Source organism: Microbispora sp. ATCC PTA-5024 (assembly GCF_000511135.2).
Lineage (GTDB): Bacteria > Actinomycetota > Actinomycetes > Streptosporangiales > Streptosporangiaceae > Microbispora > Microbispora corallina.
On the sequence record NZ_KI866522.1, the window covers coordinates 159889 to 201437 of the forward strand.

Genomic DNA, 41549 nt, shown 5'->3' on the forward strand with positions numbered 1-41549 from the left:
CCCCGCCGTGCGTCCCGCTCGGCCCACCGCGACCGACGCCCCGCCCCAGCGAAAGGGCACCGGCGTCCTGTGCGGGTGATATCGGCCTGTCCGGGGGTAACCCTTTTCTACCAGCGTCGCCAGGCATAATTCCCGAAATCGCCGGTCAATCTCGGAGGTCGCCGCCCGAACGGCCCGGCATTCGTCCGGGAACGGCCCTAGAACGGTCCAAGGCGTCGGTTAGCATTTCTCACCATGAGCGACATGCCTTCTGTCGACGCCATTGTTTCCACCCGTGGTGACCGCGCCGAATTGCTCACGGAAGCCGTCGACTCCATCGTCCGGCAGGACTATCCGGGCCCCGTCACCGTGATGGTCGTCTACGACCGGGCGGAGCCCGACGCGGCCCTCGCCGAGCGCGCCCGGGACGCCTCGCCCCATCCCCGCGAGGTCCGGGTGATGCGCGGCGACCGCGGCCCGGGGTCGTCGGCCAGCCGCAACGCCGGCATCCTCGCCACCTCCTCCGAGCTGGTCGGGTTCTGCGACGACGACGACGTCTGGCTCCCGGGGAAGCTGTCCAGCCAGGTCGCGGCGCTGACCGGCAACCCGCGGGCGCTGTTCGCCTCCTGCGGCGCCGAGACCGACTACGGCGACCGGACCAGCACCTGCCTGTGGCACAAGCCGCAGATCGCGCACGCCGACCTGCTCGAGTCCCGGGTGAAGCAGGCCTGCACCGACTCCTTCCTCGTACGGCGGGAGGGGCTGCTCGGCCCGATCGGCCTGTTCTCCGAGGACATCCCCGGCGGCTTCGCCGAAGACTACGACATGCTGCTGCGTGCCGCCCGGCACGCGCCGATCGTGTACGTGCCCGAGGTCGGCGTGCGCGTCCGCGCCCACGGCAGGCGGTCGCACTTCAACGGGCGCTGGGCCACGATCGCCACGGCCAACGAGTGGCTGCTCGCCACGTACCCCGAGTTCTTCACCGAGCGCAGGGGCTTCGCCCGGCTCGCCGGCCAGATCGGCCTGGCCTGGAGCATGTACGGCGAACGGCGCAACGCCCTCCGGTGGGCCCGCCGGTCGTTCCTGGCGAGCCCGCTGGAGGTCCGGTCGTACGTCGTCACGGCGCTCGCGCTGGGGGCCGTCTCGCGCTCGTGGGTGCAGCGTCACCTCGACGCCGCCGGCGCCACCTCCTGAGGGACGCCCGGGGGTCAGAGCGGGACGTGGTCCCCGAGGTGGGCGAGGCCCTCCAGCAGCGGGGGGACGGCCGCGATGTGGCCGACGGCCCGCACCGGCCGGAGCCGCCGCAGGAGGACGCGCAGCCGGGTCTCCGCCGGGGCCGCGCGCAGCCGGAACGGCCCATAGTTGCCGATGCACGCCCGCCGGTAGGCGTACGGCGCCTCCTGGGGGTGGGAGTCGACGGTCACGCAGCCGTAGCGGTACCCGGCCGCCCGCACGGCCTCCAGCACCCGGGCGTCGGCGAAGCCGTACGGATAGCAGATGCCGTCGGCGGGCTGGCCCGTGACGTCACGCAGGATGTCCCGGCTGTGGGTCAGCTCGTGCTTGAGCGCCTCGTCCGGCAGCGTGGTGAGCGCCGTGTGGGTCAGCCCGTGGGAGCCGATCTCCATGCCCTCGTCGGACACCGTGCGCAGCTCGTCGGCCGTCATCAGCCGCTTGCGCGGACCGGGCTGGTCCCACGCGTTGTGGTCGCCCAGCAGTCCCGGCACGATGTACAGGCTCGCGGTGAACCCGTACCGGCGCAGGACGGGCAGCGCGTGGTCCAGGAAGTCGGCGTACCCGTCGTCGAACGTCAGCGCGACCATGTCATCGGTCCTGCCGGCCGCCAGCAGTTCGCGCGTCGAGACCCCGCGCTTGCCCCGCTTGTAGAGCCACCTGATCTGGGCTTCGAAGGTGTCGGGATCGACGGTTATGGAATAGGGGTCGAATGTGTAGTGGTCGATCGAGTGATACATCCAGATCGCAGACACTCGACGAGTCTACGTGAGCGATCGTTCCGCTCACAGGCGCCCGTTATGTCATCGTGATCCGATGGTCGCATCCGCGTATTCACATGAGCCACATTCGCCTCGGTAACTCTGCTTATCCCGAAATTTCCAGCTAAGGAGTTACCGACCCCCGGACGTGAGCGGAAAGCCGACTTACCGGACGGCGTCAGGACCCGCCGCGCAGGCTGCCGTACCGGCGCATGAGCCGGTCGGCCAGGCCGTGCAGGCGCGGGCTGTCGAGCACGAGCTGCCGGGCCCGCCGGACCGGGGTGTTCCTGGCCCAGTACAGCGCGGCCCCGGCCGAGCGGCGGCGGGCGCAGCCCTCCGCCACCATGTGGCCGCCGGTCCGCAGCGTCTGCTTGTAGTCGTCGCCCTTGCTGGTGCTCCAGTCCATCTGGAGGATGCCGTCCTCGGCCGCGGCCTTGGCCATCAGCAGGTGCTGGAGCAGCCCCGGGGAGTACTTCGAGTAGTCGGCGTCGTAGGCAGGGAACCAGCCGGCGAGCAGCGTGTCCGAGCGCAGGCCGATGTGCCCCGCGATCGGCTTGTCGCCCGCGTAGAGCATCGTGAGCGCGCCGGAGCAGCCGGGCGCGTGGGTCGTGTGCAGCCGCTCCACCAGCTCGACCACCCAGGGCTGGGCGAAGCGGTCGGGCCGCCCGATCCTGCGGTACTGCGCCGACTTCCACTCGATGACGCGGCGCAGGTCGTCGGCGCTCTCGGAGTGCAGCTCGACGCGCAGGTCGCCGTTCTCCCGGCCGAGCTTGCGCAGCCGGGTCATCGCCGTCTTGATCGTGCGGGGGCCGTTGGCCTTCACCTGCTCCAGGTACGCGTCATACCCCGCCGACACGTCGATGAGCACCGACTCGGCCTCCAGCGTCGCGTACGGCGCGAACCACGGCTGGCCGCCGACGAGGAACTCGAACTCCCAGACGTCGAGCCCGGCCCCCTTGAGCAGCGTGCGGGCGTCGAACGTCACGCCCGGCGCGTGGACGACGCCCTGCGCGAACGACACCCACCCGGCGATCGGCCGGCCCACCCCCATCGGGTGCCGCTCGAACGGGAAGAAGCCCACCGTCCGGCCGCCCTCGCTCAGGACCGCGACGAACGCGTCCCGCCGCACCTCGCCGGCGGCCACCGTGAACTCCGGGGAGAGGAACGGGCTGGCGAGGTGCGGCTGGGCCTCCTGCATCGCCCGCCACCCGGCGATCTCCGCGGGGCCGAGCTCGCCGGGACGGATGACGGTGATCTGCATGGGATCCTTCACAAGACAGCGCTGGGGAAGGCACCCATCCTAGGGTCAAGCCGGCCCCCGTATCGGGCAATGGGCGGGGGATCACCTGTGGGACGCTAGTGACGTGACCGTCATCGCCGATCTCGACATCGCGAGGCTGGACTTCTGGGAGCGGCCCGCCGCCGAGCGGGCCGAGGCCTTCGCGTGGCTCCGGCGGCAGGAGCGTCCCGTCTTCTTCTCCCAGCCCAAGGTTCCCCTGGCACGTTCCGGCCGGGGCTTCTACGCGGCCGTCAGGCACACCGACGTCGTCGAGGCGAGCCGCAACGCGGCCGTCTTCGCCAACAGCCCGGCCGTCACCAATCCCGAGCCGCCCAAATGGGTCAAGCACATCTACGGCGACTCGCTGGAGAACATGGACGCGCCCGAGCACACCCGGCTGCGCCGGATCGTCTCCCGCGCGTTCGCCCCCCGCATGATGCAGCGGCTGGAGGGCCAGATGCAGCGGCGGGCCGAGACGGCCGTGGCCGAGCTGGCCAAGGCCGGTCCCGGCGACTTCGTCGAGCTGGTCGCCCAGACCTACACCACCCACATCGTGTGCGACCTGCTGGGCATCCCCGAGGAGCACCGGGAGAAGGTGCTGGGCTGGGTCAGGGACACGGTGGAGTACCAGGCCGTCCGCAGCGACCCGAAGGGCATGCTCCGCCACGCCGTCCGCAACACGCGCGCGACGTTCGGGCTGCGCAACCTCGTCATCGGCCTCGGCAAGGAGCGCCGCAGGGAGCCGGGCGACGACGTCATCTCCGCGCTCGCCAACGCCGACGTGAACGGGGAGCGCCTGACCGGCACGGAGCTGGGCGCGTTCTTCCTGCTGCTGGTCGTCGCCGGCATCGACACGCCCGGCCACACGCTGTCCCACGCGGTCACGCTGCTCAGCGAGCACCCCGAGCAGCGCGAGCTGCTGCTGTCGGACTACGACGCCCACATCTCCGGCGCGGTCGACGAGATCGTACGGTACGCGTCGCCGATCACCCAGCTCCAGCGGACCGTCGTCGCGGAGCACGAGCTGCGCGGCCAGCCGCTCGTCCCCGGCGACAAGGTCGTGATGTTCTACAACTCGGCCAACCGCGACGAGCAGGTGTTCACCGACCCCGACGTCTTCGACATCACCCGCGGGCCCAACCCGCACGTGAGCTTCGGCGGCCCGGGGGCCCACTACTGCCTCGGCGCCCACCTCGCCAAGCGCGAGCTGACCGTGCTGCTGCGCGAGCTGTACACGCGGCTGCCCGGCCTGCGGCTCGCGGCGCCGCCGGTGCCCATGGTGTCGACGTTCAACAACGCGGTCCGGCGGCTGCCCGTCACTTTCTGACCAGCCTGGCGTACCCCTTCAGCACGCGGTCGGCCTGGTCGCGCAGGAACGGCGTGGCCAGGACCGTGTTGCGCAGGGCGCGCGGGGGCACCCGCAGCAGCCAGTGCGCGGCGGCGCCCGGGGTCGCCCGGGCCACCCGGCCCTCGGCCACCTCCAGGTCGCGGGTCTTCAGGCTCTCCTTGTAGTCCTTCTCGCCGCGGCCCATGTCGATGTGGCGCAGGCCCATGGCGGCGAAGTCCTCCGCCATGCCGAGGTGCTGCAGCAGGCCGGGGGAGTACTTGCCGAAGCGGACGTCGTACGCCGGGAACCACGTGCACAGCTGGCTGCCGGTCCGCAGGCCGAAGTGCCCGGCGACCACCTCGTCGCCGGCGTACAGCAGCGACAGGCTGCCCGCGAAGCGGTCGGTGCGCAGGGCGTGCAGCCGCTCGACGAGCTCGACGATCCACGGGTGGGCGAAGCGGTCGGTGCGGCCGGTGCGCCGGTACTGGGCGGACTTCCACTTCAGCAGCTCGTGCAGCGCCGCCGTGTTGCCGGACTCCGCCACGTGACGCACCTCGCCGACCTCGCGGCCCAGCCGGTTGCGCTTGTACCGGGTCATCCGGTGCGTGGTGGGGGAGCGGCGGCGCAGCCCCGCCAGGTACGCCTCGTAGCCCTCGTCGAGGTCGATGACCGGGGAGGGGTGCCGGCTGCCGTGGTAGGGGGCGAACACGGGCTGCCCGACGTGCAGGTGGTCGAACTCCCACGCCGACAGGCCGGCGGCCCGCAGGAGCCCCCGGGCGTCCAGCTCCAGCCCCGCCGCGTACACCATGCCCTGCAGGTCGGTGAGGCCGGCCGCGACGGGCCTGCCGATGCCCAGCGGGTGCCGCTCGAAGGGGAAGAACCCGCCGATGCCCGAGCCGTCCTCGACGACGGCCACCCGCACGTACGGCCGCAGCTCGCCGACGGTCCGCACGAACTCGGGGCACAGGAACGGGTTGTCCTGCTCGGGGTCGGCGTCCTGGAACTTGCGCCACCGCGCGAGCTCCGGCTCGCCGAGCTCCCGGGGATGGATCACCGTGATTCGCACCCGCCTAGTCTCTCGCCTCCGGCGACCGCCCGGTGCGCGAACGGGCGTCCCGCCCCCCGGCGGACGCAGGTCCGCGCGGAGTCACGCCCACCGGCAATGGCGCGAAAACGGTCCAAACGCGCACGAGGGACGTCCTGCCCCGATAAGGTGGCCCGCTGTGGGAGGACGCAGGGGACGCCATGCGCGCGGACGCCGATCCCCCCGCTGGCCCGTCGCCGTGGCCCTGCTGGCGCTCGCCGTGGTCTGCGCCGGCGCGATCCTCGGAGTCGCCGCGCTCCGCAGGAACGCCCGGCAGGAGAGCCCGTCCGCGGCCGCCGCCGCGCGCGTCACGCCGCTGACCGTCTCCCGCACCGCCGAGCCCGCCCAGTGGCCGCGCTGGGGGCTGACGCACACCCAGTACACCGCGGGGGACGACGAGCGCGTCGCCGGGCCGGCCGCGCGGGCGCTCGCGGCGCAGCCGCTGGTGCAGAACCAGCACGTCATGGGCTTCGGCGCCGACAACCCCGAGCCGCGGCCCGGGGTCTTCGACTTCGCCTCGCTCGACGCCCGGGTGAAGCTGATGGCCGACACCGGAGGGGCGCCCGTCCTCACGCTGTGCTGCGCGCCCGACTGGATGAAGGGCGGCCGGCCGGGTAAGACCGACTGGAGCCTCATCGAGACCGCGCCCCGCCAGGAGCACTTCGACGACTTCGCCAGGCTCGCCGCGGCCGTCGCCCGCCGGTACCCGCACGTGCGCCGGTTCATCGTCTGGAACGAGTTCAAGGGCATGTGGGACGACCGGCACGGCGAGTGGAACGCCGTCGCCTACACCGAGCTCTACAACCGCGTGTACGACGCGCTCAAGGCCGTCGATCCGGGCATCCAGGTGGGCGGGCCGTACATCCCCGTCGACACCTACGTGTCGGGCTCGCCCAGCCCGTCGGAGGTGAGCGGCCCGTGGGGCTCGGTCGACGGCCGGGTGGTCGAGGCCGTGGACTACTGGCTGCGGCACAAGAAGGGCGCCGACTTCGTCGTCGTCGACGGCGCCGCCGCCTCGCACGACGGCTCGCTGAAGCCCGACGAGTTCGGCGCGCTCGGCAAGTTCGGCGCGGTGACGCGCTGGCTGCGGCAGCGGTCGGGCCTGCCGGTCTGGTGGGCCGAGTTCTACCCGCTGCCCTGCTCGTCGATCGACCCCGGCGGCTCCTGCCCGGCCCTCCAGTGGACCGAGGAGCGCCGGGTGGCGGTCACCGCGGCCGCGCTGATGGAGCTGGCCGCGGGCGGCGCCGAGACCGCGCTGTACTGGGACACCTACGCGCCCAGGGACAAGCGCGAGGGCTGCCCGCTGTGCCTGGTCTCCAGCGACGACGGCGCCCCCACCGCCACGCTGCGCCTGCTGCAGGACTTCGCCCACTGGTTCCCCGCGGGCACCCCGCTCGTGCCGGTGACGGTCTCCTCGCCGGCTGTGCGGGCGCTGGCCCAGGAGCACCGCATCGTCGCGGTGAACACGACCGGCGACGTCCAGGCGGTCAGCGTGGACGGCGGCGGCGTCACCCTCCAGCCGTACGAGGTCCGCTGGATGGACCGCGCCGACCGGCCCTGACCGCGCTCCGGCCCCCGTAGGGCCGGAGACGGGTCAGCCGGGTCAGATGCCCAGCGTGACGAACCGCTCGACGACGACGGCGATCGTGACCAGGCCCATGAGCACGATCAGGCGGACCAGGCGGCGGCGCAGCCGGACGCCGCCCGAGCCGGTGATGGCGAGCAGCTCGACGGTGACGAGCGCGCCCAGCCCGATCCCGAACGCGGCGAGCCCGACGGGCGTCCACGACGTGTACCAGGGAGGCGTCAGCGTGAAGTCGGGCGCCGGCGGCACCGACCCCGGAGGCTGGTCGCGCAGCGCGTAGACGGCCGCGTCGTCGTTGGCGTACAGCGTCACCAGCTGCGGCGAGGACGACAGGGCGGCCCGGATCCGCGGACCCCAGTCGTCCGGGATCCCGTTGCCGAGCGGGTCGGTGACCTCGAGCATCGTGTCCTGGCTGCGGGTGGCCAGCAGGTACGACCCCGGCCCCAGCGTGCGCAGCGCGGCGGCGACGGGCGCGACGTCGGACGGGTCGGGCGGGGGCGGGGTGCTCACCCACTCCACCCGCTCGACGTGCTTCTCCCGCCACGGCACCACGCTGTAGCCGACGTCGTCGCTGACCCCGCCGAGCTTGGCGTCGCTCGGCGACAGCAGCAGGATGCGGGCGCTGGGCTTGTCCCGGGCGTAGATGTAGTCGAGCGCCGCCGCCTCGCCGGTCGTCACCCGCTCGAACTGCTCGTTGCCGTACCGGGCGACGAAGAAGCCCCCCGCGAGCGCGAGCACGGTGACGCACGCGAGCGGCAGCGCCAGCCGCGCGCGGAGCAGGTCGAGCAGGGACGGCCTGCCGACCACCTGCCGCATGCCGCGCATGCTGCCGGGGGACTCGGGGAAGAACGCGTACGCCGCGAGCAGGCAGGCGCCGGGCAGCATGAAGAAGTAGACCCGCAGGCCCATCTCGCCGCCGTAGCTCTGCATGGCCATCGCCGAGACCGGGGTGATGGTGAGCACCATCGCGACCCGGTCGATGACCTTGCGGCGCAGCCGCCGGGCCACGCCCACGCCCGCCATCACGACCAGGATCAGCGCGAAGCCCAGCCGCAGCTTCAGGACGTACGGGTGGATGGGGTCGCCGGTGGAGGCCGCGATGCGGCCGGTGGTGTTCGCGCTCAGGTTGCTGAGGAGCGAGCCGATGCCGCCGAGCATGTCGTCGATGTGCCCGTACCAGTACGGCGTGGCCAGGTAGCTGACCCAGCCCACCGCGAACCCGGCCACGATCCAGGGGATCGTGCCGAGCGTGCACCGCCGGACGAGCACCAGCGCGAGCGACGCCGAGACCATCATGAACGGGGTGATCTGGTGCGCGGCTGTCGCGGCGGCGCCCAGCAGGATCAGCACGGCGTACAGGACGATCCGGGTGACCTTGTCGGCCGGGCGGGACGTGAACTCGCCGGGCTCGGCCTCGTCCAGGTGGCGCGCGATGCGGCGCAGCAGCCCGCCGGGCTCCTCGGGCTCGGGCCGCGTCTCCTGCCGCCCGAACCACGTCACGAGGACGGCCAGGAACAGCAGGTACATGAAGTAGGTCGTGCCCTGCGGGGAGAAGTAGTCCTGGCCGATCCACTGCAGCGTGACGAACAGGACGGCGGCCAGCCACTTGGCCCGCCGGTCGGCCCGCATCCGGCGCAGGATCAGCAGCAGCGGCACGAGGTAGAGGAGGTTCGAGGCGACCGGGACCCAGTTGACGAACTCGCGGAAGTTCTCCATCCCCATCGCGCCGCTGACGAAGGCGAAGACCGCGAAGAAGCCGGGCCAGCTGAACCGCGCGTCGAGGCCGGGCAGGGTGCCGCCGGTCCGCGCGATGTACTCGATGAACCCCACGTGCAGCCACGCCGTCGGGAATCGCGGCTCGGTCGAGATGAGCGCGGACGCGCCGTGTAAGCAGAACGTGATGGCGAACAGCTGGACCAGCAGCAGCACCGGGCGGTACCGCCGCTGGGCCAGCGTGGCGAAGAACGCCACGATCAGCAGCGCGAGCCCTCCTATGGCGGCGGGCGGCAGGACGGAGACGAGCCCGAGGCCGTTCATCCGGTCGGGGTTCACCCCGGTCAGGCGGCTCACCGGGCCGAGCAGGGCGATCAGGTAGATGCCGAACCCCTCGGCCGCCAGCAGGGGGAGCAGCCACCCCTTGGCCCGCTCCGGCCGGATCGCGGGGACCGCCAGGAGCCTGTGCCACGCCGTCGTCGCACGGTCGGCCATCGTCGTCACGATGACCATGATGCGGTACGGCGGGGCGCCCCCGGCATCACCCGGGACGACCAGCGCCCGCAGCAGCGGCGGGGTCACCGCGGCGGCCGTGATGAGCTGCGCGACCAGCAGGGCGACGCCCACGCCGTTGATGCCGAGGCGGGGGAGCAGCACGACCGTCCCGGCGAACGCCAGGGCGCACATCGCCCCCTGGACGTACGCCAGTCTCCTCGGGCGGCTCTTGGCCCGCAGCACGCCGAGGTACAGCTCGATCACCGCGCGCGGCAGCGTGGCCAGCGCGGTCAGCCGCAGCAGCGTCGTCGCGTGCTCCCGGTGCGCCGGGCTGAACGCGGCCATCACGTACGGCGCCAGGACCACCGCGCCGAGGACGATCGGGCACAGGATCACGAACGTCCGGGTGAGCGCCCGGCGGCCGTTCTCGGCCAGCCTGGCCCTGTCGAACGCGCCCTCGACCGTCAGCGAGGTGGCCATCGTGATCGCGAGCGTCTCGAGGATCGCCCCGAGCATCCCGACGCTGTAGTAGTAGTTGAAGGTCGCGGCGTCGACGAACGCGCCCACGATCACCGGCAGCAGGTAGGTGATCGCCAGCACGAACGTCGACCCGAGGTAGTCGCCCGCGAGGAAGCGGGAGAGCGTGCGGACCGCCGGGGGCCGCCGACCGGCCGTCTCCCGCGCGTGCTGGGGGACCAGCCGCCTGAACACGAGCAGGTTGACCGGCAGCAGCGTGACGGCCACCGGCACGACCCAGGACACCGTGATGCCGTCGCCCGGCAGCGCCTTCGCGAGCGCGACCAGCATCACGATCTTGACGACTCCGAACGATATGTTCTCGATCGGCACCCAGGTCGCCTTGCGCAGCCCGGTGAGCGCGACGTCCTGCAGCGTGAAGACGACCCACGTCAGCACCGCGCCGACGAACAGCAGGCCGGGCCCGAGGCCGGCGAGGCTCCGGTAGTTGTCGCCCCACTTGTCGAGCGTCAGCAGGAACACGACGGTGGCCAGCGCCGCGGCGCCCATGGACACCAGGTAGACGCCGCCGATGAACCGCGCCGTCGCCCGGCCCGTGTCGGCGATGAACCGGGTGAGCGTCCCGACGAAGCCGAGCGACGTGACAGCAGCGAGCAGGCGCATGGCGCCGATGACGGCCATCGCCCTGCCGCCGTCCGCCGTGTCGTACAGGCGGGCTGCCAGCACCCAGTAGACGAGGCCGAGCACGCCCGACGCCCCCGCGTTCACCATCAGGGCGTACGCGTTCTTGAAGAGCGGGTCGTTCAGGCCGAAGGAGAACCGGCGGCGGGCGGGTGCGCCGTCGCCTGCCGCGGCGCTCTCGGTGCGGGGGAGGGTCTCGGTCACGGCGCCGCGCCCGCCCTGTGCCCCGCCGCGCTGTGCCCCGCCGCCCTGTGACGCGTCCCCGCCGGGGAGGTCCGGGCCGGGTGGAGGAGGTCGAGGCGGCGTGTCCCGGCGCCGTACGGCGGTGCGGCGGGCGCCCGCCGCACCGCTACCCGGCGGGGGCGCGTCTCCTGCGGACGCGCCTGCGGACGAGACACAGCCAACCCCCCTGGACGGCGACGACGGGACCTGCCCGCCTGGACGGCGGGCCTCACGCGGCCGCCGGGCGGCGCGCCCCCCGGGCACGGCCGTCCGGACGGAGCGGGAGATCCGGCGCGGTCACGCGGCCCCCTGGTCGGCCGCCTGGGAGGGCGCCGGTGAGGGGGCGGTCGCGGCGGACCGGGCGGACACTGGGACCCTACCGCCACGCTCCCTCAGGATGGTCTTCAGGACCCGCCAGCCGTCGCGGACCGCGCGCAGGTTGCTGGAGCCGTGGATGCGGTTGCGCTCGTGGCTCGGGATCTCGTGGACGCGCAGCCCCGCCTTGGCGGCGCGGATGTTCATGAGCGTCTCGACCTCGAACCCGGCGCAGTCGGGGGTGAGCGCGTCGAGGTGCCGCGCCCAGAAGGCGTTGTAGCCGTAGCACAGGTCGGTGTAGCGGGTGCCGTACATCCGGTTGACCAGCGTGCTCAGCACGTAGTTGCCCAGGCGCCTGCTCGGCGTGATGTCGTCGCTGCCGCCGCCGTTGAGGAAGCGCGAGCCCTTCGCGTAGTCGGCCCCGGCCACCAGCGCGCCGACGAAGCGGACGATCTCCCGTCCGTCGGTCGAGCCGTCGGCGTCGATCATCACGATGATGTCGCCGGTGCAGGCCGCGAACCCCTCCGCCAGCGCGTCGCCCTTGCCCGTGCCCCGCTGCCGCACCACCCGGAGGCTCGGCCGCAGCATCCGGGCCACCTCCACGGTGTCGTCGGTGGAGTTCCCGTCGACGAGCACCACCTCGTGCACCCACCGCGGCAGCGTCGCGAACACGTGGGGCAGGTTCTCGGCCTCGTTCATGGCCGGCACCACCACGCTGACGCGCGGTGAAATCGCCATCAAGGGTGAAATCCGGATATATCCATCTGCAGCGGGCTTTACGGCGAACGACCCTAAAGGGGAGAGGGGGAGAGGGCGGGTGCTCTCGGGGTTCATGGCGTGTGGATCCTCCGGGGCATTGTGCTGGCGGCGTCGTTGCACGTGGCACGGGCCCGTCGCGATAGGCGCGAGGGAATGGGACGTACCGGGGGTGGCTTTCGCTGCGATCGCGGGAGCCGGACGGCGTGACCGTCCGAAAACCCGCGGAAACCCGAGATTACCGTCCCGATCTTGACTTGCGCGCGATGCCACGCGAATCGGCCGTCACCGTGATTTCGGTCCGGAACGTCATCGATGCCCCCACCCTCGCCGATAGCTGAAGAACGTCAGGCCCGCCCGTCGGCTCCGATCTCAGGGGACGAGCAGCGTAACCCGGGCGGCCGCTGATCGTTATACCTATCTGACCAAGTGCCTGAGCGGCTGTCAACGCGGACGTTCGACGCCCCCTTCGCGTGCACCGCCGTGGCCGAATCGTGACGTCAGGGCGCCAACCCGGCGGCCCGCGCCGCGCGGTCGCGAGGGCCGACGGCCGGCCCGTGCTCATACGGCCGGATCGCCTCCGGAGGCGGCGCCGGCGGCAGGGCGAGCCGCGGCGCCTCGGGCTCGGCGAGCCGGGTGGGCCTGCGGCCGAGCCTGCGTGCCACGTCGTCGCGCAGCTGCGGGAGGTAGCCGTACAGGCGGTCGCCCGGGCAGGAGGTGCGGTTGAGGTCGCGGTGGCCGATGATCGCCTTCTCCGGGTCGAGGCGGTAGCAGGAGCACAGCCACGCGAGGAGCGCGGTGAGCGAGCCCAGCTGGGCGGCCGGGGGAAGCTCCGTCATGTACGTCCCCTCGGTCTCGATGCCGAGGGTGTGGTCGTTGTGGTCGGCCGCCTGGGCCCCGACGGCGAGCCCGCCCGCGGCCAGGGCGGGCAGTGTGCGGTTGCGGCCCTCCATGATGTGGCCGCCGCGGCTGACGGTGAACTGCTCGCCGATGTCCTCCCAGCCGTTGTGGCCCATGTGGTAGCGCTGGATCGAGCGCGACAGCCGGAAGGCGGCGTCGAGGTCGCAGTCGCCGGTGTTGGCCGTGGCCGTGTGGTGGACGACGAGCCGGTCGGGGGCGTGCCCCACCACGACGGCCTTGCTCTTCGGCGGCGCGGCCCCCCACTCCGTGCGGTTGTAGACGCGGGGGCGGCGCGGCCCGCCCCGCAGCGGCACGGCGGCCGACGCCTCCGCCGCGCCGCACGCGAGGACGACGAGACCGCCCCCGGCGGACGCGAACGCGGCCGACAGGAACGCCCGGCGTGTCATCGCTGGCAAATGCGCCCTCCCCTGTGAGCGCGGGCCCTCGGGGGCGCGCGTCCGGCGGGAGGTTGCATCGATATCCCCGGCCGTCGCCGCGGATATTCATGCCGACCGGAAACCGGTCACATGTCAACCGATATGTCCGAGGTATCCCCGGTCTCCGAATACCGCGAGCGCCTCACGGAATGGCGATGCCGGGCACAGAGGAGATATCCAGAAATCTCAGGAAATGGACGCCAGAAAACGGAGCCGGTCCTCGTCCGGCAGATGGTCGACGAACAGGACCCCGTCGAGGTGGTCGGCCTCGTGCTGGAGAACCCGGGCCAGCATGCCGACGGCCCGCAGGGTCACCGGCCGCCCGTGCATGTCCCTGCCCCTCGCCACGACGGAGAACGCCCGCTCCCTCGGCCACCAGACCCCGGGCGCGGACAGGCAGGCCTCGTCGGCAACGACCATGCGCCCCGAGCGTTCGAGCCGGGGGTTGACGAGGTGGCCGGACCGGCCGTCCACGTCGTACGCGAGGACCCGGAGAGGGACCCCGATCTGCGGGGCGGCGAGCCCGGCGCGGCCCGGTCCGGCCCTCATGGTGGCGGTGAGCGACCTGACGAGGTCGCGGAGCGGAAGGCCGAACTCCGTGACGGGCTCGGCCACGTGGCGTAACGACGGATCGGTGAACACGCGGATCGGCCGGACAGTCATGCACGCTCCCCACGGCGACGATGACACGAGAACGGAATTCCCCGTCCTGGGAGTGGTCAATCTTTGTTAAATCCATGTTGCATCCGTTATGCGTATGGATTGCCTGTTTCGCCCGTGCGAGACATGTAACTGGTGCACAGTCGCACTTCGCCGAAGTGCGTAACGCGATCCTCCTAGCTTCGGTACGGCTCCCGACACGCAGCCGGACACGCAGGAGGAACGATGACGGTGGCACAGGTGGCGTCCGCGACCCCGGCCAAGGGCCGGTGGATCGCCGACTGGCGGCCCGACGACCCCGCCTTCTGGACGGGCGGCGGCCGGCGCGTGGCCCGGCGGAACCTCGTCCTGTCGATAGCCGCCGAGCACCTCGGCTTCACGATGTGGACGGTCTGGAGCATCGTCGCGGTCAAGCTCGGCGCCTACCGGTTCTCCACCGACCAGCTGTTCTGGATCGTCTCGCTGCCCAACCTCGTGGGGTCGGCGCTGCGCTTCCCCTACACGTTCGCGCCCGCGCGGTTCGGCGGCCGGAACTGGACGGTCGTGAGCGCCCTGCTGCTGCTCGTGCCCGCGGTCCTCCTCGCGGTCGCCGTGAGCGACCCCGCCACGCCGTACTGGGCCTTCCTCGTCATCGCGGCGACGGCCGGGCTCGGCGGCGGCAACTTCGCCTCCAGCATGGCGAACATCACCTATTTCTATCCGCAGGACCGGCAGGGCGCGGCGCTCGGCCTGAACGCCGCCGGGGGCAACATCGGGGTCAGCTCGGTCCAGCTCGTGATGCCGCTGGTCATCGGCGGGCTGGGGCTGGCCGCGGCCGGGCTGTTCTGGGTGCCGTTCATCCTGGCCGCCGCGATCGGCGCCTACTTCCTGATGGACAACCTCACCGCGGCCAGGGCCGAGCCGAGGGAGATGGTCAAGGCGGCCGGCCGCGCCCAGACGTGGATCATGTCGGTCCTCTACATCGGCACGTTCGGCTCGTTCATCGGGTACTCGACGGCCTTCCCGCTGCTCATCAAGTCGCAGTTCCCGGAGCGCGCCGCGCTGGTCTCGCTGGCCTTCCTCGGGCCGCTGGTCGGCTCGCTCATCCGGCCCGCCGGCGGCTGGCTCTCGGACCGGCTCGGCGGCGCGGCCGTGACGTTCTGGAACTTCGCCGCCATGATCGTCTCGGTGCTGCTCGTCTGGCGCGGGCTGGCCGGGCACTCCTTCGCCCTGTTCTTCGTCGCGTACATGCTGCTCATCGGGACGTCCGGGGTCGGCAACGGCTCGACGTACCGGATGATCCCGGCCATCTTCCGCGCCAAGGCCGTCGCCGGTCTGGAGACCGGCACCCCCGAGCACGAGGAGGCCGCCCGGACCGCCCGGCGCGACTCGGCGGCGGCCATCGGCTTCATCTCGGCCATCGGCGCGTTCGGCGGCTTCTTCATCAACCGCGGCTTCGGCAGCTCCATCGCGGCGACCGGGGGCGCGGGGGCGGCCATCGCCGCCTTCGCGGCGTTCTACGCGGTGTGCTTCGCGATCACCTGGTTCTGCTACCTGCGGACGTACGGCGCCGCGACGGCCCCCAGCCTCGCGGCGGCCCGCGTCTGAGCCCGGCCGGCCTCCGCGTGGCACGACGACGGCGGGCGCTCCCCGGAGCGCCCGCCCTTGCCGCGCGAGCGGAGGCGGCGACCCCTCCCGGCCCTCCCCGTCCACGAGTTCCTCAGGCCGCGCACCGCGCGGCGGGCGAGACGACGAGGTCTCTCACAGCCCGCGATCGCGGGTGTTAGCGCGGTTGGCGGCTTGTAGCACAGCGGTAACAGAAGGGACCCAGCGGTGAAACCGCCTGAAAGCACGATCGGATCCATGCCGATCTCACTGTCCGCTCCCGCTCCTGTGATGTCACGGGTGCCGGTGGGCTCGGCCACGCACTGCCCGTACTGCGCCCTGCAGTGCGGCATGCACGTGGCCGGCGGCGAGATCACGCCCCGCGAGGACGTCCCGGCCAACGCGGGCGCCCTGTGCCAGAAGGGGTGGACGGCCGCCGAGCTGCTGTCGTCGCCGGAACGGCTCACCACCCCGCTCCTGCACGGCCGGCCCGTCCCGTGGGACGAGGCGCTCGACTACGCCGCCGCCCGGATCAGGGCGCTGCAGGCCGAGCACGGGCCGGACGCCGTGGCCGTGTTCGGGGGCGGCGGGCTCACCAACGAGAAGGCGTACCTGCTGGGCAAGTTCGCCCGGGTGGCGCTGCGCACCAGCCAGGTCGACTACAACGGGCGGTTCTGCATGTCGTCGGCGGCCGCGGCGGCCAACCGGGCCTTCGGCATGGACCGCGGGCTGCCGTTCCCCATCACGGACATCGGCCGGGCGGACGCCGTCCTGCTCGCCGGTGGCAACGTCGCGGAGACCATGCCCCCTTTCGTGCGGCACCTGTCCGCGATGCGGGCGCGCGGCGGACGGCTCGTCGTCACCGACCCCCGGCTCACCCCGACGGCCCGGCTGGCCGACCTCCACCTGCAGGTGACGCCGGGCACCGACCTCGCGCTCGCGCTCGGGCTGCTGCACATCGCGATCGCCGAGGGGCACGCCGACCTCGGCTACCTCGCGGCCCGCACGACCGGGTTCGAGCAGGTGCGCACGTCGGTGTCCGCCTGGTGGCCCGAGCGGGTGGAGCGGATCACCGGGGTGCCGGTCGCGCGGATGCGCGAGGCCGTGCGCATCCTCGGGGAGGCGCCCCGCGCGATCGTCCTCACCGGCCGCGGGGCGGAGCAGCACGCCAAGGGCACCGACACCGTCACCGCGTTCATCAACCTGGCGCTCACGCTCGGGTTGCCGGGCCGTGAGGGCTCCGGGTACGGCTGCGTCACCGGCCAGGGCAACGGCCAGGGCGGACGGGAGCACGGGCAGAAGGCCGACCAGCTCCCGGGCTACCGCAGGATCGACGACCCGGCGGCTCGGGAGCACGTCGCGGCCGTGTGGGGGGTGGACCCCGGCGACCTGCCCGGGCCGGGACGGTCCGCCTACGAGCTGCTCGACGCGCTGGGCACGCCCGGCGGGCCGAGGGCCCTGCTGCTGTTCGGCTCCAACCCGGCCGTTTCGGCCCCGGACGCGGGCCGGATCGCGCGCCGCCTGGCCGGCCTCGACCTCCTCGTGGTGTCCGACTTCATGCTGTCGGAGACCGCGGCGGCGGCCGACGTCGTGCTGCCCACCACCCAGTGGGCCGAGGAGGCGGGCACGATGACCAACCTGGAGGGCCGGGTGCTGCTGCGCCGCCAGGCCGCCGCGCCGCCGCCGGGCGCGCGCAGCGACCTGGAGATCCTCCGCGGCCTCGCCGAACGGCTGGGCTGGGGCGACCGGTTCCCCGCCGACCCGCGCACCGTCTTCGACGAGCTCCGGGCGGCCTCGGCCGGGGGCCTCGCCGACTACTCGGGCATCACCTACGAGCGGATCGCCGCCGAGACCGGGGTGTTCTGGCCCTGCCCGGACACCGGCCCCGGCGGCGCGCCTCACCCCGGCACCCCGCGGCCGTTCCTCGACCGGTTCCCGACCCCGGACGGGCGGGCGCGGCTGGTCCCGGTCGAGCACCGGCCGGCCGCCGAGGACGTGGACGAGGAGTTCCCCATCTACCTGACCACCGGCCGGGTGCTGGCCCACTACCAGTCGGGCGCGCAGACCCGGCGGATCCGGCCGCTGACCGAGGCGTCGCCCGAGGTGTTCGTCGAGCTGCACCCCGACCTGGCCGAGCGGCTGGGCATCGGGCCGGGCGACCTCGTGCGGGTGCGCAGCCGCCGCGGCAGCGCGGTCGGCACGGCCCGGGTGAGCGCCTCCATCCGTCCCGACACCGTGTTCATGCCGTTCCACTGGGAGGGCGCGAACCTGCTCACCAACCCGGCCCTCGACCCCACGTCGCGGATGCCGGAGTTCAAGGTGTGCGCGGCGGCGGTCGAGCCGTGCGACGACGGGGAGCGGGTGGCATGAGGCTCGTCGTGGTGGGGAACGGGATGGCCGGCGCCCGTCTGGTGAGCGAGGTGCGCGCCCGGTCCGCAGACGTGAGGATCACGGTGTTCGGGGCCGAGGCATGGCAGCCGTACAACCGGGTGCTGCTGTCGAACGTGCTGGCCGGCACGTCGAGCCCGGACCAGGTCCGGCTGCTCGACCCGCGCTGGTACGCCGACCACGGCGTGACCGCGCGGCTCGGCGTCCCGGTGACGGCGATCGACCGCGACTGCCGGACCGTCATCGCGGCCGACGGGACGCGGGAGCCGTACGACGTGCTGGTGCTGGCGACCGGCAGCGAGCCGGTCGTCCCGCCGATTCCCGGGGTCGAACGGGCGACGGCGTTCCGCACGCTCGACGACTGCGACCGCATCCGGGAGGCGGCGGAGCGGGCCGGCGGCGCGGTGGTGGTCGGCGGGGGGCTGCTCGGCATCGAGGCGGCCCGGGGGCTCGCCGGGCGCGGCGTCCCCGTGACGCTGCTCCACCTGGCGGGCCACCTGATGGAGCGCCAGCTCGACGCGGAGGCCGGGCTCATCCTGCGGGAGACCCTCGGCGGCCTCGGCGTGGACATCCGCACGGGCGTCACGGTGAGCGCCGTACGGGAGCGGCACGTGGAGCTGTCCACGGGCGAGCGGATGGACGCCGACCTCGTGGTGCTCGCGTGCGGGGTCCGCCCGGTGGTGGGGCTCGCCCGCGACGCGGGCCTGGAGGTGGACCGCGGCGTCGTCGTGGACGACGAGCTGCGCACCGACGACCCCTCGATCTTCGCGATCGGCGAGTGCGCCCAGCACGCCGGTCACGTGTACGGCCTGGTGGCGCCCGCCTGGGAGCAGGCGTCGGTGGTGGCCGACCTGGTGACGGGGACCGACAAGGAGGCCCGCTACCGCGGCTCCCGGCTGGTCACCCGGCTCAAGGCGTCCAGTGTGGAGCTCGCCGCCATGGGCGAGACCCACCTGACCGAGGACGAGGCGGAGATCGTCCGCTTCTCCCACCGGCACAAGGGCACCTACCGCAAGCTCGTGATCCGCGACGGCCGGCTGGTCGGCGCGATCCTGCTGGGCGAGACGGCGGCGGTGGGCACGCTGACCCAGCTGTTCGACCGGGGAGGGCCGCTGCCCTTCGACCGCGCGGGACTGCTGTTCCCCGGCCTGGGCGGCGTCCCGGTGGCCGACAGCCCGACCCGGATGCCCGACGCGGCCCGGGTCTGCCAGTGCAACAACGTGACGAAGGGCCAGATCCGCGCGTGCTGGGAGTCCGGCGCGCGGGACGTCGAAGCGGTAGCCGCCGCGACGAGGGCCACGACCGGATGCGGCGGCTGCCGCGACGCGGTCGAGGGCATCGTCGGCTGGCTGTGCGAGCAGGAGGGCGTGAGCGCATGAGACTCGTCGTTGTCGGGCACGGCCCCACGGCGCACCGGCTGACCGAGACGCTCGTGGAACGGGGCTTCAGCGGGACGATCACGGTGATGGGGGAGGAGCCGCGCCCCGCGTACGACCGGGTCGCGCTCACCTCCTACCTGAGCGGCCGGACCGTGGAGGACCTCACCTACCCCGTGCCCGACGGGGTGACGCTCCGGCTCGGCGGCAGGGTGACCGCGATCGACCGGGAGCGGCGCACGGTCACGACCGAGGCGGGCGAGACCGAGCCGTACGACGTGCTGGTGCTGGCCACGGGGTCGGCGCCGTTCGTGCCGCCGGTCCCCGGGCGGGACCTGCCCGGGTGCTTCGTCTACCGCACCATCGAGGACCTGGACGCCATCAGGGAGGCCTCCCGCGGCGCGGGCGCCGGCATCGTCATCGGCGGCGGCCTGCTCGGGCTGGAGGCCGCCGACGCGCTGCGCGGGCTCGGCCTGGAGACCCACGTCGTCGAGATGAGCAAGTGGCTGATGCCCCGCCAGGTGGACGAGGGCGGCGGCTCGCTGCTGCGCCACCACATCGAGGCGCTCGGCCTGACCATCCACACCGGCGCCGGGGTGGCGGCGATCGAGGCGGGCCCGGACGGCAGGGTGGCGCGGCTGGTCAAGCCGGACGGCGAGGTCGTCGAGGCCGGGGTCGTGGTGTTCTCGGCGGGCGTCCGCCCGCGCGACGAGCTGGCCAGGGCCTGCGGCCTGGAGGTGGGCGAGCGCGGCGGCGTCGTCGTGGACGAGGGCATGCGCACCTCCGACCCGCGCGTCTACGCCATCGGGGAGTGCGCGCTGGCGGGCGGCATGGTCTACGGGCTCGTCGGGCCGTGCTTCGCGCAGGCGGAGGTGGCCGCCGACCGGATCCTGGGCGGCCCGGCGGTCTTCGAGGGCGCCGACATGTCCACCAAGCTGAAACTCCTCGGCGTGGAGGTGGCGCAGTTCGGGGCGATGTCGGGCGCGCTCGACGTCACCTACATGGACCCGGTGGCCGGCATCTACAAGAGGCTGTTCATCAGCGACGACGCCAAGACGCTGCTGGGCGGGATCTGCGTCGGCGACGCCGGGCCGTACAGCGCGCTGCGGCCCTTCGTGGGCAAGCCGCTCCCGGCGGCCCCGCACGACCTGCTTTTCGCCGGTGCCGGCTCGGCCCAGCTCGACCTGCCGGACGACGCCCAGGTCTGCTCGTGCAACAACGTCACGAAGGGCCGGATCTGCTCGGCCATCGCGGACAAGGGCCTGACCGACGTCCAGGGCATCAAGGACTGCACCCGGGCCGGCACCACCTGCGGAAGCTGCGTGCCGATGCTGAAGCAGCTCCTCGTGACGTCCGGCGTCGAGGTCAGCAAGGCGCTGTGCGAGCACTTCGCGTACAGCAGGGCCGAGCTGTTCGACATCGTCCTGGTCCGCGGCATCACCACGTTCTCCCAGCTCATCGCCGAGCACGGCAGCGGGCGCGGCTGCGACATCTGCAAACCGGCGGTGGCCTCGATCCTCGCCTCCCTCGGCAACGGCCACATCCTCGACGGGGAGCAGGCCGCGCTGCAGGACACCAACGACCACTTCCTGGCCAACATCCAGAAGAACGGCACCTACTCGGTCGTCCCGCGCATCCCCGGAGGCGAGATCACCCCGGAGAAGCTCATCGTGATCGGCGAGGTGGCCCGCGACTTCGGCCTCTACACCAAGATCACCGGAGGGCAGCGGATCGACCTGCTCGGCGCCCGCGTCGAGCAGCTTCCCCGCATCTGGCGGCGGCTCGTGGACGCCGGCTTCGAATCCGGCCATGCGTACGGCAAGGCGCTGCGCACGGTGAAGTCGTGCGTCGGGTCCACGTGGTGCCGCTACGGCGTGCAGGACTCGGTCGGCCTGGCCATCGCCCTGGAGCTGCGCTACCGCGGGCTGCGCTCGCCGCACAAGCTCAAGGCGGCCGTGTCGGGCTGCGCCCGGGAGTGCGCCGAGGCCCGGTCGAAGGACTTCGGCGTCATCGCGACCGAGCAGGGCTGGAACCTGTACGTCGGCGGCAACGGGGGCTTCCGGCCCCGGCACGCCGACCTGCTCGCCGCCGACCTGAGCACCGACGACCTGGTCCGCGCCATCGACAGGTTCCTGATGTTCTACATCCGCACCGCCGACCGGCTGCAGCGGACCGCGACCTGGCTGGAGAGCCTGGACGGCGGCCTCGACTACCTCCGGGCCGTCATCGTCGACGACTCGCTGGGGATCTGCGCCGACCTCGACGCCCAGATGGAGCGGCACGTCGCGACGTACGCCGACGAGTGGCGGGCCGCCATCGAGGACCCCGAGAAGCTGCGCAGGTTCGTCAGCTTCGTCAACGCCCCGGACGTCCCCGACCCCTCGATCTCGTTCGAGACCGAACGCGACCAGATCAAGCCCGTGTTCATCCCTCTGGAGGTGGCACCGCGATGACCGTGCTCGAGACGGCCCCCCCGGCCGGCAGGCGCGAATGGACCCAGGTCTGCCCGTACACCGAACTGCTCCCCGAGCGGGGCGTGGCGGTGCTGGTGGACGACAGGCAGGTGGCGGTCTTCCGCACCTTCGACGGCGCGCTGTACGCGCTGGGCAACCACGACCCGTTCAGCGGCGCGTACGTGCTGTCGCGCGGCATCGTCGGCACCAGGAACGGCGAGCCGACCGTCGCGTCGCCGATGCACAAGCAGGTGTTCTCACTGGTCACGGGGGTGTCCGTGGACGACCCGGACATCGCCGTGCCGACCTACCCCGTCCGGGTCACGGACGGGAACGTGGAGGTGAGCGTGGCATGACCGCGCTGCTGGACGAACCCGTGGTCACCCTCGAGACGGCCCCCGACGCGCTCGCCGGGTTCACGATCGGGGTGACCGCGACGCGCCGCAGCGAGGAGCTGTCGGCGCTGCTGGAACGGCGCGGCGCGCGGGTGGTGCGGGCCCCCGCGATCCGCATCGTGCCGCTCGCCGAGGACACCGGCCTGCTCGCGGCCACCCGGGCCTGCCTGCAGGCGCCGGTGGACGACGTGGTGATCACCACGGGCGTCGGCTTCCGCGGCTGGATGGCCGCCGCCGAGGGATGGGGCCTGTCCTCGGACCTGAACGCCCACCTCGGCAAGGCCCGGCTGCTCGCCCGCGGCCCCAAGGCCAGGGGAGCGGTCCGGGCCGCCGGGCTGGCCGACTTCTGGACCCCGGCGACCGAGTCGTGCGAGGAGGTGAAGCAGTACCTGCTCGCCCAGGACCTGCGCGGCCGCCGCATCGCCGTGCAGCTCCACGGCGAGCCGCTGACCGGCTTCGTCGCCGCGCTGCGCGACGGAGGCGCCGAGGTCATCGAGGTGCCCGTGTACCGGTGGCTGCCCTACCGCGACACCTCCCCGCTGCGCCGCCTGGTCAGCCAGGCCGTCACGGGGGCCGTGGACGCGGTGGCCTTCACCAGCGCGCCGGCCGTGCTGGCCATGCTCCAGGCGGCCCGCGCCGACGGCCTCGAGGACGCCCTGCTGGCGGCGTTCGACACCCGGGTCGTGGCGGCCTGCGTCGGCCCGGTCACCGCTGGGCCCCTGACCTCCCGAGGGGTCCGGGCGGTCCAGCCGGACCGGGCCCGGCTCGGCGCCCTCGCCCGCACGCTCGCCCGCCACCTGCCCGCCAACAGTGTCACCCGGCTGGTCGCGGGCGGTCACGAGCTGGAGATCCGCGGCCACGCGGTCGCCGTCGACGGCGACCTGAAGCCGCTCCCGCCGGCCCCGATGGCCGTGCTGAAGCGGCTCGCCGAGCGGCCCGGGCACGTGGTGGCCCGGGCCGACCTGCGGGTCGTGCTCCCCGGCGGCCCCTCGCGCGACTCGGCCGAGCACGCGGTCGAGATGGCCATCACCCGCCTGCGCCGCGCCCTCGGCCCCGCCGGGATCGTCGAGACCGTGGTGAAGCGCGGCTACCGCCTGGCCTGCGGCCGGGACGAGCGATGACGGCACGCCAGGCGCGGGGGCGCGCCGAGGCCGCCCCGGCGCTGGTGCTGGCCGCCCACGGCGCCCGCAGCGGCCACTGGGAGTCCGTCATGGAGTCCCTGGCCGCGCGGGTCCGCCGGGCCCGCCCGGGCCGCCGCGTGGAGCTGGGATTCCTTGAGATCAGCGAGCCCCCGCTCGCCGGCGTGCTCGCCGAGGTGCCGGGACCGGTGGTCGTGGTCCCGCTGCTGCTGGCCGGCGGGTACCACGTGCACATCGACCTGCCCGCCGTCGTGGCCCGCACCCGGCCGGACGCCGTGGTGGCCGGGCAGCTCGGTCCCCACCCGCTGCTCACGTCCGTGCTGGCCCGCCGGCTGGCCGCGGCCGGGCTGCGGTCGTGCGACACCGTCGTCCTCGGCGCGGCCGGCTCGTCCGACCCGGCGGCCCTGGAGGACGTGCGCGCCGCCGCCCGCCTGCTGTCCGTACGGCTCTCGCGGCCCGTCACGGCCGCGTACGCGTCGGCCGGCGCCCCGGGCCTGGAGGAGGCGCTGCGGCGCGCGAGGGAGGGGCTGGCGCCCCGCATCGCGGTGGCGTCCTACCTGCTGGCGCCCGGCCACTTCCACGACCGGCTGATCGACGCCGGCGCCGACCTGGTCAGCGCGCCCATCGGCGCCGACGAGAACGTGGCCGCCCTGGTCTGGACCCGGTACGACGAGGCCCTGGAGCGCCCGGCCGCCGTCCGGGCAGCCGCCCACCGCGCGCTGCGCGTCGTCTCCTGAGAAGCCGTCCGCTGAGAGGGCGTGTACGGAGAAGGCGTGTCCTGAGAAGCCGTCTCCTGAGAGGCGGCGGGCGCCGGCGCGTGTGAAGCGTCCGGCCGGGCGGCGGACGTCAGCGGTCGGTGCCGCGGTCGCGGCGGCGCAGGTAGCGCTCGAACTCGGCCGCGATCGCGTCCCCGCTCGCCTCGGGCAGCTCGGCCGCGTCCTTGCGCTCCTCCAGCTCCCGCACGTACTCGGCCACCTCGGTGTCCTGGGCGGCCAGCTCGTCGACCCCGTGCTCCCAGGCGCGGGCCTCCTCCGCCAGGTCGCCGTACGGCATGGGGATGTCGAGCATGTCCTCGATCCGGCGCAGCAGCGCCAGCGTGGCCTTCGGGTTCGGCGGCTGCGCCACGTAGTGGGGGACCGACGCCCACAGGGACACGGTCCGCACCCCGGCGCCGCCGAGCGTGTGCTGCAGGACGCCCACGATGCCCGTCGGGCCCTCGTACTTGGTGAGCTCCAGGTTGAGCGCCCGGGCCATGCCGGGGTCGCTCACCGAGCCGACGATCGGAACCGGCCGGGTGTGCGGCGAGTCGTTGAGCAGCGCGCCCAGCAGGATCGCCAGGTCGACGCCCAGGTCGTGGCACAGGCCGACGATCTCGGCGCAGAACGACCGCCACCGCATGTTGGGCTCGATGCCGCGCAGGAGGACGACGTCGCGCTTGGCGCCCGGGGGGCGGGCCAGCAGCAGCCGGGTGGTCGGCCACACGATCGACCGGGTGAGCCCGTCGCCCATCTCCACGATCGGCCGCGTCACCTGGAAGTCGTAGTAGTCCTCGGGGTCGAGCTCGACGAGGGGGGTGGCCTTCCACTCCGTCTCGAGGTGCGCCAGCACGCCGCTGGACGCCTCGCCCGCGTCGTTCCACCCTTCGAACGCGGCGATCAGCACCGGGTCGACGAGCTCGGGGAGCCCTTCGAACTCGATCACGCGCCGCCTCCCTCGTTGGCCCACTGCAGTATGGCTCACCCCAAGACTATTCGGTGAGGAGGGCCGGGCGTCACTCCCCGCGGCGCGGCCGTCCGGCGTGGTGCGCGCGAGCGGCGGGAACGCCGCCGGGACCGGGCCTTCCGCCTGTAGCGCAATCAGGGCAAAGGATCCGCGTCGCGGGGCCGATAGTCTTGCTCCCATGACCAGCAGACCGTCCTTCCGCGAAGTGCTGTCCGAGCGAACTCTGATCGCCGACGGAGCCATGGGGACGATGCTGCAGTCCTACGACCCCACGCTCGACGACTTCCAGGGCCACGAGGGCTGCAACGACGTGCTCAACGTGAGCCGTCCCGACATCGTGCGCGCCGTCCACGACGCCTACCTGGCCGTCGGCGTCGACTGCGTGGAGACCAACACCTTCAACGCCAACCGTGCGGCGCTGGGGGAGTACGGCATCGCCGACCGGATCTTCGAGCTGTCCGAGGCCGGGGCGCGCCTGGCCCGCGAGCAGGCCGACGAGTGGTCCACGAAGGACAGGCCGCGGTTCGTGCTCGGCTCGATGGGCCCGGGGACGAAGCTGCCGACGCTCGGCCACCTGCCGTACGAGACGCTGCGGGACGCCTACCGGGACAACGCCGCCGGCCTGATCGCGGGCGGCGCGGACGCCCTGATCATCGAGACCTGCCAGGACCTGCTGCAGGTCAAGGCCGCCGTTGTCGGGGCGAAGCGGGCCATCGAGGCGGCCGGGCGGGACGTGCCGATCATCACGCAGGTCACCATCGAGACCAACGGCGCCATGCTGCTCGGCTCGGAGATCGGCGCCGCGCTCACCGCGATCGAGCCGCTCGGCGTCGACCTGATCGGCCTCAACTGCGCCACCGGGCCCACGGAGATGAGCGAGCACCTGCGCTACCTGGCCCGCCACTCGCGGCTGCCGCTGTCGTGCATGCCGAACGCCGGGCTGCCGCAGCTCACCTCCGACGGCGCCTACTACCCGCTCAGCCCCGGCGAGCTGGCCGACGCCCACGACGCGTTCACCCGCGACTACGCGCTCGCGCTGGTGGGCGGCTGCTGCGGCACCACCCCCGAGCACCTGCGGCAGGTTGTGGAGCGCGTGGGCGGCCGTCCCAGGGGCACGCGCCGTCCCCGCCCCGAAGCCGGCGCGGCGTCGCTCTACCAGCACGTGCCGTTCCGGCAGGACACCTCCTACCTCGCGATCGGCGAGCGGACCAACGCCAACGGCTCCAAGGCGTTCCGCGAGGCGATGCTCGACGGCAACTACGAGGAGTGCGTCGAGATCGCCCGGGCCCAGGCCCGCGACGGCGCGCACATGCTCGACCTGTGCGTCGACTACGTGGGCCGCGACGGCGTGACCGACATGAAGGAGCTGGCCTTCCGGTTCGCCACGGCGTCCACGCTGCCGATCGTGATCGACTCGACCGAGCCGCCCGTGATCGAGGCCGGCCTGGAGATGCTCGGCGGCAGGGCCATCGTCAACTCCGTCAACTACGAGGACGGCGACGGGCCCGACTCCCGCTTCACGAAGGTGATGCGGCTGGTCAGGGAGCACGGCGCGGCCGTGGTCGCGCTGACGATCGACGAGGAGGGCCAGGCCCGCACGGCCGAGTGGAAGGTCCGCGTCGCGGTCCGCCTCATCGAGGACCTCGTCCGCAACTGGGGGATGCGGGTCGAGGACATCATCGTCGACTGCCTCACGTTCCCCATCGCCACCGGGCAGGAGGAGACCCGCCGCGACGCCATCGAGACGATCGAGGCGATCCGCGAGCTCAAGCGCCGCTACCCGGCCGTGCAGACCACGCTCGGCCTGTCGAACGTGTCGTTCGGCCTCAACCCGGCCGCCCGCATGGTGCTCAACTCGGTCTTCCTCAACGAGTGCGTGAACGCGGGGCTCGACTCGGCCATCGTGCACGCGTCCAAGATCCTGCCGATGGCACGCATCCCCGACGAGCAGCGGCAGGTCGCGCTCGACCTCGTGTACGACCGCCGCCGCGACGGGTACGACCCGCTGCAGCGGTTCATGGAGCTGTTCGAGGGCGTCGACGCCGCGTCCATGAAGGCGGGCAAGGCGGCCGAGCTGGCCGGGCTGCCGCTGTGGGAGCGGCTCAAGCGGCGCATCGTGGACGGCGAGCGCAAGGGCCTGGAGGCCGACCTCGACGAGGCCCTGGCCCAGCGCCCCGCTCTGGAGATCATCAACGACGTCCTGCTCGACGGCATGAAGACGGTCGGCGAGCTGTTCGGGTCGGGCCAGATGCAGCTGCCGTTCGTGCTCCAGTCGGCCGAGGTCATGAAGACGGCCGTGGCCTACCTGGAGCCGTACATGGACCGGGTCGAGGGCGACTCCAAGGGCCGCATCGTGCTGGCCACGGTCAAGGGCGACGTCCACGACATCGGCAAGAACCTCGTCGACATCATCCTGTCCAACAACGGCTACGACGTGGTGAACCTCGGCATCAAGCAGCCGGTCTCGGCCATCCTGGAGGCCGCCGAGGAGAACAGGGCCGACGTGATCGGCATGTCCGGCCTGCTGGTGAAGTCGACGGTCGTGATGAAGGAGAACCTCGAAGAGATGAACTCCCGGGGCATCGCCGGCCGCTTCCCCGTGCTGCTCGGGGGCGCCGCGCTCACCCGCGCGTACGTCGAGCAGGACCTGGCCGACCTCTACCAGGGCGAGGTCCGCTACGCCAGGGACGCCTTCGAGGGCCTGCGGCTGATGGACGCGTTCATGGCGGTCAAGCGCGGCGAGGACGGCGCGACGCTGCCGCCCCTGCGCGAGCGGCGGGTGAAGACGGGGGCCGTGCTCAGGCGGACGGCCGAGGAGGACCTGCCGGCCCGCTCCGACGTGGCGGCCGACAACCCCGTGCCCACGCCGCCGTTCCTGGGCGACCGGATCGTGAAGGGCATCCCGCTGGCCGACTACGCGGCCTTCCTCGACGAGCGGGCGACGTTCATGGGCCAGTGGGGCCTCAAGGCGGCCCGCGGCGGCGACGGGCCGTCGTACGAGGAGCTGGTCGAGATCGAGGGACGGCCCCGGCTGCGGATGTGGCTGGACCGGCTCCAGACGGAGAACCTGCTGGAGGCGGCCGTCGTCTACGGCTACTTCCCCTGCGTCAGCGAGGGCGACAGCCTGATCGTCCTGGACGACGAGGGCAAGGAGCGGACCCGGTTCACCTTCCCCCGGCAGCGCCGCGACCGGCACCTGTGCCTGGCCGACTTCTTCCGGCCCCGGGAGTCCGGCGAGGTCGACGTGGTCGGGTTCCAGGTGGTCACCATGGGCAACCGGATCAGCGAGGCCGCCGCCGAGCTGTTCGCCAAGGACGCCTACCGCGATTACCTGGAGCTCCACGGCCTGTCCGTGCAGCTGACGGAGGCGCTGGCGGAGTACTGGCACGCGCGGGTGCGGTCGGAGCTCGGGATCGGCGGCGACGAGTCGCTGGCCGACATGCTGAAGGTGAACATCGCCGGCTGCCGCTACTCGTTCGGCTACCCCGCCTGTCCCAACCTGGAGGACCAGGTTCAGGTGATGGGGCTGCTCGACCCGTCCCGGATCGGCGTGACGCTGTCGGAGGAGTTCCAGCTCCACCCCGAACAGGCCACGTCGGCCCTGATCGCCCACCATCCCGAGGCCAAGTACTTCAACGTGTAGGCCCCCCTGCGCCGCGGGCGGGCCTCCGGCGGCCGTCTACCATGTTGCTCCCCCCTTTTCGGGGGCGTCGCCGGGGGAAGGGGCCACGTGGACGCTGTTCTGTTCGACATGGACGGACTGCTGGTCGACACGGAGGAGGTCTGGTTCGAGGTCGAGACCGAGGTGGTCGGTCGCCTCGGGGGGTCCTGGGGTCCCGAGCACCAGGAGCAGCTCGTCGGGGGCTCCTGGGAGCGGACGGTCGCGTACATGATGGAGCTGACGCGGGCGGACGTGGACCCGGACCTCGTGGGCGAGTGGCTCATCGACGGGATGGAACGGCGCCTCTCGACGGGCGTGGTGCCCATGCCCGGCGCGCTGGACCTGCTGCGCGACCTCACGGACAACGGGGTGCGCACGGCCCTGGTCACCTCGTCCCTGCGGGTCATCGCCGACGCCGTGCTGAAGGCGGTCGGCCGGGAGCACTTCGAGGTGGTCGTGACGGCCGACGACGTCGTCCGCACCAAGCCCCACCCGGAGCCGTACCTGACGGCGGCGGCTCTGCTGGCGGTCGAGCCGGGCCGCTGCGTGGTGCTGGAGGACTCCCCGAACGGCGTCGCCTCGGCGACGGCGGCCGGGTGCCGGGTGGTGGCGGTGCCGAGCGTGCTGCCGATCGCGGCCGCCCCCGGGCGGCTGGTCATGCCGTCCCTCGTGGACGTCGACCTGGGCCTGCTCCGCTCGCTGGTCGCCTGATCGGGAACAGTCAAGATCACTGCCCGGCGGGCCGGCGTCCGGAGTGCCAGGATGGGGGTAACCGCGACGAGGGGGCCCGCCATGACATTCGACCAGATCGCCTGGCTGCCGCTGTGCGCCGGGCTGACCGCCGTGGGGGCCGCGCTGGCCTACCTCGCGTTCCGCCGCAGGGGGGCCACCGCGGGACTGCGCGGCACCGCCTGGGCGCTGCTGCCGCTCGCGGCCTATCTCACCGGCGCGCTGCGCACGCTGTGGACCATCGGCTCGGCCGCCGTCTCGTTCGTCACCGGGCTGGTCCTGTCGCCGTCGGTCTGGGCCGGGGTGGCGCTGACGGGCCTGTCGGCGGTGCTCTTCTTCGTCTCCGGCGCGCTGCGCGGGCGCACGCTGTCGCGCGCGCGGCGGTCGAAGGGCGGCGCCGCCCCGGCGGACGCGGGGACCGGTGCGCCGCCCGCCGCCGGAAGCCGGGACGTGACCCGGCCGATCGAGCGCAAGGCCGCCCAGCCTGCCGCCAACGACGACTTTTCGGACATTGAGGACATCCTCAAGCGCCGCGGGATCAGCTGAGAATCCCACATGCCGGGACCAAGTTACCGGCCAGTGCAATGTCACAGTTCCGCGACACAACCGGAACGAGAAGCCGACAATCTCTTCAAGATCAATACGAATGAGTTTCGCATGAATCACAGTTGAGCCACAGGGAGCCTCCGGGGACTGGTCATCCCAGCTCAGCGCATACATTGTGCGTTCCAGAGGGCGCGGCTACGAGGCGGCGCCCACGGACAATGTCGTCTGGGATCCAGGGGGCCGACACCTCATGGCCACGCCACGCATGGTCAGCACTATGGTCGTGGGACCGACGAAGGAGGTTCCATGACCGCACCGATGGACGTCACCGGCTCTCAGACCGAGGCCACGCCGGAGAGCGTCCTCGACGGGGCGGGCGGCGCGAAGGCGATCCAGGGACGCTCGCTCGGCCAGATCGCCTGGATGCGCCTCAAGCGCGACAAGGTCGCCCTCGCCGGCGGGCTCATCGTGGTCGTCCTGATCCTCGTCGCCGTGTTCGCCCCGCTGATCGTCGGCGCGTTCGGCCAGGACCCGACGCAGTTCAACTCCGACCTGATCGACTCCTCGACCATGGCCCCGAAGGGCGGCACGGGCATCAGCGCCCAGCACCTGTTCGGCCTGGAGCCGGTCAACGGCCGCGACATCTTCAGCCGGGTCGTGTACGGGGCGCGGATCTCCCTGCTGATCGCCTTCCTCGCCACGCTGCTGTCGGTGATCATCGGCACGCTCCTCGGCGTCACGGCCGGATACTTCGGCGGCCTGGTCGACTCGATCATCAGCAAGGCCATGGACGTCTTCCTGGCCTTCCCGCTGCTGGTCTTCGCCATCGCCCTGGCGGGCATCGTCCCCGACACGGCGTTCGGCCTCGCCGGCGACACCCTCCGGGTCGCGCTGCTGGTCTTCATCATCGGCTTCTTCAACTGGCCGTACGTGGGCCGCATCATCCGCGGGCAGACGCTGTCGCTGCGCGAGCGGGAGTTCGTCGACGCCGCCCGCAGCCTGGGGGCGCGAGGCCCGTACATCATCTTCCGGGAGATGCTGCCCAACCTGGTCGCGCCGATCCTCATCTACGCGACGCTGCTGATCCCGACGAACGTCCTGTTCGAGGCGGCGCTGTCGTTCCTCGGCGTCGGCGTGCGGCCGCCCACTCCCACGTGGGGCGGCATGCTGTCGGACGCGGTGCGCTTCTACACGATGCCGCACTTCATGTTCTTCCCCGGCATGGCGATCTTCATCACGGTCCTGGCGTTCAACCTGTTCGGCGACGGCCTGCGGGACGCACTCGACCCGAAGGCCCGCTGAGCGCTTCCTGGTTCCCCGTTAGTCCCCGGCTCCTATAACCAAGGGGTTTGCAGATGCACAGAAGAAGACTGGGCATGGCCGCCATCGGCGCCGTGCTCGCCATCGGAGCGGCCGCCTGCGGCGGCGGCTCGGTAAACAGCCCGAGCGCCTCCGGAGGGGCCGCCTCCGGCGGCGCCGGGGCGGGCGCGACCGGCCAGTTCAACGCCGCCCTCTCCGCGGTGTACAACCCGTCGGACAAGAAGGGCGGCACCCTCAAGTTCGCCAACTCCGGCGACTGGGACTCCCTCGACCCGGCCGACACCTACTACGCGTACTCGTGGAACTTCATCCGCCTGTACGGCCGTTCGCTGACGATGTTCAAGGCGGCCCCCGGCGCCGAGGGCAACCAGCTCGTCCCGGACCTCGCGCAGGACCTGGGCAAGCCAAGCGACGACGCGAAGACGTGGACGTACAAGCTCCGCCCGGGCGTCAAGTTCGAGGACGGCACGCCGGTCACGTCGAAGGACGTCAAGTACGGGGTGCTGCGCTCGCTCGACAAGGAGACCTTCCCGAACGGGCCCACGTACTTCAACGACTTCCTGGACCTGCCGAAGGACTACAAGGGTCCCTACAAGTCCAAGGGCGTCAACACGGACAGCGCGATCGAGACGCCGGACGACCAGACGATCGTCTTCCACCTCAAGCAGCCGCTGAGCAACTTCGACTACTTCGCGCAGATCCCGTCCACGATGCCGGTCCAGGAGAGCAAGGACACGGGCGCCAAGTACAAGGAGCACGTGGTCTCCACCGGCCCGTACAAGTTCGAGTCGAACGAGATCGGCAAGGGCTTCAAGCTGGTCCGCAACGACCAGTGGGACCCGTCGACCGACCCGAACCGCAAGGCGCTCCCGGACAGCATCGAGGTCGCGACCAACGTCAACGCCGACGACATCGACAACCGGGTCCTCGCGGGCGACCTCGACGTCGACGTGGCGGGCACCGGTCTGCAGCCGGCCTCCCTCGGGCGGGTGCTGTCCGACCCGGCGATGAAGGCGAACACCGACAACCCGCTGAGCACGCGCCTCTGGTACACGTCGATCAACGGCAACGTCGCGCCGCTCGACAACCTCGACTGCCGCAAGGCCATCGAGTACGCCGCGGACAAGACCGCCTACCAGACCGCGTACGGAGGCGAGTTCTCCGGCGGCCAGATCGCGACCAGCCTGCTGCCGCCCACCATCCCGGGTCACCAGGACATCAACCCGTACCCGAGCGGTTCGGACAACAAGGGCGACCTGGCCAAGGCCAAGGAGGCCCTGCAGGCCTGCGGCCAGCCGAACGGCTTCGAGACGAACATCGCCTACCGCGCCGAGCGTCCGAAGGAGAAGGCGACCGCCGAGGCGCTGCAGCAGTCCCTCAGCCGGGTCGGCATCAAGCTCACGCTGAAGCCGTTCCCGCAGGCGGACTACTTCGCCCTGTACGCCGGCAAGCCGGGCTACGCCAAGGACAACAAGATCGGCCTGGCGCTCAACGGCTGGTCGGCCGACTGGCCCGACGGCTTCGGCTTCCTCCAGCAGATCGTCGACAGCCGCGTCATCCGGGACACCGGCGGCTCCTCCAACATCTCCGTCCGTGACCCGGAGGTCGACAAGATGATCGACCAGGCGATGCAGGAGACCGACAAGTCCGCCCGTGAGGGCATGTGGGCGGCGATCGACAAGAAGGTCATGGACGACGCCTTCATCCTGCCGGGCCTGTGGGCCAAGAGCCTGCTCGCGCGCAGCAAGAACGCGACGAACGTCTTCGTCAACGACGCGTTCGGCATGTACGACTACCTCGGCATGGGCGCCGCGAAGTAGCACCGCCCATCCCGCAGAACCGATAGATCCGACAGACGCGTGAACGCGGCAAGGGGGCCGGTCCGGCAGGGCCGGCCCCCGGAGCCGGGGGGACTGTGGTCACATACATCATCCGGCGGCTGATCTGGGCGGTCGTGATGCTCACCATCGTGAGCATCATCACGTTCGCCATCTTCTTCCTGGTGCCGCGCCTGGCCGGCGCGACCTCGGAGAGCCTGGCCACCCGCTACGTGGGGCGCACCGCCTCGGCGGCGGACGTCAAGATCGCGGCCGAGAAGCTGGGCTTCAACGATCCGCTGATCGTGCAGTACGGGCGGTTCGCCAAGGGCATCGTCGCCGGGGCGGACTACGACTACGGTCCCGGCGTGGAGCACTGCCCCGCGCCGTGCTTCGGGTACTCCTTCATCACCCGGCTCCCCGTCTGGCCGGACCTCATGGACCGGCTGCCCATCACGGTCTCGCTCGCCATAGGGGCCGCCGTCATCTGGGTGATCGCCGGTGTCGCCACCGGCGTGCTGTCCGCGCTGAGACGCGGCAGCTTCTTCGACCGGGCCGCGATGAGCGTCGCCCTGGCGGGCGTCTCGCTGCCCATCTTCTTCACCGGCATCGTCTCGCTGGTGTTGTTCAGCTACGGCCGTCCCTTCGCGATCTTCGCGCCCGGCGGCAGCTACACCCCGTTCGAGCAGAACCCCGTCACCTGGGCGTACGACCTGATCCTGCCGTGGGTCACGCTCGCGTTCCTGTACGCCGCCGGGTACGCGCGGCTCACGCGGGCGGGCATGCTGGAGACGATGAACGAGGACTACATCCGCACGGCGCGGGCCAAGGGCCTCAACGAGCGGACCGTCGTGGTCAAGCACGGCCTGCGCGGCGCGCTCACCCCGATTCTGACGATCTTCGGCCTCGACCTCGGCCTGCTGCTCGGCGGCGCCGTGCTCACCGAGAGCACCTACTCGCTGCCCGGCATCGGCAAGTACGCGATCGACGCGATTACCAACCAGGACCTCCCGAAGGTCATGGGCGTCGTCCTCGTCGCCGCGTTCTTCGTGGTCTTCGCGAACCTGGTCGTCGACCTCCTGTACGCCGTCGTGGACCCGAGGGTGAGGCTGGCATGAGTTTCCTCGAGCTGAAGGACCTGCGGATCCACTTCCCGACCGACGACGGCCTGGTCAAGTCGGTCGACGGGCTGTCGTTCGCCCTCGAGCGGGGCAAGACCCTCGGCATCGTGGGGGAGTCCGGCTCCGGCAAGAGCGTCACCAGCCTCGGCATCCTCGGACTGCACAAGGGCGGCCGCGCCCGTATCTCCGGCGAGATCTGGCTCGACGGCGAGGAGCTCGTCGGCGCGAGCCAGGAGCACGTGCGGACGCTGCGCGGCAAGAAGATGGCGATGATCTTCCAGGACCCGCTGTCCGCCATGCACCCCTTCTACACGGTCGGCACCCAGATCATCGAGGCGTACCGGATCCACAACGACGTGAGCAAGAAGGTCGCGCGCAAGCACGCGATCGACATGCTCGGCCGCGTGGGCATCCCGCAGCCGGACCGGCGGGTCGACAGCTACCCCCACGAGTTCTCCGGCGGCATGCGGCAGCGCGCGATGATCGCCATGGCGCTGAGCTGCGACCCCGAGCTGCTGATCGCCGACGAGCCGACCACGGCGCTCGACGTGACCGTGCAGGCGCAGATCCTCGACCTCATGCGCGACCTGCAGCGCGACTTCAACGCCGCGCTCATCATCATCACGCACGACCTCGGCGTGGTGGCCGAGCTGTCCGACGACATCCTCGTGATGTACGGCGGCAAGTGCGTGGAGTACGGCACGACCGAGGACATCTTCGAGCGGCCCGAGCACCCGTACACGTGGGGCCTGCTCGGCTCGATGCCGCGCCTCGACCGGGAGCCCACGGAGCGGCTTCTGCCGATCAAGGGCTCGCCGCCCTCGCTGATCAACGTGCCCGCGGGCTGCGCCTTCCACCCCCGCTGCGCCTTCGAGGGCCGGACGAACGGCCGCGCGACGACCGAGGTGCCGGAGTTGCGCGAGACCGAGGGCGGCCACCTGGTGCGCTGCCACATGCCGCGCGACGTCCGGCGCGCCATCTGGGAGAACGAGATCAAGCCCACCCTGGAGGCCTCATGACCGCCCCGAGCGAGCCCGCCATCGCCGACGGCGAGCCGCTGCTGTCCGTGCAGGGGCTGGAGAAGCACTTCCCGGTCACCAAGGGCCTGCTCAAACGGCAGGTCGGCGCGGTCAGGGCGGTCGACGGCATCAGCTTCGACGTGGTCAAGGGCGAGACCCTCGGCCTGGTGGGGGAGTCGGGCTGCGGCAAGACGACCACCGGCCGCCTGATCACCCGGCTCATCGAGCCGACCGGCGGGAAGGTCGTCTTCGAGGGGCAGGACATCACGCACATGTCGCAGGGCCGCATCCGGCCGCTGCGCCGCGACGTGCAGATGATCTTCCAGGACCCCTACAGCTCGCTGAACCCCCGGCACACTGTCGGCGCCATCGTCGGCGCGCCGTTCCGGATCCAGGGCATCAAGACCGAGCAGGGCACGAAGAAGGCGGTCCAGGAGATCCTGGAGCTGGTCGGGCTCAACCCCGAGCACTACAACCGCTACCCGCACGAGTTCTCCGGCGGCCAGCGGCAGCGCATCGGCATCGCCAGGACGCTGGCGCTCAAGCCGAAGCTGATCATCGCGGACGAGCCGGTCTCCGCGCTGGACGTGTCGATCCAGGCCCAGGTGGTCAACCTGCTGGAGGACCTGCAGAGCGAGCTCGACCTCACCTACGTGGTGATCGCGCACGACCTGTCGGTGGTCCGGCACATCAGCGACCGCGTCGCGGTCATGTACCTCGGCAAGATCGTCGAGCTGGCGGAGCGCAAGAGCCTGTACGACTCGCCGATGCACCCGTACACGAACGCGCTGCTGTCGGCCGTCCCGATCCCCGACCCCAAGCGGCGGACCGAGCGGGAGCGGATCCGGCTGCAGGGCGACGTGCCGTCGCCGCTGAACCCGCCGCCGGCGTGCCGCTTCCACACCCGCTGCTGGAAGGCCCAGGAGATCTGCCGGACCGTCGAACCGCCGCTGGAGACGCTCGCGGCCGGCCACCAGGTCGCCTGCCACTTCCCGGAGAACGCGCCAGCCGCCACGGGCTCGGCCGCGTCCGGCGCGACCGCGGCCGCGGCGGACTGAGCGCGTCTCCGCCGGTACGGCTTCCGCTGTCCTCCCCCCAGACGGTCCGCGGAAGCCGTACCGGCGGCGCCCACACCGGAACGCTATCGGGCCCGGCCGGGGCCGGGGATCGGCCTGCGGGACCGTCCTCGCCTGCGCCCACGGCAGGACGCCGGGCGCCCGGCCTCCTCCCCTGGGAGTAGGCCGGGCGGGCCGCCCCGGTCGCGGGGAGCGCCGGGCGGAGCCGCTAGGAGAAGGCCCCCGGGATGATCAGCCCGGTCTCGTAGGCCAGCACGACCGCCTGCACCCGGTCGCGCAGTCCCAGCTTCGTCAGGACGTTGCCGACGTGGGTCTTCACGGTCGTCTCGCTGACGACCAGCTCGGCGGCGATCTCCGCGTTCGACATGCCCCTGGCGATCAGGCGGAGCACCTCGAGCTCGCGCTCGGTCAGCCGGTCGAGCCGGGCGGGCGTCGCCTGCTGGTGCGCGGAGGGCAGCCGCGTGGCGAACCTGTCCAGCAGCCGCCGGGTGACGCTCGGCGCCACGATCGCGTCCCCGGCCGCCACCACCCGGATCGCCTGCACCAGATCGTCCGGCGGCACGTCCTTGAGCAGGAACCCGCTGGCGCCCGCCCGCAGGGCCTCGACGATGTACTCGTCCAGGTCGAACGTCGTCAGCACGAGCACCTTCGGCACGTGCGCCGTCGGCGCCGCCTCCCGCACGATGCGGCGGGTGGCCTCGATGCCGTCCGTCCCCGGCATCCGGACGTCCATCAGCACGACGTCGGGCAGCAGGGCGCGCGACTGCTCCATCGCCATCGCCCCGTCGCCGGCCTCGCCGACGACCGTGACGTCCGGCTCCGCCTCCAGGATGAAGCGGAACCCCGTGCGCAGCAGCGGCTGGTCGTCGACAAGCAGCACCCGGATCGTCATGCGCGGGCCGCCGTCCGGCGGGCGTGGGGGAGCACGTTGATCGTCATGGTCTGTCCTTGAGGGGGAATCGGGCCCTGACCTCGAACCCGCCCCCGCTCCGGGGGCCGATCCGCAGGACTCCACCATAGAGCGCCACGCGCTCCCTGATGCCCACCAGGCCGTGGCCCTTCCCCGCGACCCGCGCGGGGCCGTCGGCGCCGCCGTGCCCGTCGTCCTCGACGTGGACGGACAACTCGTTCTGCTCGTGCCGCACGGTCACCCAGGCCCGGGCGGCCGGGCCGGCGTGCCGCAGGCTGTTCGTGAGCGCCTCCTGCACGAGGCGGTAGGCGGCCAGGTCGATGCCCGGCGGCAGCCCCCGCCGCTCGCCCTCCACCCACAGCTGGGTGCGCAGCCCCGCCTCGCGCATCTGCTCGACGAGCGTCGGCAGGTCCTGCATGCCCGGCTGCGGCCCCAGCTCGGCCGGGCCGTCGGTGCGCAGCACGCCGACGATGTTGCGCATCTCCGCCATCGCCGTGCGGCCCATCTCCTCGATCGCGGTGAGCGCGTCGCGGGCGACCTCGGGATCGGCGTCGAGCATCTTGCGCGCCGCCGCGGCCTGCACGGTCATCACGCTCACGTGGTGGGCCACGACGTCGTGCAGCTCCCGGGCGATGCGGGAGCGCTCCTCGGCCCGCGCGGCCCGGGTGTCGGCCTCCCGCGCCCGCTCCAGCCGGTCGGCCCGCTGCACCAGCTCGGCCAGGTAGGCGCGGCGCAGCCGGACGGCCCTGCCGCACACCCAGCACAGCAGCGCGACCACGACGACGACCACGTGGTCGGTCCACGGCATCGGCCCGCGCCCGATCCCGGCGTCCACGACGTACGCCAGCAGGTCGGCGACGATCGCGGCGAGGCTGAGCGCCAGGCCCCGGTGGGCGGCCACCGAGTAGAGCAGGACGAGGGGGCCGAGCCCGCTGAGGCCGTCGTCGTACCCCATCGCGTCGAGCGTCCACTGGGGGACGATCGTCGCGAGGAGCAGCACGAACGGCCACCGCCGCCGCAGCGCGACGGGCAGCGTGCAGGCCGCCGCCAGCACGAGGCCCAGCGGGTCGTACGGCCGTGTCGCACCCGTCTGCCACTCGGCGGACCCGCCGCCCGCGAGGACGACGAACGACAGCGAGGCCGTGGTCAGCACCACCGCGAGGATCGAGTCCGCGACCGGGGGATGGGCTCGTAGCCAGGGACGCGGACTGCCGGGGGTGGTGCGCACGTACCAAATCTAGGCCGTCGCCTGCGGTGTCCACCCTGCCCGGGAGGGATATGGGTGCTCCTCCCCACGGAGGATCCTCCCGGCCCGACGGCCGCCCGGCCCCGGCTCCGGGACGGGTCCGGGCGCGGGCGGCGGGGGTCAGAGCTCGTCGGTGGCGGCCCTTCTGCCTCCGGCGCGGGAGGACAGGCCGGGCCGGCGGTCCGGCACGGGGGGCGGGGTGCCGCCGAACTCTGGGCACAGCGCCTGGTGGTCGCACCAGGCGCACAGCCGCGAGGGGCGGGCGCGCCACTCGCGGGTGCGCAGGGCGCGCTCGATGGCGGCCCAGAGGGCCTCGACCTTACGCTCGGTGGCCCGCAGGTCCGCCTCGTCCGGCGTGTACCGGACGATCTCGCCGTTGCCGAGGTACATGAGCTGGAGCATGCGCGGGACCCGCCCGTTCAGCCGCCACAGCGCGAGCGCGTAGAACTTCATCTGGAACAGCGCCTTGGCCTCGAAGTCGCGCCCCGGCGCCGTGCCCGTCTTGTAGTCGACGACCCTGACCTCGCCGGTGGGGGCGACGTCGAGGCGGTCGATGTAGCCGCGCAGCAGCAGGCCGCTGTCGAGCACGGTCTCGACGTACATCTCCCGCTCGGCCGGCTCCAGCCGCTGCGGGTCCTCCAGCGTGAAGTAGCGCTCGACCATGCCGCGGGCCTGGGCGAGCCAGGCGTCGCGCTCCTCGTCGCCGGCGAACAGCCCGCCGTACTCCGGCTCCTCGGCCAGCAGCCGCGTCCACTGCGGCTCCAGCAGGTCCTGCGCGGCGGCGACGGTGCGGGCCTCGGCGGGCAGGTCGTACAGCCGCTCCAGGACGGCGTGGACGAGCGTGCCTCGCACCGCCGCGGGGGAGGGCTTCTCGGGGAGCTGGTCGATGACCCGGAACCGGTAGAGCAGCGGGCACGTCATGAAGTCACCGGCGCGGGAGGGGGACAGCGAGCCGATGATCGAGCGCTCTTCGGCGAGGGTCATGCCCGGAACTGTAGGACACGGGACCGACACTCCGCGCCGCGACGGCAGGGGCCGGGCCGGCGCCGGGAGACGGCCGACTCGGCGGCGAACCGGCCTGGACGTACGCGGAAGGGCCGTCAGCTCTTAGGCTGATCTCACCTCGCGGCGCGTAGCATCGAGGTCAAGGGAGGGAAGGCGGCCATCATGAGCACACCTGTCAACGCGTCCCCGGGGCTGCGGATGGGTCGACCGTTCGGCATCCCGGTGTACGTCTCCCCGACGTGGCTCATCGTGGCGGCCTTCATCACCATCAGCTTCCAGCCGGTGTTCGCCGACAGCCTGCCCGGCTACAGCGACGTCGCGACGTACGCGGTGGCGCTCGCCTTCGCCGTCCTGCTGTACGTCTCGGTGCTCCTGCACGAGCTCGCCCACTGCGTCGTCGCCAAGCACTACGGCCTGCCGGTGCGGCGCATCACCCTCTACCTGCTCGGCGGCGTGTCCGAAATCGAGCGCGAGCCGGAGACAGCCGGGCGGGAGTTCAACGTCGCCTTCGCCGGGCCGCTGCTGTCTTTGGGGCTCGCCGCCGTGGGCTTCCTGGTCTACAAGTTCGCCGTTCCGGCTGAGGGCATCGTCTCCGTGCTGGTCCTGCAGCTGTGGGGGTCCAACGCCATCGTGGGCGTGTTCAACCTGCTGCCGGGGCTGCCCCTCGACGGCGGCCGGATGCTCCGGGCGGCCGTGTGGAAGGTGACCCGCGACTCCGGCACGGGCACGCTGGCCGCCGCCTGGGTGGGCCGGGCCGTGGCCGTCGCGGTGGTCGCGGTGCCGCTGCTGCTCAACCTGATGTCCGGTCAGGACACCGGGTTCGGGCAGATGCTCTGGTCGATCGTGCTCGCCTCGTTCATCTGGGTCGGGGCGTCGCAGTCGCTGCGGGTGGCCCGGGTGCGGGCCCGGCTGCCGCAGCTGCGCGCCCGGCTGCTGGCCCGCCGCGCCATCCCGGTGACCGCCGAGGTGCCGCTGTCGGAGGCGCTGCGCCGGGCCAGGGAGGCGGGCGCGGGCGCTATGGTCCTGGTCGACCACGACGGCCACCCGATCGGCATCGTCAACGAGGCCGCCGTGAACGCCACCCCCGAGCACCGCCGCCCCTGGGTGACCGTCGGCTCGGTCGCCCGCAGCCTGGAGCCCTCGCTCGTGCTCGGCGCCGACCTGGAGGGGGAGTCGCTGCTCGACGCCATGCGAGGCACCCCGGCGGCGGAGTACCTGCTCGTCGAGCGGGGCGGCGAGATCTACGGCGTGCTCGCCACCGCGGACGTCAACCGCATGTTCACCGGTGTCTGACGGCCCGCCCACCCCCTCGTCTTCCCGCCCGGCGGGGACTAGTGTGGCGTCGGCGCAGGGTGCGTCGAGACCAGGGCCGACGGCCGCACGGTCTGGTACGCCCAGCTCCGGAAGGCCGGTTCACCGCTCTTTTTGCTACGTTCTGGGGTGATCGATCCGGCACACGGTGGTGCCGACGAGGGTGCCGGTCATCCGGTGGCGTTTCCGGAGGGAGAGTTCTGTGACGGAACAGGGCGTGGGGGTGGTCCGCCCGCTGCCGGGGGAGGGCGTGGTCGCCCATCTGAACAATCTGCTGCTCGTGTGCGCCGCCGGCGACCAGGCGGTGGACGAGCTGCTGCGCGCGCTGAGCGACACGGCCACGACGGGCGGTGACGGCCGGGCGCTCGCCCGCCGGGTGGCCGGGGTCCTCGCCCGGGCGATGGACCGGTCGATCGGCGGTGAGCCGGTCGCCTGCGCCGTCGCGGGCCCTGCGGGCGGCGGCGTCGCCGTGCTCGTCAGCGGAGCCGCGTTCGCCAGCGTCCAGGGCGGCCCCGACGGCGAGGTCCGGCTGGCCGGCCGCGACGCCCTCACGTGGACCGACCGGCTCGTCAACGGCCCGGTCTCCCGCATCGAGCTCCGCCTCCCCAACGCCGGCCCGTCGAGCCCCTACGCCCGCCTCGACGGCGGGGTGGTCACCGGAGCCGGCCTCGAATGCGACTTCACCCAGGCGGGGGACCTCGCGTTCCCGCCGCTGCCGCCCCGGCCGCCGCAGGGCCAGCACCAGCAGCAGCACCCGCAGTTCGGGGCGCCGGAGCCCATCGGGGCCCGCGGCCCGGTGGTGCCGCCGCCGCCCCCGCCGCCCGGCCCGG

The 41549-nt window shown here is 72.5% G+C and carries 30 protein-coding genes and 1 pseudogene; 20 read left to right on the plus strand and 11 right to left on the minus strand.

The window, feature by feature from the left end:
* Positions 1 to 243 precede the first annotated feature (243 nt).
* Complete coding sequence (locus tag MPTA5024_RS00725; RefSeq protein WP_198166897.1) at positions 244 to 1173, plus strand: glycosyltransferase family 2 protein; 930 nt, start codon at positions 244 to 246, stop codon at positions 1171 to 1173.
* Positions 1174 to 1187: 14 nt separating this feature from the next.
* Here MPTA5024_RS00725 and MPTA5024_RS00730 read toward each other — a convergent pair whose 3' ends face one another.
* Positions 1188 to 1964, minus strand: coding sequence for a polysaccharide deacetylase family protein (locus MPTA5024_RS00730; RefSeq protein WP_157099238.1), 777 nt, complete (start codon positions 1962 to 1964; stop codon positions 1188 to 1190).
* A 184-nt stretch (positions 1965 to 2148) separates the two neighbouring features.
* Positions 2149 to 3231 (minus strand): GNAT family N-acetyltransferase, encoded by a 1083-nt coding sequence (locus tag MPTA5024_RS00735; RefSeq protein ID WP_036318651.1) that lies wholly within the window; start codon positions 3229 to 3231, stop codon positions 2149 to 2151.
* Between the two features lie 103 nt (positions 3232 to 3334).
* On the opposite strand from MPTA5024_RS00735, the gene MPTA5024_RS00740 reads away from it, so the two are divergent.
* On the plus strand, positions 3335 to 4576 hold the full coding sequence (locus tag MPTA5024_RS00740; RefSeq protein WP_051457563.1) for a cytochrome P450: 1242 nt from the start codon (positions 3335 to 3337) through the stop codon (positions 4574 to 4576).
* Here MPTA5024_RS00740 and MPTA5024_RS00745 read toward each other — a convergent pair.
* Entirely contained in the window at positions 4566 to 5642 is a 1077-nt protein-coding gene (locus MPTA5024_RS00745) for a GNAT family N-acetyltransferase (protein ID WP_036318656.1), read from the minus strand. The genes MPTA5024_RS00740 and MPTA5024_RS00745 overlap by 11 nt on opposite strands.
* Before the next feature lie 157 nt (positions 5643 to 5799).
* On the opposite strand from MPTA5024_RS00745, the gene MPTA5024_RS00750 reads away from it, so the two are divergent.
* A complete protein-coding gene (locus MPTA5024_RS00750) occupies positions 5800 to 7221 on the plus strand; it encodes a xylan 1,4-beta-xylosidase (RefSeq protein ID WP_036318658.1) in 1422 nt (473 codons plus the stop codon).
* A 42-nt stretch (positions 7222 to 7263) separates the two neighbouring features.
* On the opposite strand, the gene MPTA5024_RS00755 is transcribed toward MPTA5024_RS00750, so the two are convergent.
* The 4 genes from MPTA5024_RS00755 to MPTA5024_RS00770 form a co-directional block, all read right to left on the minus strand.
* Entirely contained in the window at positions 7264 to 10815 is a 3552-nt protein-coding gene (locus MPTA5024_RS00755; RefSeq protein WP_051457564.1) for a lipopolysaccharide biosynthesis protein, read from the minus strand.
* Positions 10816 to 11130: 315 nt separating this feature from the next.
* The gene (locus MPTA5024_RS00760; RefSeq protein WP_036318661.1) at positions 11131 to 11982 is read right to left on the minus strand and encodes a glycosyltransferase family 2 protein; all 852 of its coding nucleotides are present in this window, start codon (positions 11980 to 11982) and stop codon (positions 11131 to 11133) included.
* A gap of 422 nt (positions 11983 to 12404) precedes the next feature.
* Positions 12405 to 13211 (minus strand): peptidoglycan recognition protein family protein, encoded by an 807-nt coding sequence (locus MPTA5024_RS00765; protein WP_051457565.1) that lies wholly within the window; start codon positions 13209 to 13211, stop codon positions 12405 to 12407.
* Positions 13212 to 13427: 216 nt separating this feature from the next.
* Positions 13428 to 13904 carry a peptide deformylase gene (locus MPTA5024_RS00770; RefSeq protein WP_036318665.1) on the minus strand — a complete coding sequence of 159 codons (477 nt, stop codon included), beginning with the start codon at positions 13902 to 13904 and terminating at the stop codon, positions 13428 to 13430.
* A 222-nt stretch (positions 13905 to 14126) separates the two neighbouring features.
* Between MPTA5024_RS00770 and MPTA5024_RS00775 the strand changes: the two genes are divergently transcribed.
* The 7 genes from MPTA5024_RS00775 to MPTA5024_RS00805 all read left to right on the plus strand — a co-directional run bounded on the left by MPTA5024_RS00775 (position 14127) and on the right by MPTA5024_RS00805 (position 23973).
* The gene (locus MPTA5024_RS00775; RefSeq protein WP_051457566.1) at positions 14127 to 15488 is read left to right on the plus strand and encodes an MFS transporter; all 1362 of its coding nucleotides are present in this window, start codon (positions 14127 to 14129) and stop codon (positions 15486 to 15488) included.
* A 255-nt stretch (positions 15489 to 15743) separates the two neighbouring features.
* Entirely contained in the window at positions 15744 to 17855 is a 2112-nt protein-coding gene (locus MPTA5024_RS00780) for a molybdopterin oxidoreductase family protein (protein WP_051457567.1), read from the plus strand.
* Entirely contained in the window at positions 17852 to 19252 is a 1401-nt protein-coding gene (locus MPTA5024_RS00785; RefSeq protein WP_036318669.1) for an FAD-dependent oxidoreductase, read from the plus strand. Before MPTA5024_RS00780 ends, MPTA5024_RS00785 begins: the two co-directional genes overlap by 4 nt.
* Positions 19249 to 21702, plus strand: a complete 2454-nt coding sequence (nirB, locus tag MPTA5024_RS00790) for a nitrite reductase large subunit NirB (RefSeq protein ID WP_036318671.1) — start codon at positions 19249 to 19251, stop codon at positions 21700 to 21702. Before MPTA5024_RS00785 ends, nirB begins: the two co-directional genes overlap by 4 nt.
* Positions 21699 to 22058 (plus strand): nitrite reductase small subunit NirD, encoded by a 360-nt coding sequence (nirD, locus tag MPTA5024_RS00795; RefSeq protein ID WP_036318674.1) that lies wholly within the window; start codon positions 21699 to 21701, stop codon positions 22056 to 22058. The genes nirB and nirD overlap by 4 nt, the downstream gene beginning before the upstream one ends.
* Positions 22055 to 23218: a uroporphyrinogen-III synthase gene (locus tag MPTA5024_RS00800; RefSeq protein ID WP_051457568.1), complete on the plus strand. Its 1164-nt coding sequence runs from the start codon at positions 22055 to 22057 to the stop codon at positions 23216 to 23218. The genes nirD and MPTA5024_RS00800 overlap by 4 nt, the downstream gene beginning before the upstream one ends.
* A complete protein-coding gene (locus tag MPTA5024_RS00805; RefSeq protein WP_036318676.1) occupies positions 23215 to 23973 on the plus strand; it encodes a sirohydrochlorin chelatase in 759 nt (252 codons plus the stop codon). The genes MPTA5024_RS00800 and MPTA5024_RS00805 overlap by 4 nt, the downstream gene beginning before the upstream one ends.
* A gap of 109 nt (positions 23974 to 24082) precedes the next feature.
* On the opposite strand, the gene MPTA5024_RS00810 is transcribed toward MPTA5024_RS00805, so the two are convergent.
* Positions 24083 to 24937, minus strand: coding sequence for a PAC2 family protein (locus MPTA5024_RS00810; protein ID WP_036318679.1), 855 nt, complete (start codon positions 24935 to 24937; stop codon positions 24083 to 24085).
* 199 nt (positions 24938 to 25136) lie between these two features.
* Between MPTA5024_RS00810 and metH the strand changes: the two genes are divergently transcribed.
* The 8 genes from metH to MPTA5024_RS00850 all read left to right on the plus strand — a co-directional run bounded on the left by metH (position 25137) and on the right by MPTA5024_RS00850 (position 36229).
* Complete coding sequence (metH, locus tag MPTA5024_RS00815; RefSeq protein ID WP_036318680.1) at positions 25137 to 28601, plus strand: methionine synthase; 3465 nt, start codon at positions 25137 to 25139, stop codon at positions 28599 to 28601.
* Positions 28602 to 28688: 87 nt separating this feature from the next.
* Positions 28689 to 29330: an HAD family hydrolase gene (locus MPTA5024_RS00820; protein WP_036318683.1), complete on the plus strand. Its 642-nt coding sequence runs from the start codon at positions 28689 to 28691 to the stop codon at positions 29328 to 29330.
* 81 nt (positions 29331 to 29411) lie between these two features.
* On the plus strand, positions 29412 to 29894 hold the full coding sequence (locus MPTA5024_RS00825) for a hypothetical protein (protein ID WP_036318685.1): 483 nt from the start codon (positions 29412 to 29414) through the stop codon (positions 29892 to 29894).
* A gap of 306 nt (positions 29895 to 30200) precedes the next feature.
* Complete coding sequence (locus MPTA5024_RS00830; protein ID WP_036318687.1) at positions 30201 to 31196, plus strand: ABC transporter permease; 996 nt, start codon at positions 30201 to 30203, stop codon at positions 31194 to 31196.
* Between the two features lie 53 nt (positions 31197 to 31249).
* A complete protein-coding gene (locus tag MPTA5024_RS00835; RefSeq protein ID WP_036318689.1) occupies positions 31250 to 33034 on the plus strand; it encodes an ABC transporter substrate-binding protein in 1785 nt (594 codons plus the stop codon).
* A gap of 95 nt (positions 33035 to 33129) precedes the next feature.
* A complete protein-coding gene (locus tag MPTA5024_RS00840) occupies positions 33130 to 34149 on the plus strand; it encodes an ABC transporter permease (protein ID WP_036318692.1) in 1020 nt (339 codons plus the stop codon).
* Entirely contained in the window at positions 34146 to 35171 is a 1026-nt protein-coding gene (locus tag MPTA5024_RS00845) for an ABC transporter ATP-binding protein (RefSeq protein WP_036318693.1), read from the plus strand. The genes MPTA5024_RS00840 and MPTA5024_RS00845 overlap by 4 nt, the downstream gene beginning before the upstream one ends.
* Complete coding sequence (locus MPTA5024_RS00850) at positions 35168 to 36229, plus strand: ABC transporter ATP-binding protein (RefSeq protein WP_036318696.1); 1062 nt, start codon at positions 35168 to 35170, stop codon at positions 36227 to 36229. The genes MPTA5024_RS00845 and MPTA5024_RS00850 overlap by 4 nt, the downstream gene beginning before the upstream one ends.
* Before the next feature lie 226 nt (positions 36230 to 36455).
* On the opposite strand, the gene MPTA5024_RS00855 is transcribed toward MPTA5024_RS00850, so the two are convergent.
* The 3 genes from MPTA5024_RS00855 to MPTA5024_RS00865 form a co-directional block, all read right to left on the minus strand.
* Positions 36456 to 37139 carry a response regulator gene (locus tag MPTA5024_RS00855; protein WP_036318699.1) on the minus strand — a complete coding sequence of 228 codons (684 nt, stop codon included), beginning with the start codon at positions 37137 to 37139 and terminating at the stop codon, positions 36456 to 36458.
* Between the two features lie 43 nt (positions 37140 to 37182).
* Positions 37183 to 38385: a sensor histidine kinase gene (locus MPTA5024_RS00860; protein WP_036318702.1), complete on the minus strand. Its 1203-nt coding sequence runs from the start codon at positions 38383 to 38385 to the stop codon at positions 37183 to 37185.
* 138 nt (positions 38386 to 38523) lie between these two features.
* The gene (locus MPTA5024_RS00865) at positions 38524 to 39387 is read right to left on the minus strand and encodes a RecB family exonuclease (protein WP_036318705.1); all 864 of its coding nucleotides are present in this window, start codon (positions 39385 to 39387) and stop codon (positions 38524 to 38526) included.
* A 183-nt stretch (positions 39388 to 39570) separates the two neighbouring features.
* Between MPTA5024_RS00865 and MPTA5024_RS00870 the strand changes: the two genes are divergently transcribed.
* Both MPTA5024_RS00870 and MPTA5024_RS41715 read left to right on the plus strand, forming a co-directional pair.
* Positions 39571 to 40701, plus strand: coding sequence for a site-2 protease family protein (locus MPTA5024_RS00870; RefSeq protein ID WP_036318708.1), 1131 nt, complete (start codon positions 39571 to 39573; stop codon positions 40699 to 40701).
* A gap of 220 nt (positions 40702 to 40921) precedes the next feature.
* A pseudogene (locus tag MPTA5024_RS41715) lies at positions 40922 to 41549 on the plus strand (FHA domain-containing protein); the annotation flags it as partial.

Coding starts and splice junctions, on each gene's coding strand:
- MPTA5024_RS00845 (WP_036318693.1), top strand. CDS start 34,146: ATGAGTTTCCTCGAGCTGAAGGACCTGCGGATCCACTTCCCGACCGAC.
- metH (WP_036318680.1), top strand. CDS start 25,137: ATGACCAGCAGACCGTCCTTCCGCGAAGTGCTGTCCGAGCGAACTCTG.
- MPTA5024_RS00760 (WP_036318661.1), bottom strand. CDS start 11,982: ATGAACCCCGAGAGCACCCGCCCTCTCCCCCTCTCCCCTTTAGGGTCG.
- MPTA5024_RS00725 (WP_198166897.1), top strand. CDS start 244: ATGCCTTCTGTCGACGCCATTGTTTCCACCCGTGGTGACCGCGCCGAA.
- MPTA5024_RS00735 (WP_036318651.1), bottom strand. CDS start 3,231: ATGCAGATCACCGTCATCCGTCCCGGCGAGCTCGGCCCCGCGGAGATC.
- MPTA5024_RS00775 (WP_051457566.1), top strand. CDS start 14,127: ATGACGGTGGCACAGGTGGCGTCCGCGACCCCGGCCAAGGGCCGGTGG.
- MPTA5024_RS00785 (WP_036318669.1), top strand. CDS start 17,852: ATGAGGCTCGTCGTGGTGGGGAACGGGATGGCCGGCGCCCGTCTGGTG.
- MPTA5024_RS00870 (WP_036318708.1), top strand. CDS start 39,571: ATGAGCACACCTGTCAACGCGTCCCCGGGGCTGCGGATGGGTCGACCG.
- MPTA5024_RS00825 (WP_036318685.1), top strand. CDS start 29,412: ATGACATTCGACCAGATCGCCTGGCTGCCGCTGTGCGCCGGGCTGACC.
- MPTA5024_RS00830 (WP_036318687.1), top strand. CDS start 30,201: ATGACCGCACCGATGGACGTCACCGGCTCTCAGACCGAGGCCACGCCG.
- nirD (WP_036318674.1), top strand. CDS start 21,699: ATGACCGTGCTCGAGACGGCCCCCCCGGCCGGCAGGCGCGAATGGACC.
- MPTA5024_RS00865 (WP_036318705.1), bottom strand. CDS start 39,387: ATGACCCTCGCCGAAGAGCGCTCGATCATCGGCTCGCTGTCCCCCTCC.
- MPTA5024_RS00800 (WP_051457568.1), top strand. CDS start 22,055: ATGACCGCGCTGCTGGACGAACCCGTGGTCACCCTCGAGACGGCCCCC.
- MPTA5024_RS00835 (WP_036318689.1), top strand. CDS start 31,250: ATGCACAGAAGAAGACTGGGCATGGCCGCCATCGGCGCCGTGCTCGCC.
- MPTA5024_RS00780 (WP_051457567.1), top strand. CDS start 15,744: ATGCCGATCTCACTGTCCGCTCCCGCTCCTGTGATGTCACGGGTGCCG.
- MPTA5024_RS00770 (WP_036318665.1), bottom strand. CDS start 13,904: ATGACTGTCCGGCCGATCCGCGTGTTCACCGATCCGTCGTTACGCCAC.
- MPTA5024_RS00805 (WP_036318676.1), top strand. CDS start 23,215: ATGACGGCACGCCAGGCGCGGGGGCGCGCCGAGGCCGCCCCGGCGCTG.
- MPTA5024_RS00855 (WP_036318699.1), bottom strand. CDS start 37,139: ATGACGATCCGGGTGCTGCTTGTCGACGACCAGCCGCTGCTGCGCACG.
- nirB (WP_036318671.1), top strand. CDS start 19,249: ATGAGACTCGTCGTTGTCGGGCACGGCCCCACGGCGCACCGGCTGACC.
- MPTA5024_RS00850 (WP_036318696.1), top strand. CDS start 35,168: ATGACCGCCCCGAGCGAGCCCGCCATCGCCGACGGCGAGCCGCTGCTG.
- MPTA5024_RS00765 (WP_051457565.1), bottom strand. CDS start 13,211: ATGACACGCCGGGCGTTCCTGTCGGCCGCGTTCGCGTCCGCCGGGGGC.